This is a genomic window from Pseudomonas sp. BT76 TE3572, assembly GCF_050435365.1.
Classification (GTDB): domain Bacteria; phylum Pseudomonadota; class Gammaproteobacteria; order Pseudomonadales; family Pseudomonadaceae; genus Aquipseudomonas; species Aquipseudomonas fluorescens_W.
In genome coordinates, this window is record NZ_JBNDKE010000001.1 from 4,046,019 (window position 1) to 4,103,571 (window position 57,553).

The 57,553-nt window shown below is 60.0% G+C and carries 51 protein-coding genes and 2 pseudogenes (1 of these 53 running past the window's edge); 23 read left to right on the plus strand and 30 right to left on the minus strand.

The features are described 5' to 3' along the window. The 5 genes in view from pilQ to ABH912_RS18310 are tightly spaced (at most 13 nt apart) and all read right to left on the minus strand, a layout consistent with a single transcriptional unit that may run on beyond the window. A protein-coding gene (gene pilQ, locus ABH912_RS18290; RefSeq protein WP_429511314.1) for a type IV pilus secretin PilQ crosses the window boundary here: on the minus strand, window positions 1-1,084 show its 5' portion. Its footprint begins 1,004 nt before the window's first position; only the first 1,084 of its 2,088 coding nucleotides appear in the window; the start codon lies at window positions 1,082-1,084; its stop codon lies off the left edge, out of view. A gap of 13 nt (window positions 1,085-1,097) precedes the next feature. Further along, window positions 1,098-1,625, minus strand: coding sequence for a pilus assembly protein PilP (locus ABH912_RS18295; protein ID WP_033055368.1), 528 nt, complete (start codon window positions 1,623-1,625; stop codon window positions 1,098-1,100). Next, entirely contained in the window at window positions 1,622-2,245 is a 624-nt protein-coding gene (gene pilO / locus ABH912_RS18300; RefSeq protein ID WP_033055367.1) for a type 4a pilus biogenesis protein PilO, read from the minus strand. Before pilO ends, ABH912_RS18295 begins: the two co-directional genes overlap by 4 nt. Further along, window positions 2,242-2,808 (minus strand): PilN domain-containing protein, encoded by a 567-nt coding sequence (locus ABH912_RS18305; protein ID WP_429511315.1) that lies wholly within the window; start codon window positions 2,806-2,808, stop codon window positions 2,242-2,244. Before ABH912_RS18305 ends, pilO begins: the two co-directional genes overlap by 4 nt. After that, window positions 2,808-3,872, minus strand: a complete 1,065-nt coding sequence (locus ABH912_RS18310; protein WP_429511317.1) for a pilus assembly protein PilM — start codon at window positions 3,870-3,872, stop codon at window positions 2,808-2,810. The genes ABH912_RS18305 and ABH912_RS18310 overlap by 1 nt, the downstream gene beginning before the upstream one ends. A gap of 218 nt (window positions 3,873-4,090) precedes the next feature. On the opposite strand from ABH912_RS18310, the gene ABH912_RS18315 reads away from it, so the two are divergent. Continuing rightward, window positions 4,091-6,532, plus strand: a complete 2,442-nt coding sequence (locus ABH912_RS18315; RefSeq protein WP_429513127.1) for a penicillin-binding protein 1A — start codon at window positions 4,091-4,093, stop codon at window positions 6,530-6,532. Between the two features lie 164 nt (window positions 6,533-6,696). Here the strand turns inward: ABH912_RS18315 and ABH912_RS18320 are convergent, their stop codons facing one another. The 3 genes from ABH912_RS18320 to rpmE all read right to left on the minus strand — a co-directional run bounded on the left by ABH912_RS18320 (window position 6,697) and on the right by rpmE (window position 9,194). Next, window positions 6,697-7,965, minus strand: coding sequence for a malic enzyme-like NAD(P)-binding protein (locus tag ABH912_RS18320; RefSeq protein WP_033055361.1), 1,269 nt, complete (start codon window positions 7,963-7,965; stop codon window positions 6,697-6,699). Between the two features lie 183 nt (window positions 7,966-8,148). Next, window positions 8,149-8,949 (minus strand): thermonuclease family protein, encoded by an 801-nt coding sequence (locus tag ABH912_RS18325; protein ID WP_429511318.1) that lies wholly within the window; start codon window positions 8,947-8,949, stop codon window positions 8,149-8,151. A 14-nt stretch (window positions 8,950-8,963) separates the two neighbouring features. Then, window positions 8,964-9,194: a 50S ribosomal protein L31 gene (gene rpmE, locus ABH912_RS18330; protein ID WP_008149553.1), complete on the minus strand. Its 231-nt coding sequence runs from the start codon at window positions 9,192-9,194 to the stop codon at window positions 8,964-8,966. Window positions 9,195-9,364: 170 nt separating this feature from the next. Between rpmE and ABH912_RS18335 the strand changes: the two genes are divergently transcribed. From ABH912_RS18335 to ABH912_RS18380, 10 genes are all read left to right on the plus strand, one after another. Beyond that, window positions 9,365-11,584, plus strand: coding sequence for a primosomal protein N' (locus ABH912_RS18335; RefSeq protein ID WP_033055356.1), 2,220 nt, complete (start codon window positions 9,365-9,367; stop codon window positions 11,582-11,584). 166 nt (window positions 11,585-11,750) lie between these two features. After that, window positions 11,751-13,487 (plus strand): arginine--tRNA ligase, encoded by a 1,737-nt coding sequence (gene argS, locus ABH912_RS18340; RefSeq protein WP_429511319.1) that lies wholly within the window; start codon window positions 11,751-11,753, stop codon window positions 13,485-13,487. 1 nt (window position 13,488) lies between these two features. Further along, complete coding sequence (locus tag ABH912_RS18345; RefSeq protein ID WP_033055354.1) at window positions 13,489-14,193, plus strand: SPOR domain-containing protein; 705 nt, start codon at window positions 13,489-13,491, stop codon at window positions 14,191-14,193. A gap of 289 nt (window positions 14,194-14,482) precedes the next feature. After that, window positions 14,483-15,013 (plus strand): ATP-dependent protease subunit HslV, encoded by a 531-nt coding sequence (hslV, locus tag ABH912_RS18350; RefSeq protein WP_007899242.1) that lies wholly within the window; start codon window positions 14,483-14,485, stop codon window positions 15,011-15,013. Between the two features lie 55 nt (window positions 15,014-15,068). Continuing rightward, a complete protein-coding gene (gene hslU, locus ABH912_RS18355; RefSeq protein ID WP_033055353.1) occupies window positions 15,069-16,409 on the plus strand; it encodes an ATP-dependent protease ATPase subunit HslU in 1,341 nt (446 codons plus the stop codon). A gap of 206 nt (window positions 16,410-16,615) precedes the next feature. Beyond that, window positions 16,616-16,996 carry a gamma-butyrobetaine hydroxylase-like domain-containing protein gene (locus ABH912_RS18360; RefSeq protein ID WP_033055352.1) on the plus strand — a complete coding sequence of 127 codons (381 nt, stop codon included), beginning with the start codon at window positions 16,616-16,618 and terminating at the stop codon, window positions 16,994-16,996. A gap of 257 nt (window positions 16,997-17,253) precedes the next feature. Then, window positions 17,254-18,933, plus strand: a complete 1,680-nt coding sequence (gene phaC, locus ABH912_RS18365; RefSeq protein WP_429511320.1) for a class II poly(R)-hydroxyalkanoic acid synthase — start codon at window positions 17,254-17,256, stop codon at window positions 18,931-18,933. A 62-nt stretch (window positions 18,934-18,995) separates the two neighbouring features. Further along, window positions 18,996-19,850 carry a poly(3-hydroxyalkanoate) depolymerase gene (phaZ, locus tag ABH912_RS18370; protein WP_429511321.1) on the plus strand — a complete coding sequence of 285 codons (855 nt, stop codon included), beginning with the start codon at window positions 18,996-18,998 and terminating at the stop codon, window positions 19,848-19,850. A 114-nt stretch (window positions 19,851-19,964) separates the two neighbouring features. After that, window positions 19,965-21,647, plus strand: a complete 1,683-nt coding sequence (gene phaC, locus ABH912_RS18375; protein WP_429511322.1) for a class II poly(R)-hydroxyalkanoic acid synthase — start codon at window positions 19,965-19,967, stop codon at window positions 21,645-21,647. A 27-nt stretch (window positions 21,648-21,674) separates the two neighbouring features. Continuing rightward, a complete protein-coding gene (locus ABH912_RS18380; protein ID WP_033055348.1) occupies window positions 21,675-22,295 on the plus strand; it encodes a TetR/AcrR family transcriptional regulator in 621 nt (206 codons plus the stop codon). Window positions 22,296-22,573: 278 nt separating this feature from the next. Here ABH912_RS18380 and ABH912_RS18385 read toward each other — a convergent pair whose 3' ends face one another. The 3 genes from ABH912_RS18385 to ABH912_RS18395 form a co-directional block, all read right to left on the minus strand. Further along, window positions 22,574-23,404, minus strand: coding sequence for a phasin family protein (locus ABH912_RS18385; RefSeq protein WP_033055347.1), 831 nt, complete (start codon window positions 23,402-23,404; stop codon window positions 22,574-22,576). Between the two features lie 10 nt (window positions 23,405-23,414). After that, window positions 23,415-23,837, minus strand: coding sequence for a phasin family protein (locus tag ABH912_RS18390; protein WP_033055346.1), 423 nt, complete (start codon window positions 23,835-23,837; stop codon window positions 23,415-23,417). 243 nt (window positions 23,838-24,080) lie between these two features. Continuing rightward, window positions 24,081-24,356, minus strand: a complete 276-nt coding sequence (locus ABH912_RS18395) for a polyhydroxyalkanoic acid system family protein (protein ID WP_056741153.1) — start codon at window positions 24,354-24,356, stop codon at window positions 24,081-24,083. Between the two features lie 155 nt (window positions 24,357-24,511). On the opposite strand from ABH912_RS18395, the gene ubiE reads away from it, so the two are divergent. The 12 genes and pseudogenes from ubiE (at window position 24,512) to ABH912_RS18455 (ending at window position 32,606) form a co-directional block, all read left to right on the plus strand. Next, window positions 24,512-25,282, plus strand: coding sequence for a bifunctional demethylmenaquinone methyltransferase/2-methoxy-6-polyprenyl-1,4-benzoquinol methylase UbiE (gene ubiE, locus ABH912_RS18400; protein WP_007948968.1), 771 nt, complete (start codon window positions 24,512-24,514; stop codon window positions 25,280-25,282). After that, window positions 25,282-25,905, plus strand: coding sequence for a ubiquinone biosynthesis accessory factor UbiJ (locus tag ABH912_RS18405; protein ID WP_033055343.1), 624 nt, complete (start codon window positions 25,282-25,284; stop codon window positions 25,903-25,905). Before ubiE ends, ABH912_RS18405 begins: the two co-directional genes overlap by 1 nt. Beyond that, window positions 25,902-27,506: a ubiquinone biosynthesis regulatory protein kinase UbiB gene (ubiB, locus tag ABH912_RS18410; protein WP_046052145.1), complete on the plus strand. Its 1,605-nt coding sequence runs from the start codon at window positions 25,902-25,904 to the stop codon at window positions 27,504-27,506. Before ABH912_RS18405 ends, ubiB begins: the two co-directional genes overlap by 4 nt. Before the next feature lie 78 nt (window positions 27,507-27,584). Continuing rightward, on the plus strand, window positions 27,585-27,986 hold the full coding sequence (hisI, locus tag ABH912_RS18415; protein ID WP_033055339.1) for a phosphoribosyl-AMP cyclohydrolase: 402 nt from the start codon (window positions 27,585-27,587) through the stop codon (window positions 27,984-27,986). After that, on the plus strand, window positions 27,979-28,311 hold the full coding sequence (locus ABH912_RS18420; RefSeq protein ID WP_008047820.1) for a phosphoribosyl-ATP diphosphatase: 333 nt from the start codon (window positions 27,979-27,981) through the stop codon (window positions 28,309-28,311). The genes hisI and ABH912_RS18420 overlap by 8 nt, the downstream gene beginning before the upstream one ends. 25 nt (window positions 28,312-28,336) lie before the next feature. Then, window positions 28,337-28,609 (plus strand): twin-arginine translocase TatA/TatE family subunit, encoded by a 273-nt coding sequence (locus tag ABH912_RS18425; protein ID WP_033055338.1) that lies wholly within the window; start codon window positions 28,337-28,339, stop codon window positions 28,607-28,609. 10 nt (window positions 28,610-28,619) lie between these two features. Beyond that, window positions 28,620-29,081, plus strand: a complete 462-nt coding sequence (tatB, locus tag ABH912_RS18430; protein WP_033055337.1) for a Sec-independent protein translocase protein TatB — start codon at window positions 28,620-28,622, stop codon at window positions 29,079-29,081. Continuing rightward, complete coding sequence (gene tatC, locus ABH912_RS18435) at window positions 29,078-29,872, plus strand: twin-arginine translocase subunit TatC (RefSeq protein WP_033055335.1); 795 nt, start codon at window positions 29,078-29,080, stop codon at window positions 29,870-29,872. Before tatB ends, tatC begins: the two co-directional genes overlap by 4 nt. Continuing rightward, the gene (locus ABH912_RS18440; protein WP_429511323.1) at window positions 29,869-30,576 is read left to right on the plus strand and encodes a 16S rRNA (uracil(1498)-N(3))-methyltransferase; all 708 of its coding nucleotides are present in this window, start codon (window positions 29,869-29,871) and stop codon (window positions 30,574-30,576) included. Before tatC ends, ABH912_RS18440 begins: the two co-directional genes overlap by 4 nt. A 113-nt stretch (window positions 30,577-30,689) precedes the next feature. Further along, window positions 30,690-31,484: pseudogene (locus ABH912_RS18445) on the plus strand (methyl-accepting chemotaxis protein); the annotation flags it as partial. A 93-nt stretch (window positions 31,485-31,577) separates the two neighbouring features. Next, window positions 31,578-31,751: pseudogene (locus tag ABH912_RS18450) on the plus strand (HAMP domain-containing protein); the annotation flags it as partial. Between the two features lie 141 nt (window positions 31,752-31,892). After that, the gene (locus tag ABH912_RS18455) at window positions 31,893-32,606 is read left to right on the plus strand and encodes a methyl-accepting chemotaxis protein (RefSeq protein ID WP_429513128.1); all 714 of its coding nucleotides are present in this window, start codon (window positions 31,893-31,895) and stop codon (window positions 32,604-32,606) included. 148 nt (window positions 32,607-32,754) lie between these two features. On the opposite strand, the gene ABH912_RS18460 is transcribed toward ABH912_RS18455, so the two are convergent. The 19 genes from ABH912_RS18460 to hutU all read right to left on the minus strand — a co-directional run bounded on the left by ABH912_RS18460 (window position 32,755) and on the right by hutU (window position 57,134). Then, a complete protein-coding gene (locus ABH912_RS18460) occupies window positions 32,755-33,489 on the minus strand; it encodes an amino acid ABC transporter ATP-binding protein (RefSeq protein ID WP_429511324.1) in 735 nt (244 codons plus the stop codon). Next, window positions 33,482-34,441: an amino acid ABC transporter permease gene (locus ABH912_RS18465; RefSeq protein ID WP_429511325.1), complete on the minus strand. Its 960-nt coding sequence runs from the start codon at window positions 34,439-34,441 to the stop codon at window positions 33,482-33,484. Before ABH912_RS18465 ends, ABH912_RS18460 begins: the two co-directional genes overlap by 8 nt. Window positions 34,442-34,570: 129 nt before the next feature. Further along, window positions 34,571-35,368, minus strand: coding sequence for a transporter substrate-binding domain-containing protein (locus ABH912_RS18470; protein WP_429511326.1), 798 nt, complete (start codon window positions 35,366-35,368; stop codon window positions 34,571-34,573). Between the two features lie 421 nt (window positions 35,369-35,789). Beyond that, window positions 35,790-38,360, minus strand: a complete 2,571-nt coding sequence (mdoH, locus tag ABH912_RS18475) for a glucans biosynthesis glucosyltransferase MdoH (protein WP_033055327.1) — start codon at window positions 38,358-38,360, stop codon at window positions 35,790-35,792. Then, complete coding sequence (locus ABH912_RS18480; protein WP_429511327.1) at window positions 38,353-40,200, minus strand: glucan biosynthesis protein G; 1,848 nt, start codon at window positions 40,198-40,200, stop codon at window positions 38,353-38,355. The genes mdoH and ABH912_RS18480 overlap by 8 nt, the downstream gene beginning before the upstream one ends. Before the next feature lie 321 nt (window positions 40,201-40,521). Further along, the gene (gene dtd, locus ABH912_RS18485; protein ID WP_008149496.1) at window positions 40,522-40,959 is read right to left on the minus strand and encodes a D-aminoacyl-tRNA deacylase; all 438 of its coding nucleotides are present in this window, start codon (window positions 40,957-40,959) and stop codon (window positions 40,522-40,524) included. Then, window positions 40,956-41,927, minus strand: a complete 972-nt coding sequence (pip, locus tag ABH912_RS18490; protein ID WP_033055323.1) for a prolyl aminopeptidase — start codon at window positions 41,925-41,927, stop codon at window positions 40,956-40,958. The genes dtd and pip overlap by 4 nt, the downstream gene beginning before the upstream one ends. Window positions 41,928-42,040: 113 nt before the next feature. Further along, window positions 42,041-42,961, minus strand: coding sequence for an alpha/beta hydrolase (locus ABH912_RS18495; RefSeq protein ID WP_429511328.1), 921 nt, complete (start codon window positions 42,959-42,961; stop codon window positions 42,041-42,043). Then, window positions 42,961-43,908: a choline ABC transporter substrate-binding protein gene (locus tag ABH912_RS18500; RefSeq protein ID WP_429511329.1), complete on the minus strand. Its 948-nt coding sequence runs from the start codon at window positions 43,906-43,908 to the stop codon at window positions 42,961-42,963. The genes ABH912_RS18495 and ABH912_RS18500 overlap by 1 nt, the downstream gene beginning before the upstream one ends. A gap of 241 nt (window positions 43,909-44,149) precedes the next feature. Next, window positions 44,150-44,953, minus strand: coding sequence for an N-formylglutamate deformylase (gene hutG / locus ABH912_RS18505; protein ID WP_429511330.1), 804 nt, complete (start codon window positions 44,951-44,953; stop codon window positions 44,150-44,152). A gap of 10 nt (window positions 44,954-44,963) precedes the next feature. Continuing rightward, entirely contained in the window at window positions 44,964-46,169 is a 1,206-nt protein-coding gene (hutI, locus tag ABH912_RS18510; protein WP_429511331.1) for an imidazolonepropionase, read from the minus strand. A 17-nt stretch (window positions 46,170-46,186) separates the two neighbouring features. Then, on the minus strand, window positions 46,187-47,596 hold the full coding sequence (locus ABH912_RS18515) for an amino acid permease (protein ID WP_429511332.1): 1,410 nt from the start codon (window positions 47,594-47,596) through the stop codon (window positions 46,187-46,189). A 110-nt stretch (window positions 47,597-47,706) separates the two neighbouring features. Next, entirely contained in the window at window positions 47,707-49,239 is a 1,533-nt protein-coding gene (hutH, locus tag ABH912_RS18520; RefSeq protein WP_429511333.1) for a histidine ammonia-lyase, read from the minus strand. 115 nt (window positions 49,240-49,354) lie between these two features. Continuing rightward, complete coding sequence (hutH, locus tag ABH912_RS18525; RefSeq protein WP_429511334.1) at window positions 49,355-50,878, minus strand: histidine ammonia-lyase; 1,524 nt, start codon at window positions 50,876-50,878, stop codon at window positions 49,355-49,357. Between the two features lie 157 nt (window positions 50,879-51,035). After that, window positions 51,036-51,866, minus strand: coding sequence for a quaternary amine ABC transporter ATP-binding protein (locus ABH912_RS18530; RefSeq protein ID WP_052962672.1), 831 nt, complete (start codon window positions 51,864-51,866; stop codon window positions 51,036-51,038). Next, the gene (locus tag ABH912_RS18535) at window positions 51,863-52,714 is read right to left on the minus strand and encodes an ABC transporter permease (RefSeq protein WP_033055315.1); all 852 of its coding nucleotides are present in this window, start codon (window positions 52,712-52,714) and stop codon (window positions 51,863-51,865) included. The genes ABH912_RS18530 and ABH912_RS18535 overlap by 4 nt, the downstream gene beginning before the upstream one ends. A 70-nt stretch (window positions 52,715-52,784) precedes the next feature. Then, window positions 52,785-53,753 carry an ABC transporter substrate-binding protein gene (locus ABH912_RS18540; RefSeq protein ID WP_033055314.1) on the minus strand — a complete coding sequence of 323 codons (969 nt, stop codon included), beginning with the start codon at window positions 53,751-53,753 and terminating at the stop codon, window positions 52,785-52,787. A gap of 69 nt (window positions 53,754-53,822) precedes the next feature. Continuing rightward, window positions 53,823-55,295 carry a purine-cytosine permease family protein gene (locus ABH912_RS18545; protein WP_429511335.1) on the minus strand — a complete coding sequence of 491 codons (1,473 nt, stop codon included), beginning with the start codon at window positions 55,293-55,295 and terminating at the stop codon, window positions 53,823-53,825. Window positions 55,296-55,445: 150 nt separating this feature from the next. Further along, the gene (hutU, locus tag ABH912_RS18550; protein WP_033055312.1) at window positions 55,446-57,134 is read right to left on the minus strand and encodes a urocanate hydratase; all 1,689 of its coding nucleotides are present in this window, start codon (window positions 57,132-57,134) and stop codon (window positions 55,446-55,448) included. Window positions 57,135-57,553 lie beyond the last annotated feature (419 nt).

Consider the following 57,553-nt stretch of genomic DNA (forward strand, 5'->3'; position numbering starts at 1 on the left):
CCAGTTCCTGACGCTCGCGGGCGGCAATTTCATCGGCCGGTGCGACCAGCAAAACGTTACCGATCTTGCGTTTATCCAGGCCCTTGGTTTTCAACACCAGATCCAGCGCCTGATCCCACGGCACGTTCTGCAAACGCAGCGTGATGCCGCCCTGCACCGTGTCGCTGGCCACCAGATTGAGGTTGGTGAAATCGGCGATCAGTTGCAGCACCGAACGCACATCGATGTCCTGGAAGTTCAGCGAGAGCTTTTCACCGGTGTAGGCGAAACGCTCGGAGTTGCGTTTCTGCAAGTCATCGACCGTCATCGGCCGGATACTGACGGTCAGCTTGTTATCGGTCTGGTAAGTCGAATAATCGAAAGCGCCGCTGGGCTCAATGCTGATCGTGGCCCGATCGCCCGTGGCGCTGGCGTTGACGAACTGCACTGGCGTGGCGAAATCCTTGACGTCCAGACGCACACGCAACGGTTCAGGCAATTGGGTCCTGGCGAAACTGACGATGATTTTGCCGTCGCGCTCCTGTATGTCCGGGGCGATGGAAGGATCCGACAGATCGATAACCACATTGCCTTCGCCCTGGGTGCCGCGCTGGAAATCCACGCCCCGGATGGCCTTGCCTACTGGCGCATAGGCTTTCGCCGGCGCTGGCGTTGCAGTCGCGGCGCGTGGCGTTTTGGGCGCCGGGCTGGAGGCCGTTTTGTTGGCGCCTTGGCCGACCACCACGAACAGCGTGTTGCCTTCGACCCGTGCGCTATACGGCGTCAACTGGGTCAGATTGATGATCAGCCGTGTACGGTCCTTGGCTTCCACCACTGTAGCGCTGCGGGCATTTCCGCCGCCCAGGTCACGATTTTTGCTTTTTAGCTGACTGACGACGCCGGGCAGATCCAGCGCAATCCGTGCAGGCGATTCCGTGGTGTAACCGTGAGGCGTCGGTGGCGGCCCATCGAACGACAACTTCAACTCGACGCGGTCCCCCGGCAGCGCGGCGACATCCAGCGCTTTGAGGTTGGCCGCTAGTACCATCGGCGACAGCAACGCTATCCATAGCGAAATACCGAAGGTTGAGAAAATCCTGTTCATTATTCGAGTTCCACTATGAGTGCTCTTTCAAAGGGATGGTCCGCGGCCGCTCCAGCCAGGCGCCTTCGCCGTCGGGAACGATTTCGACCACATCGACCTGCGAACCGCTGATGGCGACGATCCGCCCATCGTTACGCCCCAGGTAATCGCCGACTTTCAACCGATGCACCCCGCCCGCCCCGCGCAGCAGCGCAAAGGAGCCGGTCGCATTGGCGATCGTTCCGACCATTTCAAACTGCTCGATGTTGAAACCTTCGAGGTACTGCTTGACCCGATTCGGGTCAGGTTTGACGTTGCGCGAGCCGTGTTTCTGGCCGGCCAGATCAATTCTGACCTGTCGGGAAAACGGGCTTCGCAGGTTGGCGGCGCTGTAGGTGAATGTTGGGTAAGACCGAAATGTCGGCGTTGGTTCAATCTTGCCGGGCGCACGCAAACGCATTTCGTTCATGTACGCGTCCAGGTCGCTGAAGTCATTGTCACTGCCGCAACCAGCCAGGACGGCGACCAGCACAACCATCGAAAAACAACGAATCGGGCTCATTCTTCCAGCCCCTTGTCGTTGTAGCGGTAGGTCTTGGCGAGGATGCTCATGCGCAACTTCGGACCACCTTCCGGGTTGGCCGGCGCAAGGTCGAAGTCATGCAGGGTGACAATCCTTGGCAGCCCGGCGACGCCGCTGACGAAGGTGGCTAGGTCGTGATAGGCACCGGTGACGGTGATCTGGATCGGCAACTCGATGTAGAACTGCTGCGTGTTCTCCGGCAGCAGTTTGATCTCTTCGAACTCCAGGCCACTGCCCAGGCCGGTGCGAGTGATGTCCTCCAGCAGGCCGGGCACTTCGGTGTCACTGGGTAATTGCCGCAGCAGCACGCCAAAGGAGTTCTCCATTTCCTTCATCTGCTGCGTATACAGCTCCAGATTCGCCGCCATATGGGCTTTGCTGGCGAATTGCTCCTTGAGGGTCAACTCTTCCTCGCGCTTGAGATCGAGGTGGCTCTGAAGGTCGCTGATGGAAAAACTGTAGCCCAGCGAAAGCACCAGGATCATGAGCAGGAAAGCCGCCAATGCCTTGATGGCTGGCGGCCAGGAACCCATGTTATGGGTGTCCAGGTCATTGATGTCGATCTTGCGCAGGCCTTCGAACCAGTCAGGCAGCCTCATTTGCCGCCCTCCGCAGCGGCGGGCTGAGTCTGACGAACGGTCAACTGAAAGACGTTGGCCTGATCCACCTGGCCGGCGGTCGTCGCTTTGACTTCCGTCAGGGTCGGCGCATTGAACCAGTCTGACGCATCGAGATTACGCATCAGGTCCGAAACACGATTGTTGGATTCTGCCGCACCCGTGATGGAAAGGGTTTTGTCGGCCATTTTCACCTCGGTGAAGTACACCCCGTCCGGCAAGGTACGCGCTAACTGATCAAAGATCCGCCCGCTGACCGGACGGTTGCCTTGCAGGTCCTGAATGATGCGCATGCGCTCGACCAGTTGCTGGCGACGTGCCTTCAAATCGCTGATCTGGTTAATCCGCTCGTCGACCACGGCAATCTGTTTGCCAATGTAATCGTTACGAGCCACTTGCCGATCGATAGCGCCACTGATGGCCTGGTTCGCGATCAGCACCGCGCCCACGGCCCCCACCATCACAGCGCCCAGCGCCAGCAAAAAGCGTTTGCGGCGCGCTTCACGCTGCTCTTCGCGCCAGGGTAAAAGATTGATCCGCGCCATCAGTCGAAACTCCTGAGGGCCAGCCCGCAGGCGATCATCAGTGCCGGCGCATCGCTGGCCAGGGCCCCGGCGTTGACCTTGCTGCTCAGGGTCATGTCGGAGAATGGGTTGGCCACTTGCGTCGGCGTCCCCAATCGTTGCTCGATCAACCGATCCAGCCCCGGGACCGATGCGGTACCGCCGGCCAACAGAATGTGATCAACCGAGTTGTACTGACCGGAGGCGAAGAAAAACTGCAACGAACGTGACACCTGTTGCACCAGCGCATCGCGAAACGGCTGCAACACCTCACTGACGTAATCGTCCGGCAAACCACCCTGCTTCTTCGCCAGCCCCGCCTGCTCGATGGTCAGGCCATACCGTCGCTGGATTTCCTCCGTCAGTTGACGACCGCCGAACAATTGCTCGCGGGTGTAGATGATCCGCCCCTGGTGCAGCACGCTCAGGGTGGTCATGGTGGCGCCAATATCAACCACCGCTACCGTCAGGCGCTCCTGAGAAGCCGCCAGTTGGCTCGCCAGCAATCCGTAGGAACGCTCCAGCGCATAGGCCTCGACGTCGACCACGCGGGCCGTCAGGCCGGCCAGGGCCAGGGCCGCTTCCCGGACCTCGACGTTTTCCTTGCGACAGGCCGCCAGCAACACATTGACTCGCTCGGGGTTGCGCGCAGAAACGCCCTGGACCTCAAAGTCGATGGCCACTTCGTCCAATGGATAAGGGATGTATTGATCGGCCTCGATCTTCAGCTGGTTTTCCATTTCGTCGTCGGAAAGACCGGCGTCCATCTCGATGGTCTTGGTGATCACCGCCGAACCGGCCACGGCGACGGCGACGTTCCTGAGGTTGGTTCTGGCCTTGAGCAGCACGCGCGCGAGTGCCTGCCCTACGCCTTCGAGCTCGGCGATATTTTTCTCGACCACCGCGTTGGTGGGTAAAGGTTCCACCGCATAGGCCTCGACCCGATAGCGGTCGCCTTGGCGGCTTAGCTCCAGAAGCTTGACCGACGTAGAGCTGATGTCGATCCCCAGAAGCGTATTGGCCTTTTTATTGAAGAGTCCTAGCACTACCAATTCCCTATGACTATCCGTGTCTTACGGACTCTGTAATATCCATTGCGTTCAAACCACCCGTCTTGACAGCAGCGCAAATGACGCTCTCGACAGAAAAATGCTTATAATGCCCAGCGTTTTTCTCCGGTTTTTACTTCAAGCGCGGGTCGTTCCCTGTTTATCTGAACCCTGATGCCTAATTCATTCTTTGCCCTGGATGTCCAAAAGCCTTGATTCGTCTGCTGAAATTTTTCGGTTGGTCCATCGTCGCCGTTTTCTGCGGACTGCTCCTCGGTCTTAGCGGCGCCTTTCTCTACCTTAGTCCGGGTTTGCCGTCCGTGGAGGCTCTGAGAAGCATCCAGTTGCAGATTCCTTTGCGGGTCTACAGCAGCGACAACAAGCTGATCGCAGAATTTGGCGAAATGCGCCGCACACCGATCCGGTTCGCCGACATTCCCCCCAATTTCATTAATGCGTTACTAAGTGCTGAAGACGACAACTTCGCCAATCACTACGGTGTCGACCCCAGCAGCCTGATGCGCGCGGCCACCCAGTTGGTAAAAAGCGGACACATTCAGTCCGGCGGCAGCACCATCACCATGCAGGTGGCGAAGAACTTCTTCCTGACCAGCGAACGCAGCTTCTCGCGAAAAACCACCGAAATTCTCCTGGCCCTGCAGATTGAACGGCAGCTGACCAAGGACGAGATTCTTGAGCTGTACGTCAACAAAATCTATCTGGGCAACCGCGCCTACGGTATCGAAGCCGCCGCACAGGTTTACTACGGCAAGTCGATTCGTGACGTCAGCCTCGCGCAGATGGCGATGATCGCGGGTCTGCCGAAAGCCCCCTCGCGCTTCAACCCGCTGGCCAATCCGGCCCGCAGCAAGGAACGTCGCGACTGGATCCTTGGGCGCATGTACAAGCTCGGCAAAATCACCGAAGCCGACTACACCACCGCGATCAACGAGCCGCTGAACGCCAGTTATCACGTGCCGACCCCGGAAGTGAATGCGCCGTACATCGCTGAAATGGCCCGCGCCGAAATGGTCGGCCGTTATGGCAGCGACGCCTATACCGAGGGTTTCCGCGTCACCACCACGGTGCCGAGCAACCTGCAGGAAATGGCCAACACCGCGGTTCACGAAGGGTTGATGACCTACGACCAGCGTCACGGTTATCGCGGCCCGGAGTCGCGCCTGCCGGGCAAGACTCGCGAGGCCTGGACAATCGAGCTGACCAAGCAACGCACCATCAGCAGCCTTGAACCTGCCATCGTCACCCAGGTCGACAAGACCGGCCTGCAAGTGATGACCCGTACCGGTGAGGAACACGTCGGCTGGGACAGCATGAAATGGGCGCGTCCGTTCCTGAATACCAACAGCATGGGCGCCAATCCGAAGCAGCCTTCGGACGTCGCCCAGGTCGGCGACCTGATTCGTGTGCAACGCCAGCCGGACAACTCGCTGAAATTCAGCCAGATCCCGCAAGCTCAGGGCGCGCTGGTTTCCCTCGATCCGCAGAACGGTGCCATTCGCTCCCTGGTCGGCGGCTTCGCCTTTGAACAGAGCAACTACAACCGCGCCATGCAGGCCAAGCGCCAGCCGGGTTCGAGTTTCAAGCCGTTCGTCTACAGCGCCGCACTGGATAACGGCTACACCGCCTCCAGCCTGGTGAACGACGCACCGATCGTGTTCGTCGACGAGTACCTGGACAAGGTGTGGCGTCCAAAGAACGATACCAACACGTTCCTCGGCCCGATCCGCTTGCGTGAAGGCCTGTACAAGTCTCGTAACCTGGTTTCGATCCGGTTGGTACAAGCCATGGGCGTTGGCAAGACCATCGATTACATCACGCGCTTTGGCTTCAACAAGCAGGACCTGCCGCCCAACCTGTCACTGGCCTTGGGCACCGCGACGCTGACGCCAATGGAAATCGCCACCGGCTGGAGCACTTTCGCCAACGGCGGCTACAAGATCACCCCTTACATCATCGACAAGATCGAAAGCCGCAATGGCGACACGCTGTTCGTCGCCAACCCGCCGAGTGTCCCGAAAGGCACCGTCGCGACCGATGGCATCGCCGCCCCTGTCGTGGCCAACGCCTTCACCGTCAACGCAACCCCGGGCGAAGCCTTGACCGCCCAGCCAGCGCCACAAACGCCGGCCGTGGCCGAGCGCGTCGTTGATGGTCGCACCACGTTCATCCTCAACAGCATGCTCGAGGATGTGATCAAACTCGGCACCGGGCGCCGCGCCCTGGCCTTGGGCCGCAGCGACATTGCGGGCAAGACCGGTACCACCAACGAATCCAAGGACGCCTGGTTCTCTGGGTACAACGCCGATTATGTGACCACTGTCTGGACCGGTTTCGACCAGCCTGAAAGCCTGGGTCGCAAGGAGTTCGGCGGTACCGTCGCCCTGCCGATCTGGATGAACTACATGGGCGCCGCACTCAAAGGCCTGCCGCCACATACGCAGCCAGAGCCGGAAGGCATTCTCAGTCTCCGAGTCGACCCGGTCAGCGGCCGTGCAGCTAGCCCAGGCACGCCAGGCGCCTACTTCGAGCTGTTCAAGGTCGAAGACACGCCACCGTCGGCGAACGAGCTGGGCAACGGCACTGCGCCGGGCAGCCCACTGCCAGCGGATGAAGCGGCGCCGATCGATTTGTTCTGATCACCTGAAGCTGCAAAAAGCCCCGCCTTCGAAAGAAGAGCGGGGCTTTTTGTTGCGTGCCAGTAGCTCGCGAAGAGGCCAGCACAACCGCTGCAAAACCCACCGGTAATAAAAAAGCCCCGACTCGCAAGAGCCGGGGCCTTTGATTGAAGCGCTACAACGACTTAGCCGTTGAACACGTCATCCACGCTTTTCAGCGGGTAGTTCTTCGGATACGGCAGGGTCGCTACGCCGGTCTCGATCGCAGCCTTGGCCACGGCATCGGAGATCACGGTGATCAGACGGGCATCCATTGGTTTCGGAATGATGTACTCACGACCGAATTCCAGTTTGATGCCGCCGTAGGCGTCGCACACTTCCTGAGGAACCGGCAGCTTGGCCAGTTCACGCAGGGCGTTGGCTGCAGCCACTTTCATTTCTTCGTTGATGCGCTTGGCGCGGACGTCCAGGGCACCACGGAAGATGAACGGGAAGCCCAGCACGTTGTTGACCTGGTTCGGGTAGTCCGAACGGCCGGTCGCCATGATCACGTCGTCACGGGTGGCGTGAGCCAGTTCCGGGGAGATTTCCGGATCAGGGTTGGAGCACGCGAACACGATCGGGCTGGCCGCCATGGACTTCAGGCCTTCAGCGCTCAGCAGGTTCGGGCCGGACAGGCCAACGAACACGTCCGCGCCTTTCAGGGCGTCGGCCAGTGTGCGTTTTTCAGTCGCGTGAGCGAAAACAGCCTTGTACTGGTTCAGGTCGTCACGGCCGGAGTGGATCACGCCGGTACGGTCAACCATGAAGATATTTTCGATGTTGGCACCCATGCTCACCAGCAATTTCATGCAGGAGATGGCGGCAGCACCGGCGCCCAGGCAGACGATCTTGGCGTCAGCGAGGGTTTTGCCTGCGATTTCCAGGGCGTTGATCATGCCGGCCGCAGTAACGATCGCGGTGCCGTGCTGGTCATCGTGGAATACCGGAATGTCGCACTGCTCGATCAGAGCACGTTCGATCTCAAAGCACTCAGGTGCCTTGATGTCTTCCAGGTTGATGCCACCGAAGGTGATGGAGATGCGCTTGACGGTGTCGATGAAGGCTTGCGGGCTTTCGGAGTCGACTTCGATGTCGAAAACGTCAATGCCGGCGAAGCGCTTGAACAGCACGCCTTTACCTTCCATGACTGGCTTGGAAGCCAATGGGCCGAGGTTACCCAGGCCGAGAATTGCGGTGCCATCGGAAATGACTGCAACCAGATTGCCCTTGCCGGTGTACTTGTAGGCGAGTTCAGGGTCGCGGGCGATTTCGCGGACTGGTTCGGCTACACCGGGGCTGTAGGCCAGCGACAGGTCGCGGGCGGTAGCGGTGGCTTTGGTGAGCTCGACGCTCAGCTTCCCTGGACGAGGATGGGCATGATATTCGAGAGCGGCAGTTTTCAAATCAGACATAGGGGCATTCCGCTTTTTACTGTGGGACAGACGGACCGCCGAGGATACTCGTGTCGCAAAGTCCCTACAAGACTGACCGGTCACCCCTGTCAAGCACCCGGCCCTACGACTTTGGACCAAGAGCCACGGAACACAAGGGATTGACTGTTCACAATCCACATTAAAAATGTCTACAATTTTTTATCACTGTGCCATCTGAAGCATCGCCGGGTCGGTCAATGGCAAAAGCCAGCGCGCCTGCCCTTCTTTCAGTCCGCCGCGCCGCGAACGGTCCAGCACCCAGCCTCGGGCCTCGATCTGCCTGCCCTTCAGCCGCTCGAGATTCGCAACATCAAACCGACCCAACAAATTGGGTGCAACGCGCAGTACAACCGAATCCTGCAACTCGATCCAAACCCCGCCGCGATTGCGTTGAACCTTGCTCACACGACCGCTGAGCACAGCGAAGCCGGAAGTGCTGATCTGCTCCGCTTTCAGCACAGGGGATTGACGCCACAACCCGAGTCCGGCCTGACGGGCACTGTGTTCCGCCGCTTGCTGGCAGTCGACCAGATCGACATTCGGCGCGACCGCTACCTGGAAACCGAGTCCTTCAGCGAGCATCAGCGCTTCAAGGTTGGCGCCATCGGCGCTGTAGACATGGGCCAAGGTGCGACCGTAATGATCTTTGCTTTCTTTACCGGGCAGTAAACCCACCCGCCCGTCGCTGGCGGCCACCAGAGCCTCCAGACGTTGGCGCGCAACCACCGCGAACGGTTCGTCGGAGCGGCCTTTCTTGCCCAGCTCCGGCGTATTCAAACCGATCATGCGCACGCTGCGGCCATCGCTCAGGCGCAGCGTGTCGCCATCCACCACCCGTTGCACCACAACGGGTGTCAGCCCGCTCGGCGCCGGACAGAAGGCCTGGGCACCGGAAAGCCAAATCGCAGACACAAAAAAGGCGCCCGCAAGGGACGCCTTTTTCATCAGCAAGGAAAAGCCCATGGGGCTTTCGAACCTTACTCTGCTGCAGCAGCAGGTTTCTTGCCGAAAGCACCGAAACGGTCTGCGAAGCGCTGTACACGGCCGCCAGTATCCAGAGTCTTCTGCTTACCGGTGTAGAACGGGTGGCACTCGTTGCATACGTCAGTACCCAGTGGCTTGCACAGGTTCGAACGAGTTTCGAACTTGTTGCCGCAGCTGCAAGTTACTTCGATGGTTTCGTACGCTGGATGGATATCGGCTTTCATGGTGTATTCCTCAGGCTAGTGTGCCGCCACTCAACACTATTGTTGAATACCGCACATAATTAGGCCGCGGATTCTACCAGACCTTTGCAATCACGCAAGCTGTCCCTTACACCAGTCGTCTGCTAGGCTCCCGGCCTTCTTCACCGCCCCATCATCGAGAAAACAACCGCGTGCCCGACGCCATTTTGCGCCTCGCCCTGCCTTCGCCCCTGCGCCGTCTGTTCGATTACCGTGCCCCGGCCGGGGTCCTGCGTGCCCAGTTGCAGCCGGGCATGCGCCTGCGGGTGCCGTTCGGCCGACGGGAGATGATCGGGATTCTGGTGGAGGTCACCGACACCAGCGAAGTGCCGGTAGAAAAGCTCAAGCCGGCCCTGGCCCTGCTCGATGCCACGCCACCACTGCCTCCCGCGCTGTTCAAACTGTGCCTGTGGACCTCCCAGTATTACCAGCACAGCCTCGGCGACACGTTGAGCTGGGCGCTGCCGGTGTTGCTGCGCCAGGGTGAACTGGCCGAAGCACGGCAGGAACGCTTCTGGTCCGCCGCGCCCGGTGCCAGCCTTGATGACCCGCGCATCGCTCGCGCCCCGCGTCAACGGGAGGCCCTGGCGACCCTGGCCCAGCATCCCCACGGCGTCGCCCATCAGTTGTTGAGCAAACTGATGCTGAGCAAGGACAGCCTGGATTTGCTGCTGGCCAAGGATCTGGTGCAAGTCGAAATCCGCAAGCACGCCCCCGACGCCCGCCACGAACACTGGCTGGCGCAGCCGGAACTGCCGCTCAACCCGGAGCAGCGTGCGGCCTATGAGGCGATTCGCGCCGGCTTCGACAGCTATCACGCGTTTCTGCTGGCCGGCGTCACCGGCAGCGGCAAGACCGAAGTCTATTTGCAACTGATCCGCGAAACCCTCGAGGCCGGCAAGCAAGCGCTGGTGCTGATCCCGGAGATCAACCTCGGCCCGCAGACCCTGGCGCGTTTCGAGCAGCGTTTCAATGCACGCATCGCGCTGATCCACTCGGCGGTCAACGACCGCGAACGCCTGGAAGCCTGGCTCGCCGCCCGGGACGGTGACGCCGACATTATTATCGGCACCCGTTCGGCGCTGTTCACGCCGATGAAGAACCCCGGCCTTATCATCATCGATGAAGAGCACGACGGTTCCTATAAACAGCAAGAAGGCCTGCGCTATCACGCCCGCGACTTGGCACTGGTGCGCGCACGCCAGGAAAACATCCCGATTGTCCTCGGCTCTGCCACGCCTTCGCTGGAAAGCCTGCACAACGCCTACACCGGTCGTTATGGCCTCCTGCGATTAAACGAGCGTGCCGGTGGCGCCAAACAACCGCGCTTCCTGCGCCTGGACGTGAAAAGCCGTCCACTGGACAGCGGCATTTCCGGGCCGATGCAGCAGGCCATCGGTCAGACGCTGGCCGCTGGCCAACAAGTGCTGGTGTTCCTCAACCGTCGCGGCTTTGCCCCGACCTTGCTATGCCACGACTGCGGCTGGATGTCCGAGTGCCAGCGCTGCGATGCGCGCATGACCGTGCACCAGCGCTCCGGTGAACTGCGTTGTCACCATTGCGGCTACGTCGAACGTGTCCCTCGGCATTGCCCGAAATGCGGCAAAGTCGATTTGCGGCCTGTCGGCGCCGGCACCGAACGCGCAGAGGAACGGCTGGGGATTCTATTCCCGGACGTCCCGGTGCTGCGGGTCGACCGCGACAGCACTTCGCGCAAAGACGCCATGAATCAGCTGTTCGCGACCATTCAGAAAGGCCAGCCGTGCATTCTGGTGGGCACGCAAATGCTTGCCAAAGGGCACCACTTTCCACGGGTGACTTTGGTGTCGATTCTCGATGCCGACGGCGGGCTGTTTTCCGGCGACTTCCGCGCCAGCGAGCGCATGGCGCAGTTGATCGTCCAGGTTGCCGGGCGCGCGGGCCGGGCTGAAGAGCCGGGCAAAGTGATCATCCAGACCCACTTGGCCGACCATCCGCTGCTGGTGCAACTGACTGAACAGGGCTATTTCGCCTTTGCCGAACAGGCGTTGAGCGAACGTCGCTCGGCGGGGTTACCACCGTTTGCGCACTTGGCGCTGCTGCGGGCCGAAGCGCACAAACCGGGGCAAGCTGAAGGTTTTCTTGATGAGGCGTGCAGCGAGGCCGAGCGTTTGCTGGCCGAGCAGAACCTGACCGGGATTGAACTGCTAGGGCCGGTACCTGCTCCGATGGAACGCCGGGCCGGGCGTTATCGTGCGCAGTTGTTACTGCAAGCGACGGCCCGGGCGCCGTTGCACCGACTATTAAGCAGCTGGCTGCTGGTGTTGGAGCAGATGCCGAGTGGGCGGGCGGTGCGTTGGTCTTTGGATGTCGACCCTGTCGATCTGTATTGATTTAGAGATCGCCTTCGCGAGCCTGCTCGCGAAGAGGCCCGAATAGTCACCACATATCCATAACCTGCCCGGTATAGTTGGCAAGCCCGTCTTCGCAACGGATAATGCCCAGTTTTTCCACTAGCGCATCCAGGCGCCGCCGCGCTTGCGGTCGAAAGAGAACACCATGAAAGACACCATTCGCCAGCTGATCCAACAAGCCATCACCCAACTCGTCAACGAAGGTGTGTTGCCTGAAGGCCTGTCGCCGGCGATCCAGGTGGAAAACTCCCGTGACAAGACTCACGGCGATTTCGCCAGCAACATCGCAATGATGCTGGCCAAACCGGCCGGCATGAAGCCGCGTGACCTGGCAGAGAAAATCATCGCTGCGCTGCCGGCTGACGAAAACGTCACCAAGACCGAAATCGCCGGCCCTGGCTTCCTGAACTTCTTCCAGAACACCCAAGCCCTGGCCACTCGCCTGGACGCCGCCCTGGCCGACGCCCACATCGGCGTGCGCAAGGCCGGCCCGGTGCAGCGCACTGTCGTCGACCTGTCGGCACCGAACCTGGCCAAAGAGATGCACGTTGGCCACTTGCGCTCGACCATCATCGGTGACGGCGTAGCGCGGGTGCTGGAGTTCCTCGGCGACGAAGTGATCCGTCAGAACCACGTCGGCGACTGGGGCACCCAGTTCGGCATGCTGATGGCGTACCTTCAGGAAAACCCGATCACCAGCGACGAGCTGTCGGACCTGGAAAACTTCTACCGCGCCGCCAAGCAACGCTTCGATGAATCCGAAGAGTTCGCAGATCGCGCCCGTGGTCTGGTGGTCAAGCTGCAAGCCGGCGACCCGGACTGCCTGGCGCTGTGGACCAAGTTCAAAGACATCTCGCTGTCGCACTGCCAGAAAATCTACGAACTGCTGAACGTCAAACTGACCATGGCCGACGTGATGGGCGAAAGCGCCTACAACGACGACCTGATCAACGTGGTCAACGACCTCAAGACCGCTGGCCTGCTGATCGAGAGCAACGGCGCCCAGTGCGTGTTCCTCGACGAATTCAAAAACGCTGATGGCGACCCGCTGCCGGTGATCATCGTCAAGGCTGACGGCGGCTACCTCTACGCCACCACCGACCTGGCGGCCGTGCGTTACCGCAGCGGCAAGCTGAAGGCTGATCGCGCGCTGTACTTCGTCGACCAACGTCAGGCCCTGCACTTCCAGCAAGTGTTCCAGGTCGCGCGTCTGGCCGGCTTCGTGACGCACCCGATGGACATGGAACACATGGGCTTCGGCACCATGAACGGCGCCGATGGCCGTCCGTTCAAAACCCGTGACGGCGGCACCGTGAAGCTGATCGACCTGCTGACCGAAGCCCAGGAGCGCGCCTACAACCTGGTGAAAGAAAAGAACCCGGAACTGGCTGAAGACGAACTGCGCAACATCGCCAAGGTCGTGGGCATTGGCGCGGTGAAATACGCCGACTTGTCCAAGCATCGCACCAGCGACTACAGCTTCAACTTCGACCTGATGCTGAACTTCGAAGGCAACACCGCGCCGTACCTGCTGTACGCCTACACCCGCGTGGCCGGCGTGTTCCGCAAACTCGGCAAGGACTTCAGCGAAGTCGAAGGCCAGATCGTCCTCGAAGCACCGCACGAACACGAATTGGCGGCGAAGCTCGCGCAGTTCGGCGAAGTGCTGAACAACGTTTCCGACAAAGGCACGCCGCACATCCTGTGCACCTACCTGTACGATGTTGCCGGCCTGTTCTCCAGCTTCTACGAGAACTGCCCGATCCTCAGCGCCGACACCCCGGCGCAAATGCAGAGCCGTCTGCGCCTCGCCGCGCTGACCGGCCGCACTCTCAAGCAAGGCCTGGAACTCTTGGGTCTGGAAACTCTGGAGCGTATGTAAGTTGGCTGCCAAGAAAAAACCTGCACCCAAGCGTGGCGCCAGCCGTTACCAAGCTCCTGCAAAACAACCGATCCCGGGTTGGCTGTGGATGGCCATCGGCCTGACGGTCGGCGCGTTTATTGTGTTCCTGATGAAGCTGGAACCGGGCAAGGGCAGCGAGAGCGTCAAGCGCGAGAAGATCGAGCAGCAGAAAGCCAAGATCGTCGAGGCCAACAAGACCCCGCCGAGCCCGACTCAACCGGTGAAGCCGAAGTACGACTTCTACACGTTGCTGCCGGAATCGGAAGTCATCGTGCCGCCGGATGCCGTGCCGGAGAAAACCCTGCCGACGCCACAAGTGCCGGCCATTCCGACGACGCCGGTCACACCAGAGCAAGCGGCGAAGATCGATACCGCGCGGGCTCAGGCCGCACTGGCCGGGATTACCCCGCCGCCAGCGCCACCGGTGTCCAAAGCGGCGCCAGTGACCAAGTTCTTCCTGCAGGCCGGTTCGTTCCGCAAGGAGGCGGATGCGGACAAGGTTCGGGCGCAGATCATATTGCTCGGCCAGGCTGTGGCGGTTGAATCCGGCACCGTGAAGGACGAAACCTGGTATCGGGTATTGGTCGGACCGTTCAGCAACCGCGAACAGCTAACCACCGCCCAGAAACAACTGGCCGGTAGCGGGTTCAGCAACCTGTTGTTACAACAACGCCAAAGCCGCTGACCTAGCAGAAACAACCTGCTTTTGTGGCGAGGGAGCTTGCTCCCGTTCGGCTGCGCAGCAGTCGTAAACCCGGCTACCGCAGTCTGTCTGACGGACCGCAGTGCCCGGGTTTGGGAGTGCTGCGCACTCCAGCGGGAGCAAGCTCCCTCGCCACAAGGATTCACTTACATCCTCCTTCGCGAACGACACACCGCTCGTCCCCTCTCCCTCTACGCAGTTGAAATACGCTCCACCACCCCCATATGAGTTGGCATAAGGCATTTTCGCCCCGCTGCGTGGAGACTCTCCCTTGACCACCATCGTTTCAGTTCGCCGCCACGGCAAAGTCGTCATGGGCGGCGACGGCCAGGTTTCTCTCGGCAATACCGTGATGAAAGGCAACGCGAAGAAAGTTCGCCGCCTGTACCACGGCCAGGTGATCGCCGGCTTTGCCGGGGCCACCGCTGACGCCTTTACCCTCTTCGAGCGTTTCGAAGGCCAGCTTGAGAAACATCAGGGCCACCTGGTTCGCGCCGCTGTCGAACTCGCCAAAGAATGGCGCACTGACCGCTCCCTCAGCCGCCTCGAGGCCATGCTCGCGGTCGCGAACAAAGACGCTTCTCTGATCATCACCGGCAACGGCGACGTGGTCGAACCTGAAGAAGGTCTGATCGCCATGGGCTCCGGTGGCGGTTACGCCCAGGCTGCCGCCAGCGCGCTGCTGAAGAAAACCGATCTGTCGGCCCGGGAAATCGTCGAAACCGCCCTCGGCATCGCCGGCGACATCTGTGTATTCACCAACCACACCTTCACCATTGAGGAGCAGGACCTCGCTGAGTAAGCCTGTTTTGGCCACCACGCCACGGCTCACTTTTACCTGAGGACCGCCAATTACTATGTCCATGACTCCCCGTGAAATCGTCCACGAACTCAATCGCCATATCATCGGCCAGGACGATGCCAAGCGCGCCGTCGCCATCGCGCTGCGTAACCGCTGGCGCCGGATGCAGCTGCCTGAAGAGCTGCGCGTTGAAGTCACGCCAAAAAACATCCTGATGATCGGCCCGACCGGTGTCGGTAAAACCGAGATCGCTCGTCGCCTGGCGAAACTGGCCAACGCGCCGTTCATCAAGGTCGAAGCGACCAAGTTCACCGAAGTCGGCTACGTCGGCCGCGACGTTGAATCGATTATTCGTGACCTGGCCGACGCAGCGATCAAGCTTCTGCGCGAACAGGAAATGACCAAGGTTCGCCACCGCGCCGAAGACGCCGCCGAAGAACGCATCCTCGACGCCCTGCTGCCACCGGCACGCATGGGCTTCAGCAGCGACGACGCCGCACCGTCGGCCGACTCCAACACCCGTCAGCTGTTCCGCAAGCGCCTGCGCGAAGGTCAGCTGGATGACAAAGAGATCGAAATCGAAGTCGCCGAAGTGACCGGTGTCGATATCTCCGCGCCGCCGGGCATGGAAGAGATGACCAACCAGTTGCAGAGCCTGTTCGCCAACATGGGCAAAGGCAAACGCAAGAGCCGCAAGATCAAGGTCAAGGAAGCACTGAAACTGGTGCGTGACGAAGAAGCCGGTCGCCTGGTCAACGAAGAAGAGTTGAAGGCCAAGGCGCTGGAAGCCGTCGAGCAGCACGGCATCGTGTTCATCGACGAAATCGACAAGGTCGCCAAGCGCGGCAACTCCGGTGGCATTGACGTCTCCCGTGAAGGCGTACAGCGCGACTTGCTGCCGCTGATCGAAGGCTGCACCGTCAACACCAAACTGGGCATGGTCAAGACCGACCACATCCTGTTCATCGCGTCCGGTGCGTTCCACCTGAGCAAGCCGAGCGATCTGGTGCCTGAGCTGCAAGGTCGCCTGCCGATTCGTGTCGAACTCAAGGCGCTGACGCCTGAAGATTTCGAACGCATTCTCAGCGAACCGCACGCATCGCTCACCGAGCAGTATTGCGCACTGCTGAAAACCGAAGGCCTGGTGATCGAGTTCCAGCCGGACGGTATCAAGCGCATTGCCGAGATCGCCTGGCAGGTCAACGAGAAGACCGAGAACATCGGTGCCCGTCGCTTGCACACGCTGCTTGAGCGTCTGCTTGAAGAGGTGTCGTTCAGCGCCGGTGATCTGGCCAGCGCCCACGATGACAAGGCGATCCTGATCGACGCCGATTACGTCAACAGCCACTTGGGCGAATTGGCGCAGAACGAAGACCTGTCCCGTTATATCCTGTAGGTCACCTACTGTGTGAGCGGGCTTCTGTGGCGAGGGAGCTTGCTCCCGCTGGGTCGCGAAGCGGCCCCAAAATCAGCGAATGCGGTTTATCAGCAAGACCGCATTCGCCGGATTTACGACTGCTGCGCAGCCGAGCGGGAGCAAGCTCCCTCGCCACAGGATCACCCGCCAACACAGGGCCTCCATTCTGACGGACGACCGGCCCCATGACGACCCAACTCCCCACCGATATCAAACTGCACAAAGCCTCGAAAACCCTGTCGCTGAAATACGCGTCCGGCGAGGAACATCACCTGCCCGCCGAGTTCCTGCGCGTGCACTCTCCTTCCGCCGAGGTCCAGGGCCACGGCAAACCTATCCTGCAATTTGGCAAGATCGGCGTAGGCCTGACCAAGGTAGAACCGGCCGGTCAGTACGCACTGAAATTGACCTTCGACGACGGCCATGACAGCGGCCTGTTCACCTGGGAATATCTGTACCAGTTGGGCGTGCGCCAAGAGGATCTCTGGAACGATTATCTTGCCGAACTAAAAGCCGCCGGAAAGACCCGCGATCCGAACGAGTCCATCGTCAAGCTGATGCTCTAAATCAGGCCTTTCGCTCATTAGAAGGCATTTTCTAATTCCATCTGTTTGAATGCTCCGCTTCCGGGCCGACGATTGGCCTGCTTGCGAAAAAAATTAAACTCGGGTAACCAATGGAGCTGGCAAGGTACCTGCAGTGCTCTCTGAACTGAAAAGCAGCGATGCAGAATTAACGGTCACCCGAGCAGTAGTACCTGGCATTGGCTGTGGACTGCACAGCTGGACCCAGGTACTCGTCTCAGGACAATGGAGCGTCGTAGATGAGTAACAAGAATAACGATGACCTGAAAGTTCAGGCCTCGGAAAATACCTTGGGGCTGAATCCGGTCGTTGGACTGCGTAGAAAAGATCTGTTGGGCTCTGCCCGCATGGTGCTGACCCAGGCCATCAAACAACCGATTCACAGTGCAAAGCATGTCGCTCATTTCGGCATCGAACTGAAGAACGTGCTGTTCGGCAAATCCGCGCTGCAACCGACAAGCGATGACCGTCGCTTCGCCGATCCGGCCTGGAGCCAGAACCCGCTCTACAAACGTTATTTGCAAACTTACCTGGCGTGGCGCAAGGAGCTCCACGACTGGATCGGCGAAAGTAACCTCTCGCCCAAGGACGTCGCACGCGGGCATTTCGTGATCAACCTCATGACCGAAGCCATGGCCCCGACCAACAGTGCGGCCAACCCGGCGGCGGTCAAACGCTTCTTCGAAACCGGCGGCAAAAGCCTGCTCGACGGCCTTTCCCATCTGGCCAAGGATCTGGTGAACAACGGCGGCATGCCGAGCCAGGTCAACATGGGCGCGTTCGAGGTCGGCAAGAGCCTGGGCGTCACCGAAGGCGCGGTGGTGTTTCGCAATGATGTGCTGGAGCTGATCCAGTATCGGCCGACCACCGAACAGGTGCACGAGCGCCCACTGCTGGTGGTGCCACCGCAGATCAACAAGTTCTATGTTTTCGACCTGAGCCCGGAAAAGAGCCTGGCGCGCTTCTGCCTGCGCAACAACATGCAGACGTTCATCGTCAGCTGGCGCAACCCGACCAAGGAACAGCGCGAGTGGGGTCTGTCGACCTACATCGAAGCGCTCAAGGAAGCGGTCGACGTGGTCACCGCGATCACCGGCAGCAAAGACATCAACATGCTCGGCGCCTGCTCCGGCGGCATCACCTGCACCGCCCTGCTGGGCCACTACGCCGCGCTCGGCGAGAACAAGGTCAACGCCTTGACGCTGCTGGTCAGCGTGCTGGACACCACCCTGGACAGCGACGTGGCCCTGTTCGTCGACGAACAGACCCTCGAATCCGCCAAGCGCCACTCCTATCAGGCCGGCGTACTGGAAGGCCGCGACATGGCGAAAGTTTTCGCCTGGATGCGCCCCAACGACCTGATCTGGAACTACTGGGTCAACAACTACCTGCTGGGCAACGAGCCGCCGGTGTTCGACATCCTGTTCTGGAACAACGACACCACACGGTTGCCCGCAGCGTTCCACGGCGACCTGATCGAGATGTTCAAAACCAACCCGCTGATCCGTCCTGACGCACTGGAAGTGTGCGGCACACCAATCGATCTGAAGCAGGTCACTGCCGACATCTTCTCCCTGGCCGGCACCAACGACCACATCACCCCGTGGAAGTCCTGCTACAAGTCGGCGCAACTGTTCGGTGGCAAGGTTGAATTCGTACTGTCCAGCAGTGGGCATATCCAGAGCATTCTGAACCCGCCGGGCAATCCGAAATCGCGCTACATGACCAACACCGAGATGCCGCTCAAGGCTGAGGAGTGGCAAGAAAACTCCACCAAGCACACCGATTCCTGGTGGCTGCACTGGCAGGGATGGCAAGCCGAACGTTCGGGCAAGCTGAAGAAGTCTCCGAGCAGTTTGGGCAACAAGGCTTATCCGGCGGGCGAAGCTGCGCCGGGCACCTATGTGCATGAGCGGTAATTGAAGTAACACACGTGGGAGCGGGCAAGCCTGCTCCCATACACACCTACAGGGCTCCGTGCATGCCGCAACCGTTCATATTTCGTACCGTCGACCTGGATGGCCAGACCCTCCGCACGGCGGTACGCCCCGGCAAGCCTCACTTGACGCCCTTGCTGATTTTCAACGGCATCGGCGCCAACCTGGAGCTGGTGTTTCCGCTCGTCGCGGCGCTGGACCCGGACCTGGAAGTCATCGCTTTCGACGTCCCCGGTGTCGGCGGTTCGTCGACGCCAAACCGACCGTATCGCTTTCCGGGACTGGCGAAACTCACGGCGCGGATGCTCGACTATCTCGACTACGGGCAAGTCAATGTCATCGGCGTTTCCTGGGGCGGCGCCCTCGCCCAGCAGTTCGCTTACGACTATCCCGAGCGCTGCAAGAAACTCGTTCTGGCGGCCACGGCGGCTGGCACGGTGATGGTGCCGGGCAAGCCGAAAGTCCTGTGGATGATGGCCAGCCCACGACGCTACATCCAGCCGTCTCACGTGATTCGCATCGCGCCGATGATCTATGGCGGTGCGTTCCGTCGCGATCCAACCCTCGCCGCCAGCCATGCCGCCAAGGTCCGCTCGGCCGGCAAGCTCGGATACTACTGGCAGCTGTTCGCCGGCCTCGGCTGGACCAGCATTCACTGGTTGCACAAGATCCACCAGCCAACCTTGGTGCTGGCCGGTGACGACGATCCACTGATCCCGTTGGTCAACATGCGGTTACTGGCCTGGCGGATTCCCAACGCCCAGTTGCACATCATCGATGACGGGCATCTGTTTTTGATTACCCGGGCCGAAGCAGTGGCACCAATCATCATGAAGTTTCTCGAAGAAGAACGTCAGCGTGCCGTGATGCATCCGCATCCAGCGCCATTGGGCGGCTAATCGGCCCATTGTCAGTCGGGAAGACGCAGCGCCGCGCAACAACCCGCAACAGCGTCTATGGTGTTCTGGTTCGGAGTAACTGTATTTGGCCTGAAGACGAAGGAGTGTTGATTCATGCGCGAAAAACCAGCGAGGGAATATTTGCCCACTCCCGCCGCGTTCATCAACGCACAGAGTGCGATTACCGGCCTGCGTGGTCGGGATCTGTTTTCCACCCTGCGCAGCGTTGCTGCCCATGGTTTGCGCAACCCGGTGCACACCGCCCGACACGCCTTGAAGCTGGGCGGTCAACTGGGCCGCGTACTGCTGGGCGAAACCCTGCACCCGACCAATCCGCAGGACAATCGCTTTGCCGACCCGGCGTGGAGCCTCAATCCATTTTATCGCCGCAGCTTGCAGGCCTACCTGAGCTGGCAGAAGCAGGTCAAACACTGGATCGACGAGAGCAACATGACCCCGGACGATCGCGCCCGCGCGCACTTCGCGTTCGCCTTGCTCAACGACGCCATGGCACCGTCCAACAGCCTGCTTAATCCGCTGGCGATCAAGGAGATCTTCAACTCCGGCGGCAACAGCCTGGTGCGAGGCATCAGCCACCTGGTCGACGACTTCCTGCACAACGACGGTCTGCCCAGACAAGTCACCAAGCAAGCTTTCGAGGTCGGCAAAACGGTCGCCACCACGACGGGCTCCGTGGTGTTTCGCAATGAGCTGCTGGAGTTGATCCAGTACAAGCCCATGAGCGAAAAGCAGTATTCCAAGCCGCTGCTGGTGGTGCCGCCACAGATCAACAAGTACTACATTTTCGACCTGAGCCCGCACAACAGCTTCGTCCAGTTCGCCCTGAAGAACGGCCTGCAAACCTTCATGATCAGTTGGCGCAATCCGGATGTACGTCATCGCGAATGGGGGCTGTCGACGTACGTTGAAGCCGTGGAAGAAGCGATGAATGTGTGCCGGGCGATCACCGGCGCTCGTGAGGTCAACCTGATGGGCGCCTGCGCGGGCGGACTGACCATCGCCGCGCTGCAAGGCCATTTGCAGGCCAAGCGACAACTGCGGCGGGTGTCCAGCGCGACCTATCTGGTGAGCCTGCTCGACAGTCAGATGGACTCGCCTGCGACCCTCTTCGCCGACGAACAGACCCTTGAAGCGGCCAAGCGCCGCTCGTATCAGAAAGGCGTGCTGGACGGCCGCGACATGGCCAAGATCTTCGCCTGGATGCGTCCCAACGATTTGATCTGGAGCTATTTCGTTAACAACTACCTGTTGGGCAAGGAGCCGCCGGCGTTCGACATCCTTTACTGGAACAACGACAACACACGTTTACCGGCAGCCTTGCATGGCGACTTGCTGGACTTCTTCAAACACAACCCGCTGAGTCATCCGGGTGGTCTGGAAGTGTGTGGCACGCCGATCGACTTGCAAAAAGTCAACGTCGACAGCTTCAGCGTCGCGGGCATCAATGACCACATCACCCCGTGGGATGCGGTATATCGCTCGACCCTGCTGCTGGGTGGCGAGCGACGCTTCGTGTTGTCCAACAGCGGCCATGTACAGAGCATTCTCAACCCACCCTCAAACCCGAAAGCCAACTTCGTCGAGAGCACGAAGCTGAGCGGCGACCCACGGGCCTGGTATTACGACGCCAAGCAAGTCGACGGCAGTTGGTGGACTCAGTGGCTGGGCTGGATTCAAGAACGTTCAGGCGCGCTAAAAGAAACTCACATGGTGCTTGGCAACCAGAACTATCCACCGATGGAGGCAGCACCCGGTACTTACGTGCGTGTGCGCTGACGTTCAACGAACCATTAAGAAGACTGGATGAAAACCCGCGACCGGATTCTCGAATGTGCTTTGCAGTTGTTCAATCAGAAGGGCGAGCCGAACGTCTCCACCATGGAAGTTGCCAACGAAATGGGTATCAGCCCGGGCAACCTCTACTACCACTTCCACGGCAAGGAACCGTTGATTCTCGGACTGTTCGAGCGCTTCCAGGCCGAACTGGCGCCCCTGCTCGATCCACCGGCCGATGTGGAACTTGCGCCGGAAGATTACTGGCTGTTCCTGCACCTGATCGTCGAGCGCCTGGCCCATTACCGGTTTCTGTTCCAGGACCTGTCGAACCTCGCCGGGCGCTTGCCGAAACTGGCCAAGGGCATACGCAACCTGCTCAACGCGTTGAAGCGCACGCTGGCTTCGTTGCTCGCACGATTGAAGGCTCAGGGGCAATTGGTCAGCGATACCCAGGCGTTGGGGCAGTTGGTGGAACAGATCACCATGACGCTGCTGTTCTCACTGGACTATCAGCGGATTCTTGATCGCGAGGGTGAGGTGAGATTGGTGGTGTACCAGATCATGATGCTGGTGGCGCCGCATCTGCTGCCCCCGATCAAGGTCGCGACGGAGCAGTTGGCGCTTCAATACCTCGAAGAACACGAGTGAACCAGTTGGAACCCCTCACCCTAACCCTCTCCCCAGGGGGTAGAGGGGACTGATCGAGTGGTTCATCCGAACTCCATCGACCTGAATTACCGAGTCGAACTCAGGTCTGGAATTATCCCCAATTGGCTCCCTTTCCCCCTCTCCCCACTGGGGCGGTCCGACGTTTCGGGAGGGCTGGGGTGAGGGGTGGTTCTGGAATTCACCGTATTCCCCTGCCGACTACCCAAACAAAAACGCCCGACCTTCACAGGCCGGGCGTTTTCTTGAGCCCTGAAAAATCAGGACTGACTGGTTGGCGTCGAAGGAGCTGGCGCGACAGTCGGGGTTACAGCAGGGGTCGGCGCAGTAGCGGAGTTCGAAGTGCTGACCGGTGCCGGGGTTGCCGGTTTGGCGGCAGCCACTGCTGGTTTTGGCGCAGCCGCTTTCGGAGCCGCCGGCTTTTTCACCGCTGGCTTCTTCGCTGCGGCAGGTTTGGCCGCTGGCTTGGTAGCGGGTTTGGCCGCTGCAGTTTTGGCAGCCGGTTTAGCGGCTGGTTTTGCTGCTGCTTTGACCGCTGGTTTTGCTGCTGCAGGTTTCGCTGCGGCAGTTTTGGCCGCTGGTTTGGCAGCCGGTTTAGCGGCAGCTTTAGCCAGTGGTTTGGCAGCGGACTTCGCCGCAGGTTTGGCCGCTGCGGTTTTCGCCGCAACAGGCGCCACCTTGGCACCGGTGAGTTTTTCGATTTGCTTGGTCAGGGTATCGACCTTGCTGTGCAGTGCTTTGACTTCATTGCGGCTCGGTACACCCAGGCGCGAAATGGCGCTGTTCAGACGCTTGTCGAAAGCCCCTTCCAGCTCATCCCACTTGCCCAGTGCGCGATCTTTCACGCCGCTGATGCGCGACTTGGCCGACGAAGCAGAGTCCTTGGCAGCATCAACTTTCTTGCCGACAGCGCTCTTGGTGAGCTTCTCGGCTTTCTCGCCATCTTTAACCAATGTATCGAAGAGTTTGCTGCCGTCAGTGTCGATCTTCGAGTACACGCCTAAACCAGCCAGCCAGATTTTGCGGGAGTAGTCTTCGACTTTCCCGATCCACGAGCTGCCTTCTTTTTCGGTGTTCTTTTTACCAGCCATCCCGTTCTCCTTAAGATTTACGCGCGACGCGTTCGAGCAATGCCGTCAGCTCATCGAGCTTGGCAGAGAGTGTCTCAACGTCATGTTTAGACGGAATGCCGATACGATTCAAGGTACTTGCGACACGCGAGTCAAAAGCCTTCTCGACCTTGTCGAGTTGAAGTTCGACCTTACCTTTGAAAGTAGTGACTTCACTCTTGGCTTCATCGATCTCGGCATTGGCCGCTTCAAGCTTCTCGGCAACTACTTTTTTGCCTTTCTTTTCAACAGTTTGACCAGCTTTAATCAACTCTTGAAAGTACTCGCTGCCCTCTTGGCCGACCTTGGCGTAGGCACCCAGGCCTGCCAGCCAGATCTTGCGGGCATAAGATTTAACGTCGCTCAGAGCAGTCGTCGAAGCGTCGATTTTTTTCTTCAAAATAACTTTGGCCATGGTGCACCTCACGCGCAGAAGGTTTGAGGAACTGCCCGCGAAAGAGTCGGGCTCAGGCACAAAGTAGTGAGAATAATTAGAAACGGCACCCTAACAACTGACACAAAACCTTGGGCACACCACAAAACAAATGTAGGAGCGAGCCTGCTCGCGATAGCGGTCTATCAGCCAAAATTGATGTCGACTGACAGACTGCTATCGCGAGCAGGCTCACTCCTACAAGAGTTGCATGTCACGTGAAAATCAAACCAACGCTTTATCCAGGGCCTTTTCGATTTCCGATTTGATCGTGCCGCTCATGGCCGACATCAACAGGCCAAGTTCGACATCGACCTTGATCGAATCCTCGCCCACATACACCGCGCCTTTCACACCGGAACGCTTGAGGTTCAGGGTATCGCCGGACCATTGCGGCTCCAGGCCATATTGATCGGACAGTTTCTGCGCCAACTGGTCGGCCTTCTCGCGGGCCGCTTCCTTACCCAGGCCGTGGGAACGCTCAACACTAATACGGGCCATCGAATGACTCCTGCTTTATGAATACTTTCCTGACGCATCTTGACCGCTACTGCGGCAAAACGTCCCGGTGGTTACCTATCTTACCTGCAGCCTTGCCAAGACAAAGCAGGCCACCGGGATTAGAATGTCCCGCATTCTCTTTTGGTGACAGCGATATGACTGATCAGCGCAAAGGCAGCGATGCCGAACCCACCACTCACTTCGGCTTCAAAAACGTTCCGGAAAGCCAGAAAGCGGAAAAAGTCGCTGAAGTTTTCCACTCGGTAGCCGCCAAGTACGACTTGATGAACGACCTCCTGTCGGGCGGCATGCACCGTCTGTGGAAGCGTTTCGCGATCGAGCTGTCGGGTGTTCGCACCGGTAACCGCGTGCTGGACATCGCTGGAGGCACGGGCGATCTGACCAAGAAGTTCTCGCACCTCGTTGGCCCGACCGGCCAGGTCGTGTTGGCCGACATCAACGAATCCATGCTCAAGGTCGGTCGTGACCGCCTGCTGGATCTGGGTGTGGCCGGCAACGTCGAATTCGTTCAGGCCGATGCTGAAAAGCTGCCGTTCCCGGACAACCATTTCGACTGCGTGACCATCGCTTTCGGCCTGCGCAACGTTACCCATAAAGAAGACGCCCTGCGTTCGATGCTGCGCGTGCTGAAACCGGGCGGCCGTTTGCTGGTGCTGGAGTTCTCCAAGCCAACCAACGCGCTGATGTCCAAAGCCTACGACGCCTACTCGTTCGCCTTCATGCCGCTGATGGGCAAGCTGATAACGAACGACTCGGAAAGCTATCGCTACCTGGCCGAATCGATCCGCATGCACCCGAATCAGGAAACCCTGAAGTCGATGATGGTCGAGGCCGGTTTCGACCGCGTGACCTACCACAACATGACCGCAGGCATCGTCGCCTTGCACCGCGGCATCAAACCCTGATGTTGCTGGCCGGCCTGCTCGCCAGCGTTGAACTCGGTCTGAACCGGGTGCTGCGTCTCGACAGCACGGCGTTGCCGCGGCTGGCGCATTTGAGTGGCAAGGTGATTGCCGTCGACTGCCGCAGCCCGGCGCTGCAAGTGTTCATCCTGCCCAGCGACGAAGGCTTGATGCTGGCTTCTCACTGGGAGACCGGTGCCGACTGCACCTTGCGCGCACCGGCCTCCAGCCTGTTGAAACTGGCCATGAGCAAGGACAAGACTTCGGTCCTGCATGCTCCTGAAGTCGAACTCGACGGCGACAGCGGCGTGCTGCTGGAACTGGCGGCGATCCTTCAGGACCTTGAGCTGGACTGGGAGTACGAACTCTCGCGCTGGCTGGGGCCGGTCGCCACGCAACTGCTCGGCGGTCATCTGCGCAGTCGCGCACGCTGGTATCAGCAAGGGTTCGCCAGCCTGAACCAGAACCTTGGCGAGTACCTGGCCGAAGAATCGCGCGCCCTCGTCGGTCAGCGCGAAGCCGAAGCCCGTTTCAGTGAACTGGACCAGATCAAACTCGATCTGGAACGTCTCGAGGCGCGTTTCGAGCGCCTTTCCCGATCCCTCGACCCAAGCGATAACGCATGAAGCTGCTTGCCGTCCGCCGTTTGTTGCGCATCCAGCGCGTTGTGATTCGCTACCGCCTCGATGACCTATTGTTCGCCCTGCCACTGCCGTGGTTTCTGCTGGCGCTGCGCTACGCCTTGCCGTGGCGCTGGTTCCCGCGCAAGACGCTGGACCTGAGCCGTGGCGCGCGATTGCGTCTGGCGTTGCAGGACCTGGGACCGATTTTCATCAAGTTCGGGCAAATCCTGTCCACCCGCCGCGACTTGCTGCCAGAAGACATTGCCGATGAGCTGATGAAGCTGCAGGACCGCGTGCCGCCGTTCGACTCGCAAGTGTCGGTCAATCTGATCGAAGAACAACTCGGCAAAAAGATCAGCGAAGTCTTCAGCCGCTTCGACGTCGAACCGCTGGCTTCGGCCTCGGTGGCGCAAGTGCATGCCGCGCAGCTGAAAACCGGCGAAGAAGTAGTGGTCAAGGTCATCCGCCCAGGCCTCAAGCCGATCATCGCGCAGGACCTGGCGTGGCTGTTCATCCTCGCCCGCGCCGCCGAAAAGCTCTCGGCCGACGCGCGCCTGCTGCACCCGGTGGACGTGGTCCAGGACTACGAAAAAACCATCTACGACGAACTCGACCTGCTGCGCGAGGCGGCCAACGCCAGCCAGTTGCGGCGTAACTTCGACGGCTCGCCGCTGCTCTACGTGCCGCAAGTCTATTGGGACTGGTGCCGGCCGAAAGTGCTGGTGATGGAGCGCATCTACGGCATTCAGGTCACCGACCTGACAACCCTGGCCGACCAGCGCACCGACATGAAAATGCTCGCTGAGCGCGGCGTCGAGATCTTCTTCACCCAAGTGTTCCGCGACAGCTTCTTCCATGCCGACATGCACCCCGGCAACATCTTCGTCAGCACCGTGAACCCGTGGAGCCCGCAGTACATTGCGATCGACTGCGGCATCGTCGGCAGCCTGACCCCGGAAGACCAGGACTATCTGGCGCGCAACCTGTTCGCGTTCTTCAAGCGTGATTATCGTCGCGTCGCGCAGTTGCACATCGACTCGGGCTGGGTACCGGCGGAAACCAAACTCAACGAATTCGAGGCGGCGATCCGCACCGTGTGCGAGCCGATTTTCGAAAAACCGTTAAAGGATATTTCCTTCGGTCAGGTGCTGATGCGCCTGTTCCAGACCGCCCGACGCTTCAACATGGAAGTGCAGCCGCAGCTCGTTTTGCTGCAAAAAACCCTGCTGAACATTGAAGGCCTGGGCCGTCAGTTGTACCCGGACCTCGATTTGTGGAACACCGCCCAGCCGTTCCTCGAACGCTGGATGCGCGAGCGCGTCAGTCCCAAAGCCTTGATCGGCAACGTGCAGAGCCAGTTCGAACAGCTACCGCACCTGGCCAACATGGCCCGCGACCTGCTCGAGCGCATGTCCCAGCCCCACGCCTACGACCCGCCGCCACCGTGGCACCGCCGCAAGGATGATTGGCTGCTGCGACTGCTCGGCTGTGCGCACTTGGCCGGCGGCACCATACTCGCTGCCGGTGGGCCGCTGAACGAACTGGGTCATTGGCCGGCCGGGATCATGGTGGCCGTCGGCTTGTATCTGGTCGTTCGCCGATAGCCAGAGCACCCGCACGCTGGCACACTGTTTCAACGCCTGCCCGACTAATGAAGTGTCGGGCCGCTGTCGGAGTCGAAGATGAAAAACTGGCTGGACGAGATCAAGTGGGACGCAGATGGCCTGGTGCCGGCGATTGCCCAGGATCACAAGACCGGGCGCGTCCTGATGATGGCCTGGATGAACCGTGAAGCGCTGGAACTGACCGCTGCCGAGAACCGCGCCATTTACTGGTCACGCTCCCGTGGCAAGCTGTGGCGCAAGGGCGAAGAGTCCGGCCACGTGCAAAACCTGCATGAGATGCGCCTGGACTGTGACGCCGACGTGATCATCCTGATGGTCGAGCAGATCGGTGACATCGCTTGCCATACCGGCCGCCAGAGCTGCTTCTATCGCGTCTTCGAGAACGGCGACTGGAAAACCGTCGACCCGGTGCTCAAAGACCCGCACGCCATCTATTCCGCAGGACACACACATGAGTGACACTCTGACCCGTCTGGCCGAAGTGCTGGAGGAGCGCAAAGGCGCCGCCGCCGACAGCTCGTATGTCGCCAGCCTGTACCACAAGGGCTTGAACAAGATTCTGGAAAAAGTCGGCGAAGAGTCGGTCGAAACCATCATTGCCGCCAAGGATGCCGCCATCAGCGGTGACTGCAGCGATGTGATCTACGAAACCGCCGATTTGTGGTTCCACAGCATGGTCATGCTCGCCCAACTGGGGCAGCATCCACAGGCTGTACTCGATGAACTGGACCGTCGTTTCGGTCTGTCCGGACACGCCGAGAAAGCCTCGCGTCCGTCCGCCTGAACAACTATTAGAGAGGAGCAGCGACATGGGCATTTTTGACTGGAAACACTGGATCGTCATCCTGGTTGTTGTCGTACTGGTGTTCGGCACCAAGAAACTGAAAAACCTCGGCACTGACGTGGGTGAGTCGATCAAGGGCTTCAAGAAAGCCATGAACGACGACGAAAAACCGGCTGATCCGACCGCGACGCCGTCCCAACCGGTACCACCGGTTCAGCCGCAGAACTCGGTGAACCAGCCGCACACCATCGACGTGCAGGCGCAAAAAGTCGAAGAGCCGATCCGCAAAGACGTGTGAGCACTGACTAATGTTTGGTATCAGCTTCTCTGAACTGCTGCTCGTCGGCCTCGTTGCCCTGCTGGTGCTGGGCCCCGAGCGTCTGCCGGGTGCTGCGCGCACCGCCGGCCTGTGGGTCGGCCGTCTGAAGCGCAGCTTCAACGCGATCAAACAGGAAGTTGAACGTGAAATCGGTGCCGACGAGATTCGTCGGCAGCTGCACAACGAGCACATTCTGTCGCTTGAGCAGGAGGCGCGGAAGATTTTCACGCCGACTCAGCAAGAGGCCACGCCGGTTCAGCCGGTTGAACCTGTGGCGGAGCAGACGATTCAGGCTCCGACTGCAGAAGCTACACCTGCCGCTGCACCGACGGAAACGGTGAAAGCTGTTGAACCTGCGCCGGTTGTCGCGTCCGTAGATCCTGTTGCTCCTGCCGCCGCGCCGACAACGCCGGCTCCTCACGACACCACTTTGCCGCCGCGAGCCCCATGAGCGATCTCCCAGAAAACGACCAGCACATGCCGCTGGTTTCGCACCTCACCGAGTTGCGTACCCGCCTGCTGCGTTGCGTAGCTGCAATCTTCATCATCTTTGCCGGGTTGTTTGCCTTCACCCAGCAGATCTACACCTTCGTCTCCACGCCGCTGCGTCAGTACCTGCCCGCCGGCGCGACGATGATCGCCACCGACGTGTCGTCGCCGTTCCTGACGCCGCTTAAGCTGACGATGATGGTCTCGCTGTTCCTGGCGATCCCGGTGATCCTGCATCAGATCTGGGGCTTTATCGCGCCGGGCCTGTACAAGCATGAAAAACGCATCGCCGTACCCTTGCTGGTATCGAGCATCATGCTGTTCTATACCGGCATGGCGTTCGCCTATTACCTGGTGTTCCCGCTGATCTTCAAATTCTTCGCCTCCGCCACCCCGGCCGGCGTGGAAATGATGACCGACATCAGCAGCTACCTCGATTTCGTCATGACGCTGTTCTTCGCCTTCGGCGTAGCGTTCGAGATTCCAGTGGCCGTGGTGCTGCTGGTGTGGATCGGCGTGGTCAACGTCGCTTACCTGAAGAAAATCCGCCCGTACGTGGTCATCGGCTGCTTCGTGGTCGGCATGGTCCTGACGCCACCGGACATCTTCTCGCAGACACTGTTGGCCGTACCGATGTGGCTGCTGTTTGAAATCGGCATCCTGTTCGGCAGCCTGATCACTAAGCGCGGCGAGCACCCGGACGACCAGCCGGCCGACGATCACAACGACCAGCCGCCAGCGACTCAACCGTGAACCTGCTGCTGCTCGAAGAGGCCGATTTCATTGCGGCCGACCGGGCGATCCTGCGTGATCGCCGGTTGACGCACATGCAGGAAGTCCATCGCTCCGTTGTCGGTGACAGCCTGCGCGTCGGCCGTATCGGCGGGCTGATGGGCTCGGCCGAACTGCTGCGCCTTGACGCCGATGAAGCCGAATTGCGCGTCACCCTCGACCAGCCACCACCGGCCAAGCTGCCGCTGACCCTGGTGCTGGCCCTGCCAAGGCCCAAAATGCTTCGCAGGGTGTTTCAGACCGTGGCGGCCATGGGTGTGCCACGAATCATTCTGGTGAACAGCTATCGCGTCGAGAAGAGCTTCTGGCAAACCCCGTTCCTGGAGCCCGAGGCGATTCGCGAGCAGTTGATTCTCGGCCTCGAACAGGCCCGGGACAGCGTGCTGCCGGAAATCGTCATTGAGAAACGCTTCAAGCCGTTCGTCGAGGACCGTCTGCCAGCGATCAGCGAGGGCACCCTCGGCCTCGTCGGCCACCCCGGCAACTACCCGCCCTGCCCTCGCGGCCTAAACGAACCGGTGACCCTGGCCATCGGCCCCGAAGGCGGCTGGATTCCTTACGAAATCGACCTGCTGGGCAAGGCAGGTCTGCAACCGGTGCAGCTCGGCGACCGCATCCTGCGGGTCGAAACCGCCGTGACCGCCCTCCTCTCACGCTTGTTCTGAAAGACCGACGGACGCGCTTCAGTTCGAGCGCGCCGGGCCGATGCAGTGTGTAACAACAATAATCTGCAGTTGAACCCGACCGGCTTTCGCCTGTTCCCGATGGAGTACTTCACATGTCTCGATGGTTAACCCAGAGTCTGGGAAACGTGAGCGTAAGTCTAAAGCTCGGAATGGGGTTCGGTCTGGTATTGCTGCTGACCCTGCTGATTGCTACCACTGGCTGGATGGGGCTGAGCACCTTGATCGACCGCGGCGAAAAGTCTGCGGCAATATCGCAGTTGAGTGAATTGAGTAAAGACCTGCGTGTCGCCCGCTTGAGTTTTGAACTGCAGAAGGGCCTTGAAGGCTCCACTGAAATCGCTCGTCTACGGGACCAGCTTGAACAGAAAGGGCAAGAACTTCGCCAACTTCTGCAAGACCCGAAAGACCGGACCATGGTCGATGAAGAGACAGTCTTGCTACGCGACTACAAAAGCGACCTCAACAACCTGACCGTGGCGATACAGAATCGCGAAACCAGCCGCAGCAACCTTGGCACCAATGCAGACCGCGCCGTTTCACTGATTGGCGAGCTTGAAAAAACGCTATTGCAGAGCGAAAACATCGCGCAGTACAACAGCGTTGTCGAACTGAACAAACTCATCCAGCAAGCACGCTTCCAGGTTCGTGGCTACACCTACAGCGGCAAGACCGACGCGGAACAGCCAGCCCTGGATGCCATCGATCAGGCCCTGAGCAGTATTGCCAGCTTGTCGGGCAAACTGCCTGAGCAATATGGCGCCAACCTGCAACAGGCTGGCGAAGCGCTGAAAGCCTACCGTAGCGCCGTCGGCCAATACCACGACGCGCTGATCAGCAGTACGCAAGCCTTCAAACAGATGGGTGAAAAGGTCATGCGTGTGTTCGAATTGAATACACAAATGAACGCAATACAAACCATCAAACGCGACAACGAAGCCCGGCAGGCCAAGACCATGCTGAGCATCGCCGCTGCTCTGGCGATGCTGCTCGGGGTTCTCGCCGCCTGGAGCATTACCCGGCAGATCGTCATCCCGCTGCAGCAAACCCTGCAAGTGGTCGAACGCGTGGCATCCGGCGATCTCAGCCAGGACCTCGACGCCCAGCGCCGCGACGAACTCGGCCAGCTGCAACGCGCCATACACCGCATGACCGTCAGCCTGCGGGAACTGATCGGAGGCATCAGTCAAGGAGTGACGCAGATAGCCAGCGCCTCCGCGCAGCTGTCAGCCGTCACTGAACAGACCAGTGCCGGGGTCGACAGCCAGAAGGTCGAGACCGACCAGGTAGCGACCGCCATGAACGAAATGACCGCCACCGTTCAGGAAGTCGCGCGTAACGCCGAAGAAGCCTCCGAAGCCGCCGTCGCCGCCGACCAGCAGGCCCGCGAAGGTGACAAAGTGGTCGGTGAAGCCATCGCCCAGATCGAGCGTCTGGCCAAGGAAGTCGGCAACTCCACCGAGGCCATGAGTCATCTCAAACGCGAAAGCGACAAAATCGGCAGCGTGCTCGACGTGATCAAATCCGTGGCCCAGCAAACCAACCTGCTGGCCCTCAATGCGGCCATCGAGGCCGCGCGTGCCGGTGAGGCCGGGCGTGGTTTTGCGGTAGTTGCCGATGAAGTCCGCAGCCTGGCCCAGCGCACCCAGAAATCTACTGAAGAAATCGAAGAGCTGATCGGCGGCCTGCAAAGCGGTACCCAGCAAGTCGCCACGATCATGGACAACAGCCGCACCCTGACCGAAAGCAGCGTCGAATTGACCCGCCGCGCCGGGGGTTCGTTGACCAACATCACCCGTACCGTCTCAGCGATTCAGGCGATGAACCAACAAATCGCCGCTGCAGCCGAGCAGCAAAGTGCCGTGGCCGAAGAGATCAACCGCAGCGTGCTTAACGTGCGCGATGTGTCCGAGCAGACCTCGGCAGCCACTAAAGAAACCGCGGCCTCCAGCGTCGAGCTGGCGCGACTGGGTACGCATCTGCAGACGCTGGTGGGACGGTTCAAAGTCTAAGAAGCATCGCCTACCCCTGTGGCGAGGGAGCTTGCTCCCGTTCGGCGGCGCAGCCGTCGTAAATCAGGCTGTCGGATTCATCTGAGAACATTTGGGGCCGCTTCGCGGCCCAGCGGGAGCAAGCTCCCTCGCCACAGGGATTTCAGCGTTAGAGGACCTGGCGCAAGAAGGCCTGAGCCCGCGGATCCTTCGGCGCATCGAAGAATTCGGCCGGTGAAGCGTCTTCCAGCAATTTGCCGTGATCGAAGAACAGCACCCGATCCGCCACTTCCCGGGCGAAGCCCATTTCGTGGGTGACGCAAACCATGGTCATGCCTTCCACCGCCAGGGTTTTCATCACGTCCAGCACTTCGCCAACCATTTCCGGGTCGAGCGCCGAGGTCGGCTCATCGAACAGCATGACCTTCGGTTCCATCGCCAGTGCCCGGGCGATGGCCACGCGCTGTTGCTGACCGCCGGACAGGCGCGACGGAAACTCGTTGGCCTTCTGTGCAATACCGACCTTTTCCAGCAACGCCAAGGCCTTGGCCTCGCGCTCCTTCTTGCCGCGCTTACGCACGACTTTCTGGGCCAGGCAGAGGTTTTCCAGCACGGTCATGTGCGGGAACAGATTGAAATGCTGGAACACCATGCCGACTTCGCGGCGATAGGCATTCACATCGGTTTTCGGGTCGGCCAGTTGCAAGCCGTCGATGCTCACCGAACCCGAATCAAACGTTTCCAGGCCGTTGAGGCAGCGCAGGAAGGTCGACTTACCTGAACCGGACGGGCCGATCACCACCAGCACCTCGCCCTTGGCCACGTGCGTCGAAACGTTATCCACCGCGCGAACCACGTGGCCGCGGGTGTCGAAAACTTTTACCAGATCGCGGACTTCAATCACTTTGCGCGAGCCTCCGCTCAAGCCGGCTGGCGATTTTCGACAGCGGCAGGTTGATCAACAGGTACAGACCGGCCACGCAGAACAGGATTTCGAACGGCGAGAACGAGGTGGTGATGACTTCACGACCGCTTTTGAGCAGCTCGGTAATGGCGATCACCGACACCAGAGAGGTGTCCTTGACCAGACTGATGAACTGACCGGCCAGCGGTGGCAGCACTCGCTTGAGCGCTTGCGGCAACACCACGTGGCGCATCGACTGGCCAGCGCTCAGACCCAGGGAGCGCGCGGCTTCGTTCTGGCCACGGGCGATGGATTGAACGCCGGAACGGATGATTTCCGCCACATAAGCACCGGTGAACAGCGACAGCGCGGCGATCCCGGCGAACTCCCGGGAGAGGTTCATCACGGTGCCGATGAAGAAGTAGAAAATGAAGATCTGCACCAGCAGCGGCGTACCGCGCACCAGTTCGACATAGATCGTCGAGAGATCGCGCAAGGTCGGGTTGCTCGACAGTCGGCACAGGCCCGTGGCCAAGCCGATCAGCAGACCGAGCACACCTGAAACCACGGACAGCCATAAGGTGGTCCAGAGCCCCCACATCAGCGGTCCGGCGGCCCAATGGCGGGTCACGCCAATCACGTCGCCTTCAGCCACGTCATCACCTTGGGCGACTTGCAGGCTGTTGTTGTCGACGGTCAGGTGCTGCTCGACACCGGCATCACTGCGCAGGGTGACTTTAGCCTGGTCGCCCTTGCGCACCAGTTCGCTGACGGTGGAGATATCGGCGGCACGCTGGGACTCTTCGGCGTGATAGGCGAAGTATTGCGGCACACGGTTCCAGCGCCATTCGTAGGACATCAGCGAGGTGGCGTAATACAACGCGCCAGCCAGGCCGATCAGCACCAGCACGGTTAACACGTGCCACGGCCATAGGGCTTTTTTCTGTTTCATTGCAGGTTCCGGATTTGTGTTGCCTTGGAGGCACCCATCGCGAACAGGCTCACTCCTACATTGGAATGCGCTCCCCTGTAGGAGTGAGCCTGCTCGCGATTGAGGCGACGCGGTCAGTCTGACCGGCGCTTATTCCATGTCCTTGAGCCAAGCGGTGTCTTTGAACCACTTGTCATGGATGCGATCGTAGGTGCCGTCTTCGTGGATCTGGCGCAGGAAGTTGTTGATGAAGTTGATGCTGTCGTAGTCACCCTTCTTCAGACCGAAGGCCAGCGGTTCGTAGGTGAACGGCTTGTCGAGGAACACCAGTTTGCCGGCTCCGACCTTGTTCACGGCCACGACGTTGTAAGGCGCGTCGTAGATGAAGGCGTCGGCCTTGCCGTTGACCACGTCGAGCACGGCTTCCTGCTCGTTGTCGTAGCCGTGGTAGTTGGCTTTGGAGATAAGCTTTTTGGCAACCATCTCGCCGGTAGTGCCGAGCTTGGAAGTGATGCGGTAATCGGCGGTGTTCAGGTCTTTATAGGACTTGATGGTGCCTTCCAGCTCCTTGCGGATCAGCAGGGTCTGGCCCACCACGATGAACGGTTCGCTGAAGTTCAGGCGCAGGTTGCGTTCCTGGGTCAGGGTCATGCCGCTGCCGATCATGTCGAACTTGTCGGTGAGCAGGGCCGGGATAATGCCGTCGTAGCCGGTGGAAACCATCTCCAGCTTGACGCCCATGGCCTTGGTCATGGCTTTGAGGAGGTCGACTTCGAAACCGATGATCTCGCCGCGCTTGTTGGTCATTTCGAACGGCATGTAGGTCGGGTCCATGCCGACTTTCAGCGTGCCGCGCTTGACCGCCTCATCGATGGCGCCGGCGTGCGCCGCGTTGACTGCAACCAATGCCGTGACGCCGACCAGCAGCATCGAGAGATACTTCTTCATCATCAAGTCCCCAAAACCATCGCGTTGTGAGGCGCACAAACTGCGGATTTTCCTTGGAAAACCGGCAGATACGAACAGAAAGTTGTCCGGGCGCACCAATTCGGGGACGGATGCTAACGCACTCGTTCGTTTGCACAAGGGTTTGGTTGGGATTTGTTGTGAATTCAAGAGCCACCCCTCACCCCAACCCTCTCCCCAAGGGGGAGAGGGGAAAGGGAGCCGATCGGGGACGTTACAAAACCTGAGTTCGACCCGATAGTTCAGGTCGATGTAGCTCTAAAGAACACCTCTGTCAGTCCCCTCTACCCTCTGGGGCGGTCCGACGTTTCGGGAGGGCTAGGGTGAGGGGTGGATCTGAAGGTTGATCCCAACTCATGCCCCACCACAAACAAAAACCCCGCTAATTTAGCGGGGTTTTTTATCAGGCCAACTGAGGCTGCGCACTCAACGGCTTGAGCGGCAACAGCGGCGCATGGGGATCGGCTTTCACCGATTTACGCCACGCCTCCAGCCACTCGGGGTGACCTTCGTTCCAGATCTGCTCATGCAGACGACCCAGTGCTACCGGGTCACTGAGCAGTTGCACGCGCTCATTGTTGTCCAGGCCCTCAGGCCCTACTTTCAGCGCATGACGCACCCGTTCGATCCGCAGCCATTCGATCGGCTCGGCCTCACGGTGGCGTGAAGTCGCCAGCGAGCACGCCAAAGCGTTCTGCTGTGGATCGACCACGGCCCGGACGAAGCCGTCGTTCAGCGCATGCCAACGGTTTTCGTGGGTGTACTGGTCGGTCGCCAGCAGCGCCTGTGGCGGATTGTATTCCTCAGGGATCAGGAACAGGCTCTCGTCACGGGACTTGAGGCCCAGGCCCACTCGACTGGAGATCACCGACACCGGAATCGACAGCATCAACGAACCGACGATCGGCACCAGCCACCAGAGGAAGCTCGGGTTCAGCCAGATCACCAACAGGGCCCAGAAGAAGCCCAGCAAGGTTTGCGGACCGTGGCGTTTGACCGCTTCGCTCCATGGCGTGGAGTCGTCGTCACGTTGCGGCGAGTTCCAGGTCGCGGCCCAGCCGAGGAACGCGGCGAGCACGAAGCGGGTGTGGAAAATCATCCGCACCGGCGCCAGCAGCATGGAGAACAGCATCTCCAGCAGCATCGACAGGGTTACCTTGAACTTGCCACCGAACTCTTTCGCGCCCTTGGCCCAGATCAGGATGATGCTCAACAACTTCGGCAGGAACAGCAGCACGACGGTGGTCGAGAACAGCGCGATCGCCTTGTCCGGGTGCCATTGTGGCCACAACGGATACAGCTGGCGTGGCTCAAGGAAGTACTGCGGCTCCATCAACGTGTTGACCGCCAGCAGCGCCGTCGACAGCACAAGGAAGAAGAACCACAACGGCGCCGACAGGTAAGACATCACGCCCGTCAGGAACACCGCACGGTGTACCGGGTGCATGCCTTTTACCAGGAACAGCCGGAAGTTCATCAGGTTACCGTGACACCAGCGACGGTCACGCTTGAGTTCGTCCAGCAGGTTCGGCGGCAATTCTTCGTAGCTGCCCGGCAAGTCGTAGGCAATCCACACGCCCCAGCCGGCACGGCGCATCAGCGCAGCTTCAACGAAGTCGTGGGACAGAATTGCACCGGCAAATGCGCCTTTACCGGGCAACGGCGCCAGGGCGCAGTGCTCGATGAAGGGCTTCATGCGGATGATCGCGTTGTGGCCCCAGTAGTGGGATTCGCCCAACTGCCAGAAGTGCAGACCGGCGGTGAACAGCGGACCGTACACGCGGGTGGCGAACTGCTGCATGCGTGCATACAACGTGTCCATGCCCGAAGCGCGCGGCGCGGTCTGGATGATCCCGGCGTCCGGGGTGGCTTCCATCAAGCGCACCAGACTGGTCAGGCAATCGCCGCTCATCACGGAGTCCGCGTCGAGCACGACCATGTACTTGTAGTCACCGCCCCAACGACGGCAGAAGTCGTCGAGGTTACCGCTTTTACGCTTGACGCGACGGCGACGGCGACGATAGAAGATCTTGCCGAAGCCCTTGGCTTCACGGCAGACGTCCAGCCAGGCTTGTTGCTCGGCGACGCAGATATCGGCGTCGTTACTGTCGCTGAGGACAAAGAAGTCGAAGCGATCCAGGTTACCCGTGGCCGCAACCGACTCGAAGGTCGCCCGCAAACCGGCAAACACCCGTGGCACGTCTTCGTTGCAGATCGGCATTACCAGTGCGGTGCGAGCGTCCGTAGGGATCGGCTCGTTACCGGCGCTTTTACCGGAAATGCGGTATTTGTCGTGACCGGTGAGCAACTCGAGGAAGCCCATCAGTGCCGTCCAGAAACCCGCCGACACCCAGCAGAACAGAATCCCGAACAAGATCAGGATGCTGGTTTGCAGTGCATACGGCAGCACTTGCGTAGCGGTTTGCGACAGCGGTTGATGCAGCACTTCGTTCAGGTCGACAAACGACCAGCCCTGGTACGGCATGATGCCTTTCATGTACCAGCCGGCGACGATGGTCTGGCCGAGCATCAGCACCAGCAGAATGTAGCGGCGGATCGAACCGACGGTGCGCCAGCGAGCAGCCGGCAGCACACGCTCATCCTTCGGCGGGGCCGGCGGATTGGTGCGACCGGTCAGACGACGCCAGCCACGCACCAGAATGTTGGTGCGCCATGGCTCCGGCACGACTTTGGTCCGACGAATCGGCGGGGTTGCCCGCAGGCAGACCCGGCCGCTGGCGTCGAGCACCAGCATTTCAGCGTCGGCCAGCTCTTCGGCGGTGTTCAGGGTCAGGCGACGACCCACCGAAGCTTGAGCAGCCTCGGTCGGCGCGTCGAACGTCGAGGACGACAGGCGCTCATGCAATTCGCTGAAAGACTTGCAGCCCGCGAGTTCCGCGCGCTGCTCGTCGGTCATCGGTAGATGCGCCAGATACTCGGCAAGAGTCTCTGGCTGTACTTGAGAATTACTCATCGGCAGGCAACTGGTAGCTCCAGGTCTCGGTCAGGACTTCTTCAGTCGGTGCCGATTCCGGTGTGGCTGGGGCCGCTTCGGCAGCAACAGGCTGCTTGGCGTCTTTGTTGTCCTTGTCCTTGGAAACTGCGGCTGGCTTGGCTTCGACCTGTTTGGTTTCAACCTGCTTGGCCTCAGTTTGCTTGGTTTCCTTCGCTTCCTTGGCTTCCTTGTCCAGCTTCTCCTGCTGCCGAGCGGCAATCTTGTCAGCCTTGGCGACGGAAGAGTTGGAGGCTGGAGACGATGCTTTGGCCAGGTCGGCAGTCACGATGTTCTTGACCAGTGCAGCACGCATCTCGGTAGGCTTGCCCGGATCCTTGATTTTCATCCGCAGCGTCAGGCGCCAGCCCTTGGTTTCAGGGTTGTAACGTACGCTGTTCTCGACCAGCTCGGCATTCTCGCCAACGCTGACCTGGCTACGAACGTCCGTATCATCCGGCAATGCCGCGAGGGACGGGCCTTCGAAGTCCACCAGATATGCAACGCTGCCGTCCGGCTGACGGATCAGGTTGGACTGTTTCACGTCACCCGTGGAACGCAGGGTCTGTTGAACCCAGGCGCTGTCCGGTGCGTGAAGCGCGGCTTCGTCGATGGTCCAGTGCAAGCGGTAAGCGACGTCCAGCGGCTGGCCAGGCTCGGGCAGCTTTTCCGGACTCCAGAACGCAACGATATTGTCGTTGGTTTCGTCGGCAGTCGGAATCTCTACCAGATCGACGGAGCCTTTGCCCCAATCGCCTTTTGGTTCGATCCAGGCGCTTGGGCGCTTGTCGTAGCGGTCGTCGAGGTCTTCGTAGTGGCTGAAGTCGCGGCCACGTTGCAGCAGGCCGAAACCGCGCGGGTTCTCGATCGAGAAGTTGCTCACCGCCAGGTGTTTCGGATTGTTCAGTGGGCGCCAGATCCACTCGCCATTGCCGGCATGGATCGACAGACCGCTGGAATCGTGCAGTTCACGACGGTAGTTCAGCACTTTCGACGGCTGATTGGCGCCGAACAGGAACATGCTGGTCAGCGGCGCAACGCCAAGCTTGGTGACCTTGTCACGCAGGAACATCTTGGCCTTGACGTCGACAATGGTGTCGCTGCCCGGACGCAGGGTCAGGCGATAGGCACCGGTAGCGCGTGGCGAATCCAGCAGGGCGAAGATCACCAGTTGCTTGTCACCCGGTTTCGGCTGTTCAATCCAGAACTCGGTGAAACGCGGGAATTCTTCGCCGGACGGCAACGCGGTATCGATGGCCATGCCGCGAGCGGACAAGCCATAGGTGTGACCCTTGCCGACAACGCGGAAATAACTCGCGCCGAGCATGGTCATGATTTCGTCTTGCTTGTCAGCCTTGTTGATCGGGTACAGCACACGGAAACCGGCATAACCCAGTTGTTCGGTGGCTTTAGGATCAAACTTCACGTCGCCGAAATCGAAACGACTTGGGTCGTATTTGATTTCTTCGACGGTGTTAGCTGTGATTTCGTTGATTTTCACCGGTGTATCGAAATGCATACCCTGGTGATAGAACGACAGCTTGAACGGGGTTTTCTGATCGGCCCACTCGGCTTTTTCGGTCAGGAAGCGAATTTTTTGATAGTCCGCAAATTTCATCTCGCGGAACTCGTTCGGCAGGTTACTGCGCGGAGCTTCGTATTTCTGCCCCGCCAGCTCTTTTGCCTTGACCGATACATCATCCAGATTGAATGCCCAAAGCTGACCGGCGCTGAGCAGGCAGAGCAGTGCAGAGCCCGCTACCAGAGCGCTTCGTAACCGTTTGGCAGACAATTTTGGTGCATTACAGGGACTAACAATCACGAGCAACCCTCGCCGAAAACAGATCAAAAAACCAACGGCCAGTTAAAGTGCCTGTGGGGTGCGCGGCATGAAAAAACCGACCCTACCGACCACTCTTGCCAAGTTGGCGAGCATTGTTCCGACTCCTATGGGGCTAAATGATTCCCCAAGAGGTTCAGGACAAGTCTCTACCTAAGTCAAAATGGACCAACGAACGCTGATCCCCGTAGCGCGCGATTATCTAGTAGGCCGCGTTACAACGCATCAGGGGTAACAAAGTATTTATCGCGAAAAACGCCTGTTTTCAGTCGAAATGCCCTTAAAAACATGTTTCAAGCGCTTTCAGGTCTGTAACAGGAAGGTTACCGGGCCGTCGTTGACCAGGTGCACCTGCATATCCGCGCCGAATCTACCTGATGCCACAGTGCCATGCACCTGTTTCGCTTTGCCTAATAGATAGTCGAAAAGTTCCTCGCCCAGGGCCGGAGGGGCCGCGGTCGAAAAACTCGGGCGCAACCCGCTCTTGGTATCGGCGGCCAGGGTGAACTGTGAGACCAGCAGCAACCCACCGCCTACATCCGCCAGGGACAGATTCATCTTGCCCTCGGCGTCACTGAACACACGATAGTTAAGCAGCTTCTGCAGAAGTTTGTCGGCGCTGGCCCGAGTATCCTCGGGCTCGACCGCCACCAGCACCAGCAAACCCTGATCAACGGCGCCAACCACCTCCCCCGCTACCTCGACTCGCGCGCCACGCACGCGTTGCAGCAGGCCCTTCATGCTTCTTCAGGGGCCAGGTCGAGCAAACGACGGGCCATCAGATTAGCGGCGCGAACCAGTGCGTCGGTAATGCCAGGTTCGGAGGCGGCATGGCCGGCGTCACGGATCACCTGCAATTCACTGTTCGGCCAGTTCTGATGCAGTTCCCAGGCGTTATCCAGCGGGCAGATCACGTCGTAGCGACCGTGGACGATCACGCCAGGCAAATGGGCGATCTTGCCCATGTCGCGGATCAGCTGGTTGGGCTCCAGGAACGCATTGTTGGTGAAGTAGTGACATTCGATGCGGGCGATGGACAACGCACGCTGTGGCTCGGAGAAACGATCCACCACCATCGGGTTCGGGCGCAGGGTGGCCGTCCGGCCTTCCCAAGTCGACCAGGCCTTGGCCGCGTGCATCTGGGCAATCTGATCGTTGCCGACCAGGCGCTTGTGGAAAGCCGAGAGCAAGTCTTCGCGCTCGTCCAGCGGGATCGGCGCGATGTAGTCCTGCCAGTAATCGGGGAACAGACGACTGGCGCCACACTGGTAGAACCACTCGATTTCCTGCGGACGGCAAAGAAAAATCCCGCGCAGAATCAGACCGTGCACACGCTCCGGGTGGGTTTGCGCGTAGGCAAGTGCCAGGGTCGAGCCCCACGAACCGCCGAACAGCACCCATTTATCGATGCCAAGGTGCTGGCGAATTCGCTCAAGGTCGGCGACCAGATCCCAAGTGGTGTTGTTTTCCAGGCTGGCGTGAGGCGTGGAACGACCGCAACCGCGCTGGTCGAAGGTCACAATGCGATACAGGTTCGGGTCGAAATACCGACGGCTCTGGGCATCACACCCGGCGCCGGGGCCGCCGTGGATGAATACAACCGGCAAACCTTCCGGCGAACCGCTTTCGTCGACATACAGCGTGTGGGTTTCATCGACGGCCAGATCGTGCCGGGCGTGGGGTTTGATCTGCGGGTACAAAGTCTGCATTGCGCGCTCCGTAAGGGGTCGAGGTCATCCCTGGGGGGACTTCTATTATTCTGCCGTCCGGCATCATAAACCCGAATTACGCCAATGAGCATGCCTTGCAGAGCCAGAGTTTTTCAGCCCGTTTTTTCAGACAAATAGCCGAGCAGCGTTTCATAGAGTGTGTCGACCTCGGCGACCTGCCCCCGAGCCCGCAAACAGCCGTGAACCAACCCCTCCCCGTAATAGAGCGTCGCGGCCACGCCTGCGGCGTTCAGTCGCTCGCTGTAGAGCATGCCGTCATCGCGCAGCGGATCGAATTGCGCCACGGCGATCAAGGTCGGCGGCAACCTGCTGAAATCCTCGGCGAGCAACGGCATTGCATAGGCACTTGGCTGTCCAGTACCGCGCAAGTACAGGGCGTGATAACAATCCACGTCGCTGCTGGTGAGCAAGGGAGCATCGACGCATTCGCTGCGCGACGGCAATCGGTGATCACCGCCCAGCCCCGGATAAATCAGCACCTGCGCGGCCGGCAATGGCTCGCCCGCATCGCGCAATGCCAGGCACAACGCCGCCGCAAGGTTGCCACCGGCGCTGTCCCCGGCCACCAGCGTTCGCTCAGGATCGAGCCGGAATGGCCCGGTCCGTAGCGCGCGCCAGACACCCAGGCAGTCCTCGAACGCCGCCGGAAACGGATGTTCCGGCGCCAACCGATAATCGACGGCGATCACCAGCACACCGAGGGTCGACGCCAGTTCGGCGCAGATGAAGTCGTGGGAGTCCAGATCCCCCACCACCCAACCGCCGCCGTGCAGATACACGATGCACGGGCAACCGCCGGTCGGTGACGAAACCGTCGGTTGATAAGACCGCACCGGCACGCCGGCCAATTCAAAATCGACCACGTAAAGCCCGGCGGGACGCGACGGGGTGAACGCCCGGCACATATCGCTATAAGCCTGGCGCAAACCACCGAGGCTGCTGTCGGTGCTGTTGAAGCTGACGGTTTTCTCGACGAAAGCCGTCATCTGCTCGGATAACGGATAGGCGTTCATCAAAGTTTCAAACGGGTCTGAACGGTCGCCACGCCATCCTTGCCATCAAAACTGGTGACACCGGCGAGCCAGCGTTGCAGATCCTCGGGATGATCACGCAGCCATTGTTTGGCAACGTCCTGCGGCGTCTTGCGCTCCATGATCGGCACCATCAACTGGCTTTCCTGGGCGGCGGTGAAGGTCAGGTTTTCCAGCAGGCGGTTTACGTTCGGGCAGCGCTGGGCGTAATCCGGGGCAGTCACGGTGGAGACGGTGGCGGCGCCTTCGTTCGGGCCGTAAACGTCTTCGCTGCCGGTCAGGTAGGCGATCTTCATGTTGATGTTCATCGGGTGCGGGGTCCAGCCGACGAACACCACGAATTCCTTGCGATTCACCGCCCGCTGAACGGCGGCAAGCATGCCGGCTTCGCCCGACTCGATCAGTTTGAAATCCTTCAAGCCAAATTGATTGGTCTCGATCATGGTTTTGATGGTGGTGTTGGCGCCGCTACCCGGCTCGATGCCGTAGATCTTGCCGCCGAGTTGATCCTTGAATTTGGCGATATCGGCGAAGGTTTTCAGACCCGCTTCGGCGACATACTCAGGTACGGCGAGGGTTGCCTGGGCGTCGGCCAGGCTCGGTTTGTCCATCACCTTCACCTGATTGGCGGCCACAAACGGCGCGATGTTTTTGTCCATCGCCGGTTTCCAGTAACCGAGGAAGATGTCGAGGCGCTTGTCGCGGATGCCGGCGAAGATGATTTGCTGCACGGCGCTGGTTTGCTTGCTTTCGTAGCCGAGGCCGTTGAGTAGCACGTCGGCCATGCCACTGGTGGCGATCACGTCGGTCCAGTTGACCACGCCCATGCGCACGGCCTTGCAGGAAGCGTCGTCACTGGCCAGGACGCTGGTGCTCAGCAGAGCAGTGCCGCAGAGTATTGAGAGACAGCGGGTAAACAGTCTTTTCATTGGGAGGATCTCGTGCGGCAGCGGATTATTGTGGGGCCGGTGTCTTTGTGCACCGTGCCCGGAACATTACGCAGCGTCGAGAGGGTAAAAGCGAACTGTGGCGACCGTGTTTTGCACGGTGGCGACTTGGTAACGAAGTACTTTACCTGTAGGAGCGAGCCTGCTCGCGAAGAGGGAGTGTCAGTCGACATTAATGTCGCCTGATCCAGCGTCTTCGCGAGCAGGCTCGCTCCCACAAGGGTTATGCGTTGTAGTGCTTCTCGCCCCAGGCCAGCAGCCCTTGCAGCAATTCCTTGAGCACCACCTGCGTCGGCGCCGCCAGGTCCGGGCGATAACGGAACGGCTCGAACTCTTCCATGTACGTGCACTGGCCCAACTCCAGTTGCACGGCATGGATGTTCTCGGCCGGATTGCCGTAATGCCGGGTGATGTGGCCGCCCTTGAAGCGACCGTTCAGCACATGGCTGTAATCGCCGTGGCGCGCGCAGATGGCTTCCAGCTGAGTGGCCAACTGTGGATCGCAACTGGCGCCGTTGAAGGTGCCGAGGTTGAAGTCCGGCAGCTTGCCGTCAAACAGGTGCGGGATGATCGAGCGGATCGAGTGCGCATCAAACAGCAGCGCATAGCCGAACTCGGCTTTCAGTCGCGCCAGCTCGTTCTGCAAAGTGCTGTGGTACGGCGTCCAGATCTGCTCCAGGTAAGTCGCGCGTTCCGCCGCTGACGGCTCATGCCCTTCGCGGAACAACGGAATACCGTCGAACAGCGTCGCCGGGTACAGGCCGGTGGTCGCGCCGACATACAAAGGCTTGTCGTCAGACGGTCGATTCAGGTCGATGACAAAACGCGAGTACTCGGCGGCCAAAGTGCTGGCGCCCAGCTCGGCAGCAAATTCATAGAGCTGCGGGATATGCCAGTCAGTGTCCGGCAGGCTTTTCGCGTCGGGGATCAACCCGGCTTCGACCGTCGGGGTCAGGCGCAGGCCGGCGTGGGGCATGCTGATCAGCAGTGGCACGCGGCCTTGTTTGAAGTTCAGAACCTTATCCACAACTGTTCTCCTAAATGCTCACTTCAACGCCGTGACGCACGACGCGTTTTTCCAGGTCACCGCCCAGCCAGTACGACAGGTCGGCCGGACGATCGATTTGCCAGGCGACGAAATCTGCACACTTGCCGACTTCCAGCGAACCGTGGGTTTCAGCCATGCCCAGCGCCGTGGCGGCATGAATCGTTGCACCCGCCAGCGCTTCTTCCGGGGTCATACGGAAACAGGTGCACGCCATGTTCAGCATCAAACGCAACGACAGCCCTGGTGAGGTGCCTGGGTTGAGGTCGGTGGCGATGGCGATTTTCACGCCGTGTTTGCGCAACGCTTCCATCGGCGGCAATTGGGTTTCCCGCAGGAAGTAAAAGGCGCCCGGCAGCAACACTGCGACGGTACCGGACTTGGCCATGGCGATGGCGTCGTCTTCGGTCATGAATTCCAGGTGATCGGCCGACAGTGCGTGGTAACGCGCAGCCAGACTCGAACCATGCAACGACGACAACTGTTCGGCGTGCAGCTTCACCGGCAAGCCGAGTTTCTGCGCGGCGATGAACACCCGCTCGACCTGCGCCGGCGAAAACGCCAGGTATTCGCAGAACGCGTCCACTGCATCCACCAGCCCTTCGGCGGCCAGGGCCGGGAGCATCTCGGCGCAGATGTGATCGATGTAGTCGTCGGCACGGCCCGCGTATTCCGGCGGCAAGGCGTGAGCCGCCAGGCAGGTGCTGCGCACGCTGACCGGCAGTTCGGCGCCGAGACGGCGGATGACCCGCAGGATTTTGCGTTCGCTGGCCAGGTCCAGGCCGTAGCCCGATTTCATTTCGACCGTGGTCACACCATCGCGCGTCAGGCTCTTCAGACGCTTGGCGGCGCTGGCGAACAGTTCATCTTCAGTGGCCGCGCGAGTGGCGCGCACAGTGCTGGCGATGCCACCGCCAGCCGCCGCGATTTCCGCATAGCTGACGCCTTGCAGACGCTGTTCGAATTCACCGCTGCGGTTACCGCCGAACACCGTGTGGGTGTGGCAGTCGATCAGGCCCGGCGTCACCCAGGCCCCGTTAAGATCATTGACTGCCGGGTACTCGCCCGACGGCAGTTCAGCGCGTGGGCCGATCCACTCAATGTGCGCTCCTGACGTCACGATGGCCGCATCCTCGATGATCGAGTAGGCGCCTAGCGCCATGGTTGCGACGTGGCAGTGTTGCCAGAGAGTTTTCATCCGTGGCCTCCGTTAGGTTATCGATGAGAAAAAGAGGGTTCCCGCTCCACCGGTACTGCCTTCCCTGCCGCCGGTTTCACCCACGTCAGGTAGGCCAGCACCAGCAATACAATCCAGACCACGCCGACAATCAGAGCCGCCTGGGTGTCCGGGAAATAGCCCAGCACACCAAAGATGAACAGCATGAAGGCAATCGCCGCCATCGGCGCATAGGGCCAGAACGGCACCGGGAATTTAAGTTGCGCGACCTGCTCGGCAGTCATGGAGCGACGCATGGCCACTTGGGTGAACAGAATCATCAACCAGACCCACACCGTCGCAAAGGTGGCGATAGAGGCGATCAACAGGAACACGTTTTCCGGAATCAGGTAGTTCAGCAGCACGCCCAGTAGCAGCGCTACGCTCATGACCACCACAGTCATCCATGGCACGCCGTTGCGCGACAAGCGGGCGAAGCCTTTAGGCGCATGCCCTTGCTGGGCCAGACCGTACATCATGCGGCCAGCGCCGAAGATGTCACTGTTGATCGCCGACACTGCCGCCGAGATCACCACGATATTGAGAATGGTCGCCGCCGAGCTGATCCCAAGATTGTCGAAAATCTGCACGAATGGGCTGCCTTGGCTGCCGATCTGCTGCCATGGAAAAATCGACATCAGCACGAACATCGTCAGCACGTAGAACAGCAGGATACGCAACGGTACGGCATTGATCGCCCTGGGCAGTACGCGCTGCGGGTCTTTGGCTTCACCGGCGGTCACGCCGATGATTTCAATGCCGCCAAACGCAAACATCACTACCGCGAACGAAGCGATCAAACCGCCCACGCCGTTAGGCATGAAGCCGCCATGGCTCCAGAGATTGCTGATGTCGGTCGCCTGGGCGCCGGGCGCCGTGCTGATGCCGAACAGCATGATGCCGAAGCCACCGAGGATCATCGCGACGATGGCCGCGACCTTGAGCAGCGACAGCCAGAATTCCATTTCACCGAAGACTTTGACGTTGCACAGGTTCAAGCCGCCGACCACCGAAACGATGCCCAGCACCCAGATCCAGCGGGCGACTTCCGGAAACCAGAAGCCCATGTAAATACCAAATGCGGTGACGTCGGCCATGCCGACGATGACCATTTCAAACGCATAGGTCCAACCGAGGATGAAGCCCGCCATCGGCCCAAGGTAGGTGCTGGCGTAGTGGCCGAAAGAGCCGGCCACGGGGTTGTGCACCGCCATCTCACCGAGGGCGCGCATGACCATGAACACCGCCGCGCCACCGATCAGGTAAGCGAGCAGGACCGCAGGACCGGCCATTTGGATGGCCGAAGCAGAACCGTAAAACAGCCCGGTGCCGATCGCCGACCCCAGTGCCATGAAGCGAATATGTCGGGCAGAGAGCCCGCGTTTCAAACCCTTTTCTGACTGTTGCATTGCTCGTCCTTAATTATTCTTATTCGACGTTGAATCGAATCGCGAGCAGGCTCGCTCCCACAGGTTCAGTGCATTCCAATGTGGAAGCGAGCCTGCTCGCGAAAAGGCCATTACAGGCTAGGCAACAACTTCGCCGTAACCAGCTCATTCAGGCAACGCGTGGCCAACAACTTGCTGGCCGCATTGATGTCCGGCGCAAAGAAACGGTCCTTCTCATAAAACGGCACGTCAGCCCGCAAAATCGCCCGGACCTTTTCCAGTTTGGCCGAGGTTTTCAGACCTTCACGCAGGTCGAGGCCCTGAGCTGCCGCCAACCATTCCACCGCGAGGACGCCGCGCGTGTTTTCGGCCATTTCCCACAGGCGCTTGCCGGCAGCCGGGGCCATGGAAACGTGGTCTTCCTGGTTCGCGGAAGTCGGCAGGCTGTCCACCGAGTGCGGATGAGACAACGCCTTGTTCTCGCTGGCCAGTGCCGCTGCGGTTACCTGGGCAATCATGAAGCCGGAGTTCACGCCGCCATTGGCCACCAGGAACGGCGGCAGTTGCGACATGTGCTTGTCCATCATCAGCGAGATACGACGTTCGCTCAGGGAGCCGATTTCGGCGATGGCCAGCGCCATGTTGTCGGCGGCCATGGCGACCGGTTCGGCGTGGAAGTTACCGCCGGAGATCACGTCGCCTTCAGCGGCGAATACCAGTGGGTTGTCCGAAACGGCGTTGGCTTCGATGGCGAGTACTTCGGCGGCCTGACGGAACTGGGTCAGGCAAGCGCCCATGACTTGTGGCTGGCAGCGCAGGGAGTACGGGTCCTGCACTTTTTCGCAGTTTTCGTGGGAGTCGGACACTTCACTGCGCTCGCCCAGCAGATCGCGGTAAGCGGCAGCGGCGTCGATCTGGCCTTTCTGGCCACGAGCGGCATGGATACGTGCGTCGAACGGCGAGCGCGAGCCCAGCACGGCTTCAACGGTCAGTGCGCCCAGCGCCACAGCGCCAGCGAACAGGTCTTCACCTTCGAACAGACCACGCAACGCGTAAGCGGTGGACACCTGAGTACCGTTGAGCAGCGCCAGACCTTCTTTCGCGGCCAGGGTCAATGGAGTCAGACCGGCGACTTTCAGCGCTTCGGTTGCTTCCATCCACTCGCCTTTGTAGCGAGCTTTACCTTCGCCCAGCAGCACCAGCGACATATGGGCCAAAGGCGCCAGGTCACCGGAGGCACCGACCGAACCTTTCAATGGGATGTGCGGGTAAACCTCGGCGTTGATCAGGGCGATCAGCGCGTCGATGACCTTGCGACGAATGCCGGAGAAGCCACGGCTCAGGCTGTTGACCTTGAGCACCATGACCAAGCGAACCAGGGCGTCGCTGATCGGCTCGCCGACACCGGCGGCGTGGGACAGCACCAGCGAACGCTGCAGGTTTTCCAGGTCTTCGCTGGCGATACGGGTCGACGCCAGCAGGCCGAAACCGGTGTTGATGCCGTAAGCGGTGCGGTTCTCGGCGAGGATCTGTTCCACGCAGGCAACGCTGGCTTCGATCTGGGCCGAGGCACTGTTGTCGAGGGTGATTTTGACCGGTTGCTGGTAAACATCACGCAGTTGGGCAAGGCTCAGTTGGCCGGGAATAAGGTTTAACGCAGTCATTTCGTGCTCCTTTTGAGAGTTTGTCATTAACTCACCAGACGCTCCGGAGATATCCGTTGTCCGTCGCGTCTCGCCTTCTGGGGAGCCGCGCCTTGGCACGCTGGTGTGGTGGAAATCAGTTCAGGTTCGGTAACGCTTTGTGCAGCAAAATCGGGTCTTTCAAAACGGCGGCGGCACTGGCGATGTCCGGTGCCAGCCAGCGGTCCTGGTCGTAGGCCGGAACTCGCTCGCGCAGCAGACGCCAGGCAGCATCAGTGCCGGCGCCGAAGCGTTGCTCTTTCAAGAATTCAAACGCCTGAGACGCCAGCAGGTACTCGATGGCAAGGATCTGCGTGCAGTTTTCCAATGCGCGATGCAGCTTCAGCGCGGCGTTGGTGCCCAGGCTCAGGTGGTCTTCCTGCAGACCCGAAGTGACGTAGTTGTCGAGTACCGCCGGTTGCGCCAACTGACGGTTTTCCGCACACAGGGAAGCGGCGACGTACTGGACGATCATCATTCCGGAGTTCACCCCCGGATTGGCCACCAGGAATGCCGGCAAACCGCTGACGTGCGGGTTGATCAAACGGTCCAGGCGACGCTCGGCAATGGAGCCGATTTCCGCCATGGCGATGGCCAGTAAATCCGCCGCCAAGGCTACGGATTGACCGTGCGGGTTGGCCTGGGACATGACGCGGAAGTTGTCCGGCGTGCCCAGCAGCATCGGGTTGTCGGTGACGGAGTTGAGTTCGGTTTCGATCTGCTTTTTCGCGTGCTCAAGCTGATCGCGAGCGGCGCCGTGAACCTGCGGGATCGAGCGAATGCTCAACGCATCCTGAGTACGAATGCCTTTGCTGCTGGCGATCACTTCACTGCCATCGAGCAGCGCCCGCAGGTTGATGCCGACTTGCTGCATGCCCGGGTGTGGCTTGAGGGCAATGATCTCGGCATCGAACGCGGCGATCTGGCCGCGCTGGGCTTCGAAACTCATGGCACCGATAACATCGGCCCACTGCAGCAGACGCGTGGCGTCGGCGATTGCCAGGCAACTGAGGCCGGTCATGCACGGCGTGCCGTTGACCAGGCACAGGCCATCTTTGGCGCCCAGCTGAACCGGTTGCAGGCCTTCTTCGGCCAGGGCTTGCTGTGCGGAAACGATCTGCCCGCGATAGCTGACATTGCCGACACCCAGCAGCGCGATGCTGACGTGGGCCATGTGGGTCAGGTAACCCACCGAGCCTTGGGACGGCACTTGCGGGGTGATGCCACGATTGAGCAGCGCCAGAAGACCTTCGACGACCCGGCGATGAATGCCGGATTTGCCATGGCTGTAGTTGCGAATAGCGGCGCAGATGATTGCACGGGTCTGTTCGTCGGCCAGTGGCGCGCCAACGCCACAGGCGTGACTGAGCAGGGTGTTGCGCGACAGCTGGCTGAGCTGTTCGTCTTTGAGCGAGACATTGCACAGCGCGCCGAGGCCGGTGTTGACGCCATAGGCGCGCTCGCCGCTGACGACGATGCGCTGGACGATCGCCTGGGCATTTTCGATCCGTGCCCAGACCTGTGGCGACAGCTCAAGCTGTGCGCCATGACGGGCTACGGCGACCACATCCTGCCAACGCAACGGGGCGTCGGCGATAACGATTTTTTCAGCCTGGGACATCTTTGACCTCATACAAAATTCTTGAACGCATGACACCTGTGGCGAGGGGGCTTGCTCCCGCTGGGCTGCGAAGCAGTCCCAAAAAATCTGCGACCGCTTCGCGCTCGAACGGGAGCAAGCTCCCTCGCCACAAAAGCAATCTCGCCATCATTCACTGTCAAACCACCGCAGCCCGACGCTGTACGAACCGGTCCACATACTCATCCGCCGGCGAATGCAGGATCTCTCTTGGCGTGCCGACCTGAATCAGGCGGCCATCCTTGAGAATCGCAATGCGGTTGCCGATGCGCACGGCCTCGTCGAGGTCGTGGGTGATGAAGACGATGGTCTTGTGCAGGGTCTTTTGCAGTTCCAGCAACTGGTCCTGCATTTCCGCGCGAATCAGCGGGTCGAGGGCACTGAAGGCTTCGTCCATCAGGATGATGTCGGTGTCTGCCGCCAAGGCGCGGGCCAGGCCCACACGCTGACGCATGCCGCCCGAGAGCTGATGCGGGTACTTGTTTTCGTAGCCCTTGAGGCCCACGGTGTTGATCCAGTGCAGCGCACGCTCGGAGCACATTTGCTTGGTCTCGCCACGCACTTTCAAGCCGTAGGCGACGTTATCCACCACGGTCTTGTGCGGCAGCAGGCCAAAGCTCTGGAACACCATGCTGATCTTGTGCCGGCGAAATTCGCGCAGGGCTTCCATGTCGTATTGCAGGATGTCCACGCCGTCCACCAGGATCGCGCCGCTGGTCGGGTCGATCAGACGATTGAAGTGGCGCACCAGCGTCGACTTGCCGGAACCCGACAGGCCCATGATCACAAAGATCTCGCCGGTGCCGATGCTCAACGACAAGTCGTTCACGCCGACCACACAGCCGGTTTCGGCCAGCACCTGATCCTTGGTTTTTCCCTGGCCAATCATGGCCAGCGCATCCTTGGAACGGTTGCCGAAAATCTTGAAGACGTTTTTGACTTCGATCTTGCTGATGGCTTCGTTGTTCATTTGCTCACCTCATGCCGTGCCCGACCATACGCCTGAGTAATACGGTCGATAACCACTGCCAGAATCACGATCGCCAGACCGGCCTCAAGACCACGTCCGACGTTGAGGGTCTGAATCCCCACCAACACGTCTTCGCCAAGACCACGAGCGCCGATCATCGAGGCGATTACCACCATCGACAGGGCCATCATGGTGGTCTGGTTAATCCCGGCCATGATGCTCGGCAGGGCCAGCGGAAGTTGCACGCCAAACAGTTGCTGCCAACGGTTGGCACCGAAGGCGTTGATCGCTTCCATCACTTCGCCGTCGACCTGGCGAATACCCAGGTCAGTCAGGCGGATCAGCGGTGGTGCGGCGTAGATCACGGTGGCGAAAATCGCCGGGACCTTGCCCAGGCCGAACAACATCAGCACCGGGATCAGGTACACGAAACTCGGCATGGTCTGCATGATGTCCAGCAGCGGCATCAGGATCGAACGCAGGCGATTGCTGCGTGCCGAAAGAATGCCCAGAGGAATGCCGATCATCACCGAAATGATGGTCGCCACCATCATCAGCGCCAGGGTCTGCATCAGCTTGTCCCAGAGGCCGACTGCACCCACCAGGAACAACAAGCCAACGATCACGGCGGTGGTCACGACTTTGCGGGTCGCGTGCCAGGCAACGCCCGCCACGATCGCCAGCATCAGCCACCAGGGCGCCGCACGCAGCAGCCCTTCAAGATTGACGATGGCCCACAACAGGGTGTCGGAGATGCTGCGGAACACATCGCCGTAGTTGGTGACCAGTGAATCGACCCAACTGTTGACCCAGTCGGCGATGGAAAAGGTAAAGCTTTCGGGAAACATAAGAGACTCTCAATCAAGGGGTTGCGATCAAGCGTCCGACTGCCGCTCAGGGCAGCCGGAGAGGCTCAACCTACAAGGCCGCGTCGATTTTCTTGGCTGCGTCGTCGCTCACCCATGCGTGCCAGACTTCAGGATGTTCCTTCAAGAAGATCTTGGCCAGTTTTGGTGACTCGATCCGCTCTTTGGCCATGCGCCCGAGGTTCTGGTTGAGCAGGTCGATTGGCAGGTTGACCTTTTCCAGCACAGCCACCAGTTCCGGGGCTTGCTCGTGGAAGGTCTTGGACAGGCCGACCTTGATGGTCACTTGCTTGTTCACGCCTGGTTTCTCATCGAGTTTCACCAGGTCGACCTGGCCCATCAACGGGGTTGGCGACCAGTAGTAGAACAGGATCGGCTCGCCACGCTTGTAGCTCGACAGCACCGCGGCATCCAGCGCCGGGCCGGTGCCCGGACGGAAGTTGGTGTAGGTGCTTTCCAGACCGTAGCTTTTCAGCATTTCGCTGTTGTCGAGTTCACAGGTCCAGCCAGCCGGGCAGTTGTAGAAACGGCCCTTGGAGGGTTCTTCGGCGTCCTTGAACACGGCGGAATACTTGCCCAGGTCAGCAATGTTTTTCAGGTCCGGCGCCTTGGCTTCCAGCTTGCGCTTGGCGTCGCCTTCGATCACGTAACGTGGCACGTACCAGCCTTCGACAGCGCCCACGACCGGAGCGCCGACACCGACAACCTTGCCGGCCTTCTCGGCCTTGTTCCAGACTTCGCTACGACCGACCCACTCTTCGGCGAAGATTTGAATATCGTTGCTGCTCAGGGCGTTTTCCATGGTGATGGAGTTGCCCGGCAGGCTGTCGGTCTTGCAGTCGTAGCCTTTCTCCAACACGACTTGCAGCACGTCGGTCAGCAGCATGGCGCTTTCCCAGTTCAGGCCGGCAAATTTCACCGGTTTGCCCGACTCGCACCAACCCGCCGCCTGAGTGGCGCCGGCGCTGGCCAGCAGGCCCATGGAAAGCAATGTGGTCAGCAGGGTCTTGTTCGATTTCATTGTAGTGACGCTCCTAATCATAAGTTGGCTTACGGCAGTCAAGAGGCATCCAGCCCTGTCCACGTCCAATCAGGCCTGCGCCGCAGCGCGACCGGCCCCGCTTGTTATAGGTGCTGCATCGCTGTCCTGCTCGACTGGCAGAATCAGGTGATCAGGTACGGAGCCGTGCCATTTTTTTGCGCTCACGTAGTACAGGGCTGCGGGAATCACCAGACCGATGATCCAGGAAATATCCACATCACCCAGGGCCGCTACCAGCGGACCGGTATAGAACTTGGTGGAGATGAACGGCAACTGCACCAGCACACCGAACACATAGACGCTGATACCGAGGGCGTTCCAACGGCCGTAGCGACCATTCGGATCGGCCAGCGCCGGTACGTCATAGCGCTCGCGGGTGATGCAGTAGTAGTCCACCAGGTTGATCGCGCTCCATGGCGTAAAGAACGCCAGCAAGAACAGGATGAAGGACTTGAACGCACCGAGGAACGAGTGCTGACCGAGCAACGCCATCAGGGTCGCCGCACCGACGATGACCAGTACGAAGACCAGACGCTGCAAGCGCGAGACCTTCAGTTCGCCACGGAAGCCGCTGATGATGGTCGCAATGCACATGAAGCTGCCGTAGGAGTTGAGCGTGGAGATGGTGACCTTGCCGAACGCGATGCTGAAGTACAGCAGCGCAGCGGTTGCACCGGTTCCACCCAGACCCACGATGTAGGCCACTTCATGACCGGCGAATTGCCCGTTGGCCGAAGCGGCAGCAAACACGCCAAGGACCATCGCCACCTGGGCGCCAATGACCGAACCTGCGCCTGCGGCAAAAAAGGTTTTCACCGAGGAAATCTTGCTCGGCAGGTAGCGAGAATAGTCCGCCACATAAGGGCCGAAAGCGATCTGCCAGGACGCCGCGAGCGACACCGCAAGCAGGAAGCTGCTCCAGCTGAAGTGACGGATTTGCAGAAGTGCACCCACGTCAACCTGACTGATCAGACGGCTGAACAGATAAACAAAGGCAATCACGCCAATGACGCTGGCAACACGGCCTATCCAATGGATCACCCTATAACCGAGCACCGTGACCAGCACGATGACACTGGCGAAAAGGAGGATACCGACGGTGTCGCTGACCCCGAACAACTGGCCCAGCGCCTGGCCGGACAGCACGGTTCCCGTTGCGGTGAAACCGAGGTACATCAGACAAACCAGCACGATCGGGATGGCCGCGCCATACACGCCGAACTGTACCCGGCTGGAGATCATCTGCGGCAGGCCGAGCTTGGGCCCTTGCGCCGCATGCAGCGCCATGACGCCACCGCCGAGCAGTTGACCGATCAGCAGACCGATCAACGACCAAAACACGTCACCGCCCAACACCACGGCCAGGGCCCCGGTGACAATCGCGGTGATTTGCAGGTTGGCACCCATCCACAGGGTGAACTGGCTCAACAGACGACCGTGTCTCTCCGCTTCCGGGATGTAGTCGATCGAACGTTTCTCGATCAACGGTTTACTGCCTGCACGATCACTGTTAACAGCCATGATTCAACCTCTATGGATTGTTATGGGTATTGTTCTTGTTGTTGGCTCTTGTAGGAGTGAGCCTGCTCGCGATAGCGGTGTGTCAGTCAGCAAAAGTGCTGAATGTGCCGCCCTCATCGCGAGCAGGCTCGCTCCTACAGGTTTTGCATTTTATTTGCCGGTAATCATCGGCAGGTTCAGCCCCTGTTCCTTGGCGCAGTCGATCGCGATCTGGTAACCCGCATCGGCGTGACGCATAACACCGGTAGCCGGGTCGTTGTGCAGGACGCGAGCGATACGCTCGGCCGCTTCGTCAGTACCGTCGCAGACAATCACCATGCCCGAGTGCTGGGAGAAGCCCATGCCGACGCCGCCGCCGTGGTGCAGGGAAACCCAGGTCGCGCCGCTCGCGGTGTTGAGCAGAGCGTTGAGCAGTGGCCAGTCGGACACGGCATCGGAACCGTCTTGCATGGATTCGGTTTCGCGGTTCGGGCTGGCTACCGAACCGGAGTCCAGGTGGTCGCGACCGATCACGATTGGCGCGGACAATTCACCGCTGCGAACCATTTCGTTGAACGCCAGACCGAGCTTGGCACGCAGGCCCAGGCCAACCCAGCAGATACGTGCCGGCAGACCCTGGAAGCTGATGCGCTCGCGCGCCATGTCCAGCCAGTTGTGCAGGTGGGCGTCGTCAGGGATCAGTTCTTTGACCTTGGCGTCGGTTTTGTAGATGTCTTCGGCGTTGCCCGACAGTGCAGCCCAACGGAACGGACCGATACCGCGGCAGAACAGCGGACGGATGTAAGCCGGTACGAAACCTGGGAAGTCGAATGCGTTCTCGACGCCTTCTTCTTGGGCCATCTGACGGATGTTGTTGCCGTAGTCGAAGGTCGGAATGCCCATCTTCTGGAATTCGAGCATCGCTTTAACGTGCACGGCCATCGATTGCTTGGCGGCTTTGACCACGGCAGCAGGCTCGGTCTTGGCGCGAGCGCGGTACTCTTCCCAGGTCCAGCCGGCTGGCAGGTAACCGTTGAGCGGGTCGTGGGCGCTGGTCTGGTCGGTGACCATGTCCGGGCGCACGCCGCGCTTGACCAGTTCTGGAAGGATTTCGGCGGCGTTGCCGAGCAGGGCGATGGAAATCGCTTTGCCTTCCTTGGTGTATTTGGCGATACGGGCCAGTGCGTCGTCGAGGTCAGTGGCTTGCTCATCGACGTAACGGCTGTTCAAACGGAAATCGATGCTGACTTGTTGGCATTCGATGTTCAGCGAGCAAGCGCCGGCCAGGGTCGCGGCCAGAGGCTGAGCGCCGCCCATGCCGCCGAGGCCTGCGGTCAGGACCCAACGACCTTTCAGGTCATCGTTGTAATGTTGGCGACCGGCTTCGACGAAGGTTTCGTAAGTGCCTTGAACGATGCCCTGGCTGCCGATGTAGATCCAGCTGCCGGCAGTCATCTGGCCGTACATGGCCAAGCCTTTGGCGTCCAGTTCGTTGAAGTGTTCCCAGCTCGCCCAGTGTGGCACCAGGTTGGAGTTGGCGATCAGTACGCGCGGGGCATTGCTGTGGGTCTTGAACACGCCGACCGGCTTGCCGGATTGCACCAGCAGGGTCTCGTCGTCATTCAGGTTGGTCAGGCTTTCGACGATCTTGTCGTAGCATTCCCAGTTACGTGCCGCACGGCCGATACCACCGTAAACCACCAGTTCTTTAGGGTTCTCGGCGACTTCCGGGTCGAGGTTGTTCATCAACATGCGCAGCGGCGCTTCGGTCAGCCAGCTTTTGGCGGTCAGCTTGTTACCACGAGCGGCACGGATTTCTACGTTGCGGTACTTGGTAGGTTTCTGGGTATTGTCAGTCACGAAAAAGACTCCTCAGCGATCAATTCAAACCAACCCTGGCGGGGGGCAAGCCAGCCTGTGCGCGTCAAAGCGACACAAGCGAATCAGTGGACGCTGCGGGGAGTCTCGATCGACTCATACGCATACGTCTTTACTTGTACATACAAGCATATGCAATCAAGCGGCCAACTTGCTGGATGAGTGTTCAAGAAAAGTTTTGAAAGGGCTGGAAGGCGCCTGGATCAAGGGTTCTGGCAAAGATGAAATTTTTCGGGGGGATTTTGCGAGGGGTGTGACCGCTGTTACCTGAACGTGGTTTTGCGCCACGCTGGGGCGTTCGGTAACAAGTTGGTGCGCGTTGGGGAACGCTAGAAAGCAAAAGATCGCAGCCTCGTTTCACTCGACAGCTCCTACAGGAGAATGGCGTTCATCCTGTAGGA

What these genes read in the sequence shown, in the direction of transcription:
- ABH912_RS18295 (WP_033055368.1), bottom strand. Translation starts at nt 1,625, where the DNA reads ATGAGCCCGATTCGTTGTTTTTCGATGGTTGTGCTGGTCGCCGTCCTG.
- pilO (WP_033055367.1), bottom strand. Translation starts at nt 2,245, where the DNA reads ATGAGGCTGCCTGACTGGTTCGAAGGCCTGCGCAAGATCGACATCAAT.
- ABH912_RS18305 (WP_429511315.1), bottom strand. Translation starts at nt 2,808, where the DNA reads ATGGCGCGGATCAATCTTTTACCCTGGCGCGAAGAGCAGCGTGAAGCG.
- ABH912_RS18320 (WP_033055361.1), bottom strand. Translation starts at nt 7,965, where the DNA reads ATGTCTGATTTGAAAACTGCCGCTCTCGAATATCATGCCCATCCTCGT.
- ABH912_RS18325 (WP_429511318.1), bottom strand. Translation starts at nt 8,949, where the DNA reads ATGGGCTTTTCCTTGCTGATGAAAAAGGCGTCCCTTGCGGGCGCCTTT.
- rpmE (WP_008149553.1), bottom strand. Translation starts at nt 9,194, where the DNA reads ATGAAAGCCGATATCCATCCAGCGTACGAAACCATCGAAGTAACTTGC.
- argS (WP_429511319.1), top strand. Translation starts at nt 11,751, where the DNA reads ATGAAAGACACCATTCGCCAGCTGATCCAACAAGCCATCACCCAACTC.
- hslU (WP_033055353.1), top strand. Translation starts at nt 15,069, where the DNA reads ATGTCCATGACTCCCCGTGAAATCGTCCACGAACTCAATCGCCATATC.
- ABH912_RS18360 (WP_033055352.1), top strand. Translation starts at nt 16,616, where the DNA reads ATGACGACCCAACTCCCCACCGATATCAAACTGCACAAAGCCTCGAAA.
- phaC (WP_429511320.1), top strand. Translation starts at nt 17,254, where the DNA reads ATGAGTAACAAGAATAACGATGACCTGAAAGTTCAGGCCTCGGAAAAT.
- phaZ (WP_429511321.1), top strand. Translation starts at nt 18,996, where the DNA reads ATGCCGCAACCGTTCATATTTCGTACCGTCGACCTGGATGGCCAGACC.
- phaC (WP_429511322.1), top strand. Translation starts at nt 19,965, where the DNA reads ATGCGCGAAAAACCAGCGAGGGAATATTTGCCCACTCCCGCCGCGTTC.
- ABH912_RS18380 (WP_033055348.1), top strand. Translation starts at nt 21,675, where the DNA reads ATGAAAACCCGCGACCGGATTCTCGAATGTGCTTTGCAGTTGTTCAAT.
- ABH912_RS18385 (WP_033055347.1), bottom strand. Translation starts at nt 23,404, where the DNA reads ATGGCTGGTAAAAAGAACACCGAAAAAGAAGGCAGCTCGTGGATCGGG.
- ABH912_RS18390 (WP_033055346.1), bottom strand. Translation starts at nt 23,837, where the DNA reads ATGGCCAAAGTTATTTTGAAGAAAAAAATCGACGCTTCGACGACTGCT.
- ABH912_RS18395 (WP_056741153.1), bottom strand. Translation starts at nt 24,356, where the DNA reads ATGGCCCGTATTAGTGTTGAGCGTTCCCACGGCCTGGGTAAGGAAGCG.
- ubiE (WP_007948968.1), top strand. Translation starts at nt 24,512, where the DNA reads ATGACTGATCAGCGCAAAGGCAGCGATGCCGAACCCACCACTCACTTC.
- ABH912_RS18405 (WP_033055343.1), top strand. Translation starts at nt 25,282, where the DNA reads ATGTTGCTGGCCGGCCTGCTCGCCAGCGTTGAACTCGGTCTGAACCGG.
- ubiB (WP_046052145.1), top strand. Translation starts at nt 25,902, where the DNA reads ATGAAGCTGCTTGCCGTCCGCCGTTTGTTGCGCATCCAGCGCGTTGTG.
- hisI (WP_033055339.1), top strand. Translation starts at nt 27,585, where the DNA reads ATGAAAAACTGGCTGGACGAGATCAAGTGGGACGCAGATGGCCTGGTG.
- ABH912_RS18420 (WP_008047820.1), top strand. Translation starts at nt 27,979, where the DNA reads ATGAGTGACACTCTGACCCGTCTGGCCGAAGTGCTGGAGGAGCGCAAA.
- ABH912_RS18425 (WP_033055338.1), top strand. Translation starts at nt 28,337, where the DNA reads ATGGGCATTTTTGACTGGAAACACTGGATCGTCATCCTGGTTGTTGTC.
- tatB (WP_033055337.1), top strand. Translation starts at nt 28,620, where the DNA reads ATGTTTGGTATCAGCTTCTCTGAACTGCTGCTCGTCGGCCTCGTTGCC.
- tatC (WP_033055335.1), top strand. Translation starts at nt 29,078, where the DNA reads ATGAGCGATCTCCCAGAAAACGACCAGCACATGCCGCTGGTTTCGCAC.
- ABH912_RS18455 (WP_429513128.1), top strand. Translation starts at nt 31,893, where the DNA reads ATGAACGAAATGACCGCCACCGTTCAGGAAGTCGCGCGTAACGCCGAA.
- ABH912_RS18465 (WP_429511325.1), bottom strand. Translation starts at nt 34,441, where the DNA reads ATGAAACAGAAAAAAGCCCTATGGCCGTGGCACGTGTTAACCGTGCTG.
- ABH912_RS18470 (WP_429511326.1), bottom strand. Translation starts at nt 35,368, where the DNA reads ATGAAGAAGTATCTCTCGATGCTGCTGGTCGGCGTCACGGCATTGGTT.
- mdoH (WP_033055327.1), bottom strand. Translation starts at nt 38,360, where the DNA reads ATGAGTAATTCTCAAGTACAGCCAGAGACTCTTGCCGAGTATCTGGCG.
- dtd (WP_008149496.1), bottom strand. Translation starts at nt 40,959, where the DNA reads ATGAAGGGCCTGCTGCAACGCGTGCGTGGCGCGCGAGTCGAGGTAGCG.
- pip (WP_033055323.1), bottom strand. Translation starts at nt 41,927, where the DNA reads ATGCAGACTTTGTACCCGCAGATCAAACCCCACGCCCGGCACGATCTG.
- ABH912_RS18495 (WP_429511328.1), bottom strand. Translation starts at nt 42,961, where the DNA reads ATGAACGCCTATCCGTTATCCGAGCAGATGACGGCTTTCGTCGAGAAA.
- ABH912_RS18500 (WP_429511329.1), bottom strand. Translation starts at nt 43,908, where the DNA reads ATGAAAAGACTGTTTACCCGCTGTCTCTCAATACTCTGCGGCACTGCT.
- hutI (WP_429511331.1), bottom strand. Translation starts at nt 46,169, where the DNA reads ATGAAAACTCTCTGGCAACACTGCCACGTCGCAACCATGGCGCTAGGC.
- ABH912_RS18515 (WP_429511332.1), bottom strand. Translation starts at nt 47,596, where the DNA reads ATGCAACAGTCAGAAAAGGGTTTGAAACGCGGGCTCTCTGCCCGACAT.
- hutH (WP_429511333.1), bottom strand. Translation starts at nt 49,239, where the DNA reads ATGACTGCGTTAAACCTTATTCCCGGCCAACTGAGCCTTGCCCAACTG.
- hutH (WP_429511334.1), bottom strand. Translation starts at nt 50,878, where the DNA reads ATGTCCCAGGCTGAAAAAATCGTTATCGCCGACGCCCCGTTGCGTTGG.
- ABH912_RS18530 (WP_052962672.1), bottom strand. Translation starts at nt 51,866, where the DNA reads ATGAACAACGAAGCCATCAGCAAGATCGAAGTCAAAAACGTCTTCAAG.
- ABH912_RS18535 (WP_033055315.1), bottom strand. Translation starts at nt 52,714, where the DNA reads ATGTTTCCCGAAAGCTTTACCTTTTCCATCGCCGACTGGGTCAACAGT.
- ABH912_RS18540 (WP_033055314.1), bottom strand. Translation starts at nt 53,753, where the DNA reads ATGAAATCGAACAAGACCCTGCTGACCACATTGCTTTCCATGGGCCTG.
- ABH912_RS18545 (WP_429511335.1), bottom strand. Translation starts at nt 55,295, where the DNA reads ATGGCTGTTAACAGTGATCGTGCAGGCAGTAAACCGTTGATCGAGAAA.